Source organism: Paenibacillus thiaminolyticus (genome assembly GCF_007066085.1).
Taxonomy (GTDB): Bacteria; Bacillota; Bacilli; order Paenibacillales; family Paenibacillaceae; genus Paenibacillus_B; species Paenibacillus_B thiaminolyticus.
In genome coordinates, this window is record NZ_CP041405.1 from 4,273,358 (window position 1) to 4,331,028 (window position 57,671).

Sequence of the window (57,671 nt, forward strand, 5' to 3'; positions counted from 1 at the left end):
GCATTCATGCAGCGCAGGTAATAAGCGCCTCGCGGCACATTACGGTCACGATACAGGAAGGCGGTTACAAAGGAGTTGCTCATGACGTGCTGCATAGATATGGTATAATGTGGATTCGCAGACATGGATCCATATGGCGGCTCTTGCAGAAGGCGAGCGCTGAGATGAGTGGCTCTACCGAGTTACATTGGAGGAAAAAAAGTGAAGAAGACGATGATATGGAATCGGCTTCAAGGAGATGGAATGGAGACGGCGCGGCTCGAAGTGGACGAGAACGGAATGATCCTTGCTTACGAGGATCAATGGGCAAGCCTGTAACCAACCTGGATCAAGCAGGGTATTTTTATCTTGACCCTATGTATCCTTTTGAATTAACATAGAAAATATAAAGGGGAGTAGCTGTTCAATAAAGTCGTCACTACGAGGATAACACCTCCGGCTTTGTTGGCAACGATGATTGCTGGCGAGACCTTTACCATGACGGTAAAGGTCTTTATTTATGGCCTTTACCGTGATCGGTAGAGGCTATTTTTGTTTTTAAGGGGTGTTGCCCGGGCTAGTTCATAATTGTTAGCGATTGAAGACAGGATATATATGACATTCGAGATAGGAGAGGGTACGATGGATTTCTTCACAGCAGACTTCTGGTCTGCGCTTCTGGCGATCGTCATTATCGATCTGGTGCTGGCGGGTGACAATGCGATTGTCATTGGGCTGTCGGCAAGGAATTTGCCGAAGGATCAGCAGAAAAAGGTTATTTTTTGGGGGACGTTCGGAGCGATTGCCATTCGTTCGCTGCTTACGCTTGCCGTAGTATGGTTGTTGAAAATTCCGGGTTTGCTGCTGCTCGGCGGGGCGATGCTCATCTGGATAGCGTATAAGCTGCTCGTTGAGGAGAAGAAGCATGATGTGGCTTCGGCAGCCAGCATATGGGCGGCCGTTAAGACGATCATTGTCGCAGACACCGTCATGGGTCTCGATAATGTGCTCGCCGTAGCCGGCGCGGCTCATGGCGATTTCATTCTTGTCGTGATGGGACTGCTGATTAGCGTGCCGATTGTCGTGTGGGGGAGCACGTTGATTTTGAAATGGGTGGAGCGATTCCCCATTATTATCTATATTGGATCCGGGGTGCTTGCTTGGACGGCGGCTAAAATGATCACCGATGAGCCGTTAGTGAAGGGCTTTTTCACGGGAAATCCGGTGCTGAAGTGGGGACTCGTCATTGCCATCATTGCCGGCGTGCTAGTCATGGGCAGAATGAAGAAGCAGAAGCAAGTGAATCCAGCCGCTTAATAATAACAAGGCCGCTTCCTTCACCCAGGTATGCCAGAATAGAGAGAATCAGTACATTTCTTAGCGGAGCACCTCAGGGTGCTTTTTTATTATACGCAGTCCTCTCTGCCTAGGTGAACATTGCTCATTGATGTACTATAATAGATATGAAAATAATGGAACCTGATTTCACTGAATGGAACAAACTGAAGAGTTGATTGAAGTGACTTTAATTTGCCGAGGGAGAGTGAATGGAATGGACGGTAAAGAGCGATTTTCAAGCCGAGTTGGCGCCTATGTGAAATATCGGCCCAGTTATCCGGCGGAAGCGATTTCGTATTTATATGATACGGTTGGTTTCCGTCCGGAAGACGAGATTGCCGATATTGGGGCGGGAACGGGGATCTTTTCGAAGCTGCTGCTCGCACGCGGGAGCCGTGTCATTGCCGTTGAGCCGAACCAAGCGATGCGGGAAGCGGCCGTAGAAGAGCTTGGCCATCATGCTCATTATCGCGCGGTATCCGGCGCTGCGGAAGCGACGGGGCTGCCAGATAGCTCCGTCAATCATATCGTCTGTGCGCAATCGTTCCATTGGTTCGATCGCGGCGCCGCGCGGCTGGAATTTCGCCGCATCTTGAAGCCGGGCGGCAAGGCTGTGCTGATCTGGAACTCGCGCTTGCTGGAGGGGACCCCGTTTCTGGAGGAATACGAGCAGTTGCTGCTTGCGTATGGTACGGACTATGAGAAGGTAAGGCATAAAAATATTTACGAGGAAGCCCTTGCCGCCTTCTTCCAGCCTGGGGAAATCCGGGCGGCCCGCTTCTCGATACGGCAGCTGCTCAATCTAGAAGAGCTGGGCGGACGGCTGCAGTCCTCTTCCTATGCGCCACAGGCAGGCCAGCCGAATTATGTACCGATGATGGCTGAATTGGAAAATATATTTGAGCGGAACCAACAGAACGGGGTCGTGTCCTTTGATTACGAGACCGAAGTATTTTGGGGAGAAGTGTAAGGCAAAGTGCAGGCATAAGAGCAAGCCGCATCGCATATCTTTTGCTAATGACAGAGAGGGGAAAGCCCCTCTCTTTTTTACGGCCTGGTTCATGCTGTATATTGACACATCCGAAAGATGTGATAAAATCAGTATCACTTATAAATCACATTGATTTGCTTGGTTTAAGTCTGGGAGGAGGCGTCATTGGACTGATGTTGATTACGGGGTTGCTATGCGGGGCGCTGCTTGGGTTCGTCATGCAGCGTGGACGATTTTGTCTGACCGGCGGTTTCCGGGATATGTACCTGACGAAGGACAACCGGATGTTCTACGCGCTGCTCATTGCCATCACGGTGCAGAGCATTGGGGTATTTGCGCTTATTCAACTGGGCTTGGTCGAGTTTTCAGCCGGTTCGTTCCATTGGCTGGCGACGGTGGTCGGCTCGTTTTTGTTCGGCATCGGGATTATATTGGCCGGGGGCTGTGCCACCGGGACGTGGTATCGGGCCGGAGAGGGCCTGATAGGAAGCTGGATCGCCCTGTTCGGGTATATGGCGATGAGTGCCATTATGAAGTCGGGCGCGCTGCTGCCTATCAACGATAGCCTCAAAGCATACAATGCGCCGACGAACTCCATTCCGGACACATTGGGTCTGTCGGTGTGGCCTTTCATCCTCATCCTGGCGCTGCTTACGCTATGGCTGGTCATCAGACAGCTGCGCAAGCCTGCCGCGGCCATTCCGTCCCTGCCAGCGAAGCGTACAGGGCTTAACCATATGTTGTTCGAGAAGCGATGGCATCCCTTCGTTACGGCGGTGCTCGTCGGCCTGATTGCGATTCTGGCCTGGCCGCTTAGCGAAGCGACGGGAAGAATGTCCGGGCTCGGCATTACGACGCCATCTGCGAACGTGCTCCAGTACTTGGTGACGGGAGACAGCGAGAAATATGTGAACTGGGGCGTATTCCTGGTGCTTGGCATATTGGCAGGCTCCTTCCTCGCCGCGAAGGGGAGCCGCGAATTCCGCTTCCGGGCGCCTGACGCCAAGACGGCGTTATCCAGCTTCGGCGGCGGCCTGCTGATGGGGTTCGGAGCAAGCTGGGCCGGAGGATGCTCGATCGGCAACGGTCTGGTCATGACCGCCATGATGACTTGGCAAGGCTGGATTTCGCTTCTCTTTATCCTATTAGGAACGTGGACCGGATCTTACTTCGTCTATGTTCGCCCGCGTGCGAAGGCACGCAAAAATCAAGCTGTATCTTATCAGACAACAACGGCGTAAGCCGATAGCGCAAGGAGGAATAATGATATGGGAAAAAAACTGTCTGTACTTGGCATGGTATGCCCGTTTCCTTTGATTGAGGCCAAAGAAGCGATCGAGACGATAGACAGCGGCGATGAGCTGGTTATCGAATTCGATTGTACCCAGGCAACTGAGAGCATTCCGCGCTGGGCTTCCGAGGCGGGCCACCGCGTCACCCAGTTCGAGCAAATCGATGATGCATCTTGGACGATTACCGTACAGAAGAAATAAAGTGCATATCATTTTGATGAAGGAAATGCTCCAGCGGCATTTCCTTTTTTGTCGCGTTCCGGGCGGCGGCATGGCTTCTAGGACGATGGGCAAAATGAAAGAAGTCGAGCGCAGCGTACGCAGAGAGTGCACATGAAGTGCAACATGTTCTCCGAAAAATCTATGTCGATTATCATTTGTCCATATTATACTTATGTTAGAAAAGTTGAAGGAGATGAACATACGATGTCAGCTATACGTATCGGTATTGTAGGTTACGGCAACCTTGGAAGAGGAGTCGAGAAGTCGATTCAGCAGAATCCGGACATGGAGCTTGTCGCTGTGTTTACCCGCAGAGATCCGGGCTCGGTGCAAGCGAGCGTTCCGGTTGTATCGTTGCAAGAAGTGGAATCCTATACAGATAAAGTCGATGTCATGATTTTGTGCGGCGGCTCGGCTACGGATCTGCCGGAGCAGGGTCCTGAATTGGCACGCCTGTTCCATACAGTGGACAGCTTCGACACGCATGCTCGCATTCCGGAGTACTTCGAAGCGGTTAATGGTGTGGCACAAGCGTCGGGACATGTGTCCGTCATATCCACGGGATGGGATCCGGGCTTGTTCTCCCTGAACCGCCTGCTGTTCGAAGCGGCCCTGCCGCAAGGCGCGGAATATACCTTCTGGGGACGCGGCGTCAGCCAAGGCCACTCGGATGCGATTCGCCGCGTGGAAGGCGTCAAAAACGGCGTGCAGTACACCATTCCTTCCGAGGAAGCGGTAGCTGCTGTCCGCAGCGGGGAACAGCCGCAGCTATCGACTCGCGATAAGCATCTGCGTGAGTGCTTCATCGTGGCTGAGGAGGGTGCGGACAAGGCCCGCATCGAAGCGGAAATCAAAAACATGCCGAACTACTTCTCTGACTATGAAACGATTGTGAACTTCATCAGTGAAGAGGAATTGAAGGCCAATCACTCGGCAATGCCTCACGGCGGCTATGTGCTGCGCAGCGGCGTGACCGGCGAAGGCACGACGCAAGTGATGGAATTCAGCTTGAAGCTGGGCAGCAATCCGGAGTTCACGGCGAGTGTGCTCGTCGCCTACGCACGGGCGGCACACAAGCTGGCGGTACGCGGAGAAGCCGGCGCACGCACCGTATTCGACATTCCATTCGGCCTCCTGTCGCCGAAATCGCCTGAACAGCTCCGCAAGGAAATGCTGTAAGATCGACCGACATTTTCGATAGACATCAACGCAAGCCCTCGCTGGCTTGCGTTTTTTGTCGTATTCCCATGATGTCCCCTTTCAAGCCCTTATGTTCAATATCCCATCGGTTCAGGGCGTTAGTCCGCCTCATGTCCCTTACTCCTCTATGCTATGGAAGTAAGACGCTCTGCTCCATATCCCCTTGTACCTTGTGCAATTGATGAACCGCCTTGCTGCATATCGCCGTGATCCCTTGTGCAGCTGTTGCAGGCCGTTGCAGTCCGCTTCGGGCCCTGCTGGAGGCCAATGCGGGCCCTGCAGAGGCCGCTTCGGGCTGCTTCGGCTCGTCTTCTCTGAGCGGATGGGATAACGGCCAAAAGGAGCTGGATACCTTATTGAACGGGGCGCGGAAAAGGACTCTGCTTGCCTTACGGAGCGGGATAACAGGAGCTTACCTGACAGAATGGGATAGCGATAAAAGAGGCTAGTCTGCCTGACAGATGGGAGTAGCGATAAAAGAGGCTTGTCTGCCTGACAGAATGGGATAGCGTTCATAAGGCGGCAAAAAGAAAGACGCCCTTCTCCTGCCAGAAAAAAATAGCGGAAAAAGGCGCCTCGCACGATGCCGATTACTGATCCCAATGCTTCTTCAGAAAGTTGTCACGGCCGGATTGGGCCCGGTCAGCCGCGTAATGCTCAGGCTCTTTGCGGTAATAGTCCTGATGGAAGTCCTCAGCCGGATAGAACGAGCCGGCATCGAGAATGGGCGTGACGATAGGCCGGTCGAACCGCCCGCTCGCCGCCAGCTCCGCGCGGGAAGCTTCAGCCAGACGGCGCTGCTCTTCGTTATGAACGAAGATGGCGGTCGTATAGGATTCGCCGCGGTCCTGGAACTGTCCGCCCTCATCGGTCGGGTCGATCTGCGCCCAATACAGCTCGAGCAATTGGCTGTACGGGATAATAGCCGGATCGAATGTGATCTGGACGGCCTCGAGATGTCCGGTCGTCTGGGACTTGACCTGCTCGTAGGTCGGATGCGGAACATGGCCGCCGGTATAGCCGGACAGGACGGCATGCACGCCATCCCATTGATCGAAGGGCTTCACCATGCACCAGAAGCAGCCGCCGGCGAAGGTGGCCAACTGGGTCCCGTCCTGCCGCGGCGTATCGTGTTGGGAAGCAGAGGCATCTGCAGCGTATGTTGACATGTCGTTTCCCCTTTTTTACAGAATGGTAGATGGTTGAGATGAGCGCTTGACGGCGCAAGCGCCGCCCCCATCCCGCGTCTTCTGTTCACAGTGTAACCTGAAGCGGACCGGCTGCCAAGAGGGGACGAGGGAGCGGCAGACTCTCCGTCAATACTCCAGATGCTCCTTGTCGTCGATCCGCTTGCGGAATACATAATAGCTCCAGATCTGATACCCCAATACGAATGGAAGAATCGTCAGGGAGACATAGGTCATCACTTTCAGCGAATAGGCGCCGGAAGCTGCATTGAATATCGTCAGATGAAAATCGGGGCTGATCGAGCTGACCATCACCCGCGGGAACAAGCCAATGAACACGCTGGTCATGGACAAAATGATGACCGCCCCCGTCATGACGAACGCCCAGCCGTCCCGCTGCCGCTTGATGAACCGGCCTGCCATGACGAGCGCCGCCCCGGCCAGAAGCGGCAGGGCGATCCATTGAGGTCCATGCACGGTATAAATGTCGGTGCTGAAGCAGGTCATGACGGCGAACAAGAGCAAGAAGGCCGCGATGGCAGGCCCCAGGTCGCGCGCCGTCTTCCGGGCCCGGTCCCGCAGCTCGCCGGTAGTCCGCAGCGTAATGAAGACGAGGCCGTGCAGAATGCACAGCAGGACGGTGGCCGCCCCGCCGGTGAGCGCATAGCCGTTCAGCAGGTCGAAGAAGCTGCCAAGCATTTCCTTGCCGCTGTCGATCGGAACGCCGCGAATCAGGTTGGCGAATACGACGCCGAGTAAGAAGGGCGGGAGCAGGCTGCCGATGAAAATCGCGGCGTCCCATGCTTTTTTCCATGCGCCATGGTCCATCTTGCCCCGGAATTCAAAGGCGACGCCGCGGGCGATCAGTGCGAGCAGCAGCACGACGAACGGGATGTAGAAGCCGCTGAATAACGTGGCGTACCATTCCGGGAAAGCGGCGAACATGGCGCCTCCGGCCGTAATCAGCCATACTTCATTCGCATCCCAGTACGGGCCGATCGTGTTGATAAGGATGCGGCGCTCCTGGTCAGTCCGGCCGAGGAACCGGGCCGTGATGCCGACGCCGAAGTCGAAGCCTTCCAGGAAGAAAAAACCGACAAACAGCACGGCCACGAGAATAAACCAAAATTCATTTAGCGATAGCATGTGCATCCTCCTTGCCGAACGGATCGTAGGTGCGGGACAGTTCGTCCGGCTTCTGATCCCCGTCCTTGCGAATAACCTTCACGAACAGACACGCGTCGATAATTGCCAGAACCGCATACATGGTGGTAAAGGCAATCAGCGAAAAGAGAAGCTCGCCCGCGGTCACGGTAGGCGAGATCGCGTCTTCGGTGCGCATGACGCCGAAGACGACCCACGGCTGGCGTCCCATCTCCGCCATGAGCCATCCGGTTGAATTGGCCAGGAATGGGAAGGCGATCGCGCCGACCATCAGCTTCAAGAACCAGGGCCGCTGCTCCAGCTTACGTCTACGGGCCAGCACCCAGCCGTAGATGGCGATCAGACACATCAAGCCGCCGGCGAAGACCATCGTGCGGAAGCTCCAGAAGGTCATTTTGACCGAAGGAATGTAATTCCCGGGCCCGTATTTTTCCTCGTATTGCGCTTGGATCTGGTTCATCCCTTCCACGCTGCCGCTCAGCTTGTTGTGCGCTAGAATGCTCAGCATGTAAGGGACTTGCAGTCTGAATGATGTTGCTTGCTCCTCCGTATCGATGCGGGCGAACAGCGTGAACGGCGCCGGATCCTCGCTGGTGTCCCATAAGGCTTCGGCGGCGGCCATCTTCATCGGCTGCGACTTGATTAGATGCTGGGCTTGCTCATGGCCGATGAAGGCAACGATCAGGGCGGAGATCAGGGCCACCGTAATCGAGACGCGGAACGATAGCCGGAACATCTCGGGATTGTGCCGCTTCAGCAGCTTCCATGCGCTGACGCCAGCCATGAAGAACGCGCCGGTAGCGAGGGCGGCGAATAACGTATGCGGAAATTGCAGCCATAGCTGCGGATTGCGGATGATCGCCCAGAAATCGCTCATCTCCGCTCTTCCGTTCTGGAATACGTAACCGACCGGGGCGTGCATGAAGGAGTTGGCCGTCAATATCCAGAAGGCCGACAGCATCGTGCCGATCGAGACGAGCCAGATGCATGCCAGATGGACGCGCTTCGACAAGCGATCCCAGCCGAACACCCATAAGCCGATGAACGTAGACTCCATAAAAAAGGCGAGCAAGCCCTCGATCGCCAGCGAAGGGCCGAACACGTCGCCGACGAAGCGGGAATAATTCGACCAGTTCATCCCGAACTGGAACTCTTGCAAGATGCCGGTGACGACACCGACCGCAAAATTGATAAGAAATAATTTGCTCCAAAACTGGGCGGATCGCTTATAAATGTCCTTGCCTGTCCTGACGTAGAACGTCTCCAATACGGCGATTAAGAATGCCAGGCCAATCGTCATCGGGACGAAAATGTAGTGGAATAGCGTCGTCGATGCAAATTGGATCCGTGCGAGAATGACCTGATCCATAACGGCCTCCTTTAGCTGAATATGTTCTGGTTGATAGATGGCCTGCGAGCGCCTGCGTTTTGTGAATGAGTTCACGTAAAAGACGGCACTCGTTGCGCTGCCTGTACGCGGCGTAGCGCGCGTTCAGGAAACGGTGCCTATCATTTGCGGCGCGTGGCCTGGACGTTAGCTGTACGACCACACCGAAGGCAGGCGCCAGCCAGCGATTGCTTATGCCTGATCATAGTCCAGACGGTGCCGTGTGTCGCCATCCACTTTTACAGAGCGGAGTCATCCATGTTCAACACACTGCCACATAGTTGACAACGTTTCGATGAAATCGGCCTGCACCGGAGAAATAGACAAGATGCTATACTTATGATGTGTGATAAAAATCACATACAAAGCACAACAAGAGGTGGATCGCGATGTGGCAACCGGATCGTTCCAGCAAGCAGCCTTTATATCAGCAGATTGCCGCATATATAGAACGTAGAATAAGTTATGGGGAATTCCCGCCGGGAAGCCTGCTCCCCTCGGAGCGTAAGTTCGCCGGGCAAATCAGCGTCAACCGGAGCACTGTCGTGCAAGCCTACGAGGAATTGCGCGCTTCCGGCATGATCGAAAGCATGGTCGGGAGCGGAACGCGGGTAAGCAAATCGCGATGGGGCGCCGCAACGAAGCATATGCCGGATTGGCTTCAATATGTGGATGACGGCGCAGCCATGCAGCCGCCCGAATCTTGCTTGCGGCTAATCCGTCAAGCGCTGGATTCGGGACGTCCGCCCATCGACTTCGCCAGCGGCGAGCTGTCCCCGGATTTATCGCCCAATGAGGCCATCCGGCTGCTGCTGAGCGAGCATGCCCTGCATGAAGATCTGGGCTATGACCATCCGCAAGGCTATGTGCCGCTGCGGCAGGCGCTGTCCTCGTATTTGAAGCAGTACCGCGGCATTCGGGCCACGGAATCCTCGATCCTGGTCACTTCGGGATCGCATCAGTCGCTCTACTTGATTACGAAGCGTCTGTTAAGCCCGGGCGATGCCGTGGCCATCGAAGACCCGTCTTATTACTATTCGCTCCCGATGTTCCATACGGCAGGCCTGCGATTGTTCCGCCTGCCCGTTGATGAGAAGGGCGTCTGTCCCGAAGGGATCCTGTCGCTGCACCGGGAGCATCAGATACGGATGATATTTGTGAACCCGAATTTTCATAATCCAACCGGCCGCGTACTTGATCCGGCGCGCCGGGAACGGCTGCTCGAGATTTGCGGGCATCTGGGGATACCCATCGTCGAGGACGATCCGTTCAGCTTGACCTCGTTCACGGGCAACCCGCCGCCTTCACTCAAAGCAAACGATGCCGGCAGCACCGTGCTGTATATCGGAACGCTCTCCAAAATCGTCGCTTCGGGCTTGCGCATCGGCTGGATGGCCGCTCCCCAATCCGTGGTGAGCCGGCTGACGGACGAGAAGCAGCAGATGGACTTCGGCCTGAGCGTGCTGCCGCAGCGCATTGCGGCGGAATTGCTGGCCTCGCCCCATTTTGAAGGGCATTTGCTTCGGCTGCGGCAGGAGCTGGCTCATAAGCGGAATCTGCTGCTTGACGCCCTGCAGCACGAGCTGCCCGGCGTGATGTCCTACACGCTGCCGCAAGGCGGCCTGCACCTGTGGTGCAAGATGAGACGGCCCGTCGACGATGAGAGACTGCTGGAGGAGAGCATACGGCGGGGAGTCGTCTTCGTTCCGGGGAGCGTGTACGGATCGGAGCCGGGGTATGTCCGGTTCACGTTCGCGCGTCCGCAGCCCGGCGAGATCGGCCGCGGCATAGCGTTATTCGCGGAAGCGCTCCGGGCCGCAGGAGGATAAATGAGATAAGCTTATGATTTCATGCGAGAATCAACAAAAAGAGCGTGCTCGTCCGGCCGGGCCGGGAGCACGCTCTTCTATATTGTCGACCAAACGCTAGGAGCGTTCGACAATTGTGTTATAGGTGGTGCGGTCAGTATGCTTCACGAGCTGGACAAGCAGTTCCTTCGCCGCATCGATATCGTCGGTGTGAACGATCGAAGCCGGCGTATGGATATAGCGTCCGCACACGCCGATGACGGTCGCCGGCACGCCTTTGCCGCTCAGGTGAACCTGTCCGGCATCGGTGCCGCCCGGAGACACGAAATACTGGTACGGAATGCGGTGAGTATCCGCGATATCCTGTACGAATTCAAGCAGGCCGCGATGCGTAATCATCGTCGGGTCATAGATGCGGAGCAGCGCGCCCTTGCCAAGCTGCCCGAAGGAGTTCGGGTCGCCGGTCATATCGTTGGCGGCGCTGCAGTCGAGCGCATAGAAAATATCCGGCTGAATGAGATTCGCCGCGGTGCGCGCGCCGCGAAGGCCAACCTCTTCCTGCACGGTCGCTCCACAATACAGCACGTTCGGCAGGGCGAATTGCTCGCGGTGCAGCTCCTTCATCAGCTCGATCGCCAGCCCGACCCCGTAGCGGTTATCCCACGCCTTGGCCATAATTTTCTTCGGATTGAGCAGCGGCGTGAACGGACAGACCGGCACGATCTGGAGTCCCGGACGGATGCCCGCCTTCTCGGCTTCCTCGCGGCTGTCTGCGCCCACGTCGATATACATATGCTTCACGTCGACCGGCTTGTTGGCCGTCGCTTCATCCAACAGATGCTTCGGAATCGATCCGACGACGCCAGGGATTGGCCCGTTCGGCGTAATGACCTCCACTTGCTGGGCGAGCACGACTTGTCCCCACCATCCGCCGAGCGGCTGGAACTTGATCATGCCGTTCGCCGTAATCTGGGTCGTAATGAAGCCAACCTCATCCAGGTGGCCGGCCACCATGACGCGCGGACCTTGCTCGTCCCCGCGCATGACCCCGAAGACGCTGCCGAGGGCATCGTGTACAAATTCATCCGTATATTTGGACAATTCTTGCTTCACCAGGGCGCGAAGCTCCCGTTCAAAGCCGGGGGCAGACGGGAATTCGGTCAAGGTACGGAATAAGTCTAATGTTTCTTGCTGCATGATTACGAGCTCCTTCCTTCCAGGTCTGACTAGCAGCCTGCATCGATTTCGGTGGATTCTGCCTATTCCTCAGTATGGACGGGTTGGCGTTCCGTTGCAACCTCGATCTTCAAAAAAAGCCGCCTCCCGCATCGGAACGGAAGGCAGCTGCCTTATAGGGCAAGCGCACTCAGGGAGATGACGTCCCAACGTGCAGAGGCGTTTGCTTGATTGAAGTCGTGAACGGGCCCGCCCGAAGCGATGCCGGGTGCAGCTGCGGCCGGGTAAGCCGCTATTAGGCTTGCTTCGATGCGATGAAGGCGTCGATTCGCGCCATCACGTCTTGGCGAAGCGCCGCCAGGCGCTGCTCGGCATCGGCAGCCGACGTGCCCTGCACCGCGAAGTACATCTTAATCTTCGGCTCCGTCCCGGAAGGACGCAGGCAGAACCAGCTGCCGTCCTCCAGATGGAACTTGAGCACGTTCTCCTGCGGCAGGCCATACAGGCCTTCGGCATAGTCTTCCGCGCGGGCCACGGCGGTTCCGCCCGCAGAGGATGGCGCCGCTGCCCGCCATTCGTCCATGATGCCGCCGATAATGGCCACGCCCTCGACTCCCTTGAGCGTGCGCGTCTCCAGCGCCTCCAAATAGTAGCCGTGCTGCTCGTACAGGCCTTGCAGCACTTCGTACAAGGTCTTGCCCTGCGCCTTATAGTAGGCGCCAGCCTCGCAGATCAGCATTGCGGCGATGACGGCGTCTTTGTCGCGCGCGTAATTGCCTGCGAGATAGCCGTAGCTCTCTTCATACCCGAACAGGAAGGTATGCGCCCCGGTCCGGTCGAATTCGGTCATTTTCTCACCGATATATTTGAATCCGGTCAGCGTATTGAAGACCGTCATGCCGTATGATTCGGCAATGGCTGCCCCCAGCTCGCTCGTCACGATCGTCTTGATGACTGCTCCGTTGGCCGGCAGGGCGCCTTGCGCCTTCATGGCGTCCAGCAAATAGTGGACCATCAGCGCGCCGGACTGGTTGCCGGTCAGGACGACGTACTCCCCCTGCGCGTTCTTCACGACCGCACCCATTCGATCCGCATCCGGGTCCGTTCCCATAATGATATCCGCATCCCATTCCTGCGCCTGCGCGATCGCGATCGAGAAAGCGTCGCGTTCCTCCGGGTTCGGCGACTTGACCGTGGAGAAATTCGGATCCGGCAGCTCCTGCTCCGGGACGACGCGCACTTGCTGGAAGCCGAGGCGATCCAGCACGGCGCGCACGGGCTTGTTGCCCGTTCCGTGCAGCGGGGTGTACAGCACGCGGAATTGATCGCTCGTCTGGCGAATCGTCTCCGGATTCCGGCTGACGGCGGTGACGGCCGATATGTAGGCATCGTCCATAGCCGAGTCGAGCCAGACGATCAGCCCTGCCGCTTCCGCTTCCGCCCGATCCGCCTTGCGGATGCCGGCGAAGCTGTGAATGCCGCGAATCTCGGTGATGACGCGGCCTGCCGTATCTTTCGTAATTTGTCCGCCGTCGCTGCCATAGACTTTGTAGCCGTTGTATTCCGGCGGGTTATGGCTGGCGGTAATGACGATGCCGGCACTCGCTTGCAGATGGCGCACGGCGAAGGAGAGCTCCGGCGTCGGACGCAGCTCCGGGAAGATGTAGGCCTTGATCCCGTTGCCGGCGAGGACGAGGGCGGCTTCGAGCGCGAACTCCGGGGAGAAATGGCGGGAATCATACGCGATTGCCACCGACGGAGAAGGGGAAGCACCCTTCAAATATTGGGCCAGCCCCTGAGTCGCTTTGCCGACCGTATATACGTTCATCCGGTTGCTGCCGGCGCCGATCACGCCGCGCAGACCCCCGGTTCCGAATTCCAGTTCTTTGTAGAAGCGATCGGTAATTTCCTGTTCATTGCCCGCAAGTCCGGCGAGCTCCTCCTTCGTCGCCGCATCGATCGACGCGTCGTTCAGCCAAGCTTCATACCGCTCTTGGGCCATCGTGTTCATAGTCATTGCGTTCATATCCTCCTTCAATACCCTATATTTGTTGAAGACAATGATTATCGAGATAAGGATGTATCTGGTTGATGCGGCAGCCGCACGGCGGTGAAGATACCGGCATGCATCAATCTGGGATGCCGCATTGATCTATTGTACTGGATTCAACCGCGTTCTGCATGTGAAAAAAAAGGGGACAACCCAAAAAGCCGGCCCGGCGCACAGGCAAGCCGCTGCGGAGCGCATCCGGTTCAAATCCCTGCAAGTAAAGCAGCCCCCGGATCGGTCCGAGGGCTAATGATTCGTATTCACTTGGGCGATATGCCGGCCCAGCTTCTTCAACAGCGAGGTCAACTGCTCCTGCTCCTCCGCAGGGAGCACCTCCATGAGCTGGTGCAGCGCCTGAGCGTGCTTGGGGAAAATATCCTGCATCAAGGAGGCTCCCTGCTCCGTCAGCTCGGCATAAATGACGCGTCGATCCTGCGCGCACGGGCACCGCTTCAAATAGCCCTTCTTCTCCAGCTTATCGACCACATAGGTCATCGTGCCGCTGGCGAGCAGCACTCTGCCTCCAATCTGCTGAATCGGGGTAGGCCCTTTATGATGAAGGAGCTCCAGAACCGCAAATTCGGAAGGGTTCAGTTGATACCGCTTCATGTCCTGCTGCGCGAAATCCATCAGCGACTTCGACGCCCGCGACAGGACGACGAATAATTTCAAGGACCGATCGACACTCGCCGCTTCGCTTCCTCCGAGACTATCCTTTTCGCTCATTTCGAATCGCTCCTTTCCTCCAACATGAACGTCATTCTTCCCTATAGTAACAGATTCACATCGATAACGATAATGTCCGTTAATATCTTGAAATCGAGATGAATATATCACGCCGAACCACGCATGTCAACGCATAAAACGGCCAAGCCCTCCACAATCTAACGGGTAAGGAAAGATTGTCCGGTTAGGGGGAACCGCCTTGGAACAGCTGACAGGACGCGCCAAGAAGGTCCAATGGTCCGATGAAGGCACGGAAAATATTCAAATATTGAAGCAACTGTTCGAACGTTGTTCGGACGTCGTCTTTTCACCAATCGCGTTCCAGAACGGGGAGGAAGCCACGCTCGTGTACATCGACGGGCTGATCGACGATAAGAGCCTCGATGAGCATGTCGTCCAGCCGCTCGTCACCAGATACCGGGAGCCAGAAGGACGGCCTCGGCCTCCCCGGGCGAGCGACGTTATCGATACCCTCTTCACCTCGAAGGCGGAAGTCATCGAATCGATGGATGAAGCGCTGGAGCTGCTGCTGAACGCCTATACGCTGCTTATTACGCATCACACCTCGTTCGTCATCGCGATCGAGGCGATGCAGTGGGACAAGCGGGAGATTCAGGAGCCGGAAGCGGAAGCGGTCGTGCGGGGGCCGCGCGAAGGATTCGTGGAAAATATGCAGACGAACACGTCGCTGCTTCGCCTTCGCATCCGTACGCCGAGCCTGAAGATGGAGACCCTGAAGAAGGGGCAGATGACGAAGACCGCGATCACGTTCGCCTATATCGAGGGCGTCACGAACGAGCCGCTGATCGAAGAGGTGAGGCGGCGCTTGGACAGCATCTCCCTCAACAGTGTGCTCGACAGCGGCTATGTCGAGCAGAGCATTGAAGACAATCCGTACTCTCCGTTCCCGCAGGCGGTCACCACCGAGCGGCCGGATGTAGCCGCCTCGCATCTGCTGGAGGGCCGGGTCGTGATCCTGGTTCAAGGCTCCCCGGTCGTGCTCATCGTGCCGGCCTTGTTCGACTCCTTCGTGCAATCGGCCGAGGACTTCTACGAACGGGCCATATTCGGGACAGCACTCCGCCTATTGCGTTATGTCTCCTTGTTCGTCGCTTTGCTCGGACCGTCCTTGTACGTATCCATTATTACCTTTCACCAGGAGATGATTCCGACCAATCTGCTGCTGACGATGGCCAAGGCCCGTGCGCATGTGCCTTTTCCCGCCTTGTTCGAGGCGCTGTTAATGGAAGTCATGTTCGAGGCGCTGCGCGAAGCCGGAGCGCGCCTGCCGAAGCAGATTGGTTCGGCGGTCAGCATTGTCGGCGCGCTTGTCATCGGACAAGCGGCAATCTCGGCGGGTCTCGTGTCGGCGCCGATGGTCATGGTGGTGGCCATTACGGGCATCGCTTCCTTCCTCGTTCCGCATTATACGATGGGTATCGCCATTCGCCTGCTCCGCTTCCCGATCATGCTGCTGTCGGGCTTCCTTGGCCTGCTCGGCCTCATGATGGGCGTCATTCTGCTGATGACGCATTTATTGACGCTCAAGTCGTTCGGGACGCCTTACTTGACGGGATTCTCCCCGATCCGCTTGCGGCAGCTGAAGGACACCTTGCTGCGGCTTCCGGTATGGGTGGAGGATCTGCCAATGGAACGCGCCGCGTCCAGACAGCAGCCGAACCGCAGGGAAGAAGGCGATCCGCACCCTTGAATCGAGATTCTCATGAGCTGCAGAAAGGAGGCATGTCATGCCGAAGAAGATGCCTAACCTTCCGCGAGCCGTCCGCCATGTCTTCCTTGGCGCGATGGTCGGCTTGATGGGAGCGCTGCTCGCCGGCTGCTGGGATCGGACCGAGATTGAAGATTTGACGATCATTTTATCAGCGGCCTTCGACAAGACCGAGCAGGGCGGTGTTCAAGTTAGCCTGGAAGTTTTTGTACCCAAGAGCGGCGGAGAGGTTCAAGAATCTTCCGGTACCGCCGGCGAGAAGGGAGGGGATACGACGCACTTCTCCGCGAGCGGAGCGACCATCGGCGAGGCGCTGTACAATCTTCAGAACAACGTCCCCCGCTATATTTTCTGGGGGCATGCGGAGATTTATTTCATCAGTCAGGATTTGGCCAGAGAAGGGCTGCTTGAGCATATCGACTTCCTGCTCCGCTTCCAATCGCCGCGGCTGCATGCCTTCGTCTTCCTGACGGAAGGGAAGGCGAGCAATTATTTGCGGTTCAAGACGATGCTTCATGAGAACGTAGCCGCGATGTTCAAGGATTTGGCCCGATCGCGGACCGCGCTGGGCGTCTCGATGCTGGAGGCGGCGCAGCGGCTGTACGGAGAATCCAAGGCGACCTACGCGCCGCTTGTGGCCTGGACGGACAATCAACTGGGCGGCGAAGTTCCTTCTGTCGTAGGTATGGGAATTATTTCCAAGGATCGTTATGTCGGCAGACTGTCCGAGAAAGAGACCGAGGGCCTACTGTGGCTTCGGGGAGAAAATAAGCGCCTCTACGTCTCTTATTGCGATGCGCCCAAAGAATGCTTGTCTCTCCGGGTAAGGCGCAATCTGGTAGATACGACGCCGCACTGGGACGGGAAGAAGCTAACGATGCGGATTCGCATTCGCGCGAACGCGGACGTCGTTCAGAACAATTCTCACTTCGACATTACGGACATGCTGCAGAATGAGAAGGCGGAAAAAGAGCTGGAGAAGCAGGTTATCAAGACGGTCCAGCATTCTGTTCGCACGACGCAGGAGAAGTGGCACACCGATATATTTGATTTTGCCGAGAAGGTCCACCGCAAATATCCGAAGGAATGGAATGCCTTCATGCAAAAGGAGTGGCGCCGCATTTACAGCGAGATGGTGCTGGACACGAGTGTATCGGTGAATATTGCCCGCTCGGGCAGCGCGACGAGCCCAATGAAGAAAAAGGTGGGGGAAGACTGAATGGGAATGATGTTTTTTTCAGGAATCAGCCTGATCATTTTGTTGATGATGGCGTTCGAATGGCTGCGGCGCAAGCACACCGGCAAGCGGGAGCAGAAGGCTTTCTTGGTCTTGACCGCGTTCGCATGGGGATGCGGGCTTACGATTTCCTTCGTTTCCAAGCAGAATCTGCCGCGGCGGATTACCGACTGGATCTATTTGCCAATGTTGTTATGGATGAAGGGGGAAGGATGAGGGGATGGAACGGGGACGGATTACATGGCCGCAATTAAGCATGCTGTTGTATTTGATGGTCGGGGCGACTTCGGTGCTGGCACTGCCTACCATCTCCGCGCAGTTCGCGAAGCACGATATGTGGCTCTCTCCGATCGTCGGCTCGGTGACGGGGTTCTTCACCTTGGCCGTCGTGCTGAAGCTGCATTCGTATTATCCGGAACTGACGCTAGTCCAGCAAGCCGAGCTTCTGCTCGGGCGGTGGCTTGGCGGAGCGGCCAACGTCGTCGTCCTGCTTTTCATCTGGCACGGCACCGGCCTGATTACGCGCGAATATGGGGAATTCATCGTTGGTTCTGTCTTGATCCGCACTCCCCAGCCGGTCGTTGTCTTCTGCTTCATCTTTATTTGCGCGGTGGCGATTCGGGGCGGCATCGAGGTCATCGGCCGGTTCTCCATGTTGATCGCGCCTGTGTTCCTCGGATTTATCGTCGTCATCCCTCTCATGCTGATTCCTAACCTGGATGTGATGCAGACGTTCCCCGTGCTGGAGCATGGGTGGGGGCCGGTCTGGAAAGGCTCGATCCTGCCGCTGACCTGGTTCATGGAGTTCGCGCTGGCCGGTCTGATCCTTCCCTTCGTCAAGGGAAGCCGGAGCAAGTGGAAATGGGGCATGTCGGCCGTGGCGCTCATGCTGTTCACGATGGTCGTCACGAATTTGACCTGTCTCTGGTTTTTCGGGACGCTGAGCTCCATGTTCACCTTCCCTATCTTTGCGGCTTCCCGTTATATCAGCTTGGGCGATTTTTTCGAGCATATGGAAGCCATCATTATGGTGCTGTGGGTGCTGAGCGGCTTCGTGCAGGTCATTACGTGGTACTATATCCTGGTCATCGGCACCGCGCAATGGCTTAAGCTGGAAGACTACCGTCCGATTGTGTTCCCGATCGGCCTGCTCATGGTCATCATGACCTTTTGGATTACCGATAATATCCAGGACATGATCGACTTGTTCATGACGACCGAGCCCCTCTTCTCAGCCATGGTGCAGGTTGTCTATCCTGTGCTGCTGCTCGGTCTGGCCTGGTTGAGGCAGAAGGGGAAGTCCAAGGACAAGGGGCGGAGCGGCGGGAACGGGCCAGAGACGAAGCACGGGGCCGCGGCGGCAGGGGCCAAAGGCCGGTGAAGCTTCTTTGCTTGTGAGCCCGCAGCCAATGTGAGTCAGGCGGGCGAATCCGCGCCCTCCCTAGCCAGTGTCCGGCGCAGAGCCGGAATCCTAAGGAGGGGCTGCCGGCCGAATCGTTCCCGTGCAGTGCCCGGATAAGCCAACAAGACCCTGAATTCTCTGCCCGATGGGGCAGATTCAGGGTCTTGTTCTATTTGTTACGCTCCGCCATGCTGCTTGCGGTACAGGTTGGGCGAGACGCCCTCCATCTTTTTGAACACTTTGCTGAAATATTTCTCGTCCTGATAGCCGACCATCTCGCCGACCTGAGCGATGCGGAGATGGGGATTCAGCAGCAGCCGCTTCGCCTTCTCGATGCGGATGCCTGTCCAGTAGTCGGACAGATTAATGCCGAATTGCTGTTTGAACTTGCGGGAAATGTATTCGCGGCTGACATAGAACCGCTGGGCCATATCCTGCAGCGACAGCTCCTCGTTATAATGCTGCTCCACATAGCGGGCGATATCGAAAATAATGTGCTGCTCCCGGCCCTGCTGGGCGGACAGGGCATCGGACAGGCGCTGCAGCGCCTCCAGCCAGTGCCGCTCCCATTCTTCCCAGGTCAGGCTGTCCCGATCCGACAGCTGACGGAGCGGATCCTCCGCCTCCAGTTCCCCGAGCAGGCCGGAGGCCGCCGCGCTGTCCGGGGCGGCTTCCTGCACGAGGCGGGTGCGAAGCGCCTCCCATTCCTTCAGGCACTGCCCCCGCATCGCCGGCGTCAGCACGCCGCGGCTGCGCAGCGGCTCGCTCCAGCGCCGGACGGCGGCCGCGAGCTGATCGGCCTGGCCGCTATGCGCCGCCAAGGCCCAATCGTCCGCCGCGGCGGTCAAGCGGACGGGCGCAGCCGGGGCTTCCCCCGGCTCCGTTCCGCCCCGGAACGGATGCACCTCGATGCCGGCCTCCATCAGATTGCGCCGCGCCAGGGCTTCCTTGGCCTGCGCGTAGGCCGCGTTCAGGCCGGCGGGGAAGGGCTGGCTGCCGCTTGTCCCGAAGTGCAGCTTCCGCTGCACCGTCTGCGCCAAGCCGGCATTGATGCCCTGGAGCACACCCTCCAGCTCGGCGGCGTCTTCCCATAGGACGATCGCCAACTCGCTTCCGGTGCTCCAGTAGCGGAACGCCGCGCCCCGCATGCGCCCGGGCGGGTTCAAAAAATCAGCGGCGATGTTGACCAGCGTGTAGAACAGCAGCTGGACATCATCACCGAATTTGCCGCGGAATTCGCGGCTTCCCGCAGGCACGCAGGCGATCGCGAGCCGAATGCGGGAGATGCCGGCCGGGAGGCCGAATTCCGATGCCAGCCGGCGGACGTTGGCTTCATACACCGCCGGATCGTCGAGCAGGCTCGACCAGAGCTTCTCCGAGACGAGCGGCTTGTACTCGTTCACCTGCATGCGCTGCATATGGCTCGCCTGCCGCTCTGCCTCCTCATGCCGCCACGCCTCCACGGCCTTGGCAACCGCTTCATTGATTGCCTCCGGATCGATCGGCTTCAGGATATAGTCGATGCCGCCATGCTTCAACGTATGGCGCACGAGCGTGAAGTCGTCGTGGCCGCTGATGGCAATGACCTTGCAGGCGGGCGCATGGCGGGTGATCCATTCCATCACCCCGGTTCCGTCGAGCCGGGGCATCATCATGTCCGTCATGACAATCTGGGGCTTGCAGGCGGCCAGCAGCTCGATTGCCTGCTGGCCGTCCTGCGCTTCGTGGATCGCCGTGATCCCGTGATCCTCCCAGTTCACCAGCAGCCGGATTGCCTCGCGGACATGCTTCTCATCGTCAATGATTAACGCTTCCATTCGAGTCTAGCTCCCCCTTGATGAGTATCGTGATGCGGGTGCCATGCGGATCGACGGCCCCAATCCGCAGCTTCGCCTGCCCGTTGCTGAACAACTGGAGCCGCGTCAGCACATTGACGAGCCCGATGCCCGACGAGGTCTCGTCGGCTGCGGCGCCGCGCCACAGATCGTGGCTCGTGCGGATGCCGAGCCGCTCCGGATGAACCTCCTCCAGCCGTTCATTCAGCTCGATGCGCCGCTGCAGCGGCATGCCGCGGCCGTTGTCCTCGACGGTAATCTCGATCATTCCCGTCTCTTCGCCATCGGCCGGCCGATTGATAATCCGGCTGGCAATCCGCAGCCAGCCGCCGGAGCGTTCCTGCTCCAGCCCGTGCTTGAAATAATTCTCGATCAGCGGCTGGAGCGTCATCTTCGGCACGGACAGATCCAGCGTGGCCGGATCGAGGTCGAAGCGCGCGTCGAAGGCGTTCTCGAACCGCTGCGCCTGCAGCTGCAGGTAGGCCTTGGCATGGTCGATCTCCTCCCGCAGCGTCACCGTGCTCTCGTCCGTATACATGCTGTAGCGCATCATGCGGGCGAGCGCCGTGACGAGCTTATAAATCTGAGGCGCCTTGTGCTGCAGCGCCAGCGTGCCGATCGATTGCAGCGCATTGTTCATGAAATGCGGATTGATCTGGGCTTGCAGGGCTTTCAACTGATTCGTCTTGTTCGCGATCTCCAGCTGATACTCGCGCACGATGAGATTGTTGAGCCTGTCCATCATATTGCGGAAACGCTTGGACACGACGCCGATCTCGTCATTGCCGGCAGGCTGGATGTCGACGTTCAGATTGCCGGTCTGCACCTGGCTAATATAGCGGACCAGTTGGCGGATTGGCCGGGTAATCCGGAACGATACGATAATTGTCGCGATAATGATGACGACGAGCGAGAGCGCGATCAGCAGCATGTTGACCACGGCGGCCCGGTTCGCTTCCTCCAGCAGCACATGCTTGGGAATGATTTTGATAAGCGTCATATTGACCAGCGGCGTCTCGACCCGCTCATGAACGAGGAGGGAGCCGTTCGCTTCGATGCTGCCGCTTGGCGACGCCAGGAACGGGGCAAGATCGTGTCCAGTCTCCTGGAACGGGCGCCCGATCGCCTCTCGATCCCCCGAGTAGAAAATGACGCCCTCGTCATCGACCAGATAGAACTGCTCCTTGTCCCGGACATAGAGCTGATCTGCAATCCGAGACAGCGCTTCCAATTTGACGTCAATGGACAGATAGCCCAGCCGCTCGCTGGATGGCATGCGGTAGATGGGACGGTGGAGCGTGAATACTTGAATGCTCGGGAAATAATAAGGCGACGCGTTGAAGCCGTACATTCCGCTCAGATGGGTCGGCTGCATGCTGATGCCATCCTGCGCATAGCGCCGGACGTTCTCGTCGAGCGCAACGTCATGCATGCGCCGCGGCAGGCTTTGGATGACGAGCGTAGCCCGCTGCTGCTTGCTCCGGTATAAATAAACCTGCCAGATGTCGCCCATCGCGGCGGCGATATTTTGCAAGGAGACATAGGTATTCGCTTCTGCGGTGTAATCGTCATAGCCCAATTCGAGCTGCCGGAAAAATTCATGATCCGTATAGACCGCTAATGAGGTCCGGTTCAAATTGTCCAGCAGGTTGCCGAGATTGGTCTTCCCTTGGAACATAAGCTGACGGTTCTCTTCGATGGCCCGCCGCTTCAATGAGTCGGTCGTATAGCTGTAAGACACGACCATTGTCGCGACCGTCGGCACGATCGTCGCAATCAGCATGAAGAGAATAAGCTTGGTGCGGATGCTGTTCCAACGCATAGATGTTCAACTCCTCCGGTCACAGTGTACCCGTTCCGCAGGGAGCGGTCAATATATTGCACCTTTTCGTTCATCAGCAGCGGTGGCAACCGCTTACATCGGGCGTCATACTAGAGGTATTCCTGAACACGAATGAAATTCATAACATGAAAAGGGGAGAGGCGAATGTCGCGCAAAACATGGTCTCAAGTCGGACAACAGCTTTTTTTCATCGGCCCGGCGGCATTCTTTTTTACGATTATCGTTGTCTTTCCGTTCCTGCTCGGCATGTACTATTCTTTCACCGATTGGAATGGAGTGTCGGGGTCGGTAACCTGGGTAGGACTCGATAATTTCAGACAAATCTTCGCGAATGGCTCGGATTTCTTCCCGGCCTTCTGGTTCACGCTGCGGTTCACGGTGGCAGGCATCGTATTGACGAACCTGATTGGCTTCCTGTTCGCTTACGTGCTGACGAAGCCGCTCAAGTTGCGCAATGCGCTGCGCACCGTCTTCTTCATGCCGAACGTCATCGGCGGCCTGCTGCTTGGCTTCATTTGGCAGTTCATCTTCGTCAAGGGCTTCGCCGCAATCGGCGAGCTGACGGGCATCGGCTTCTTCAATCTGCCGTGGCTCGGCGACGAGACGACGGCGTTCTGGGGCATTATTATCGTCTTCGTCTGGCAGACGGCCGGTTACTTGATGGTTATCTATATCGCGGCGATGACGAACATTCCGAAGGATGTGCTCGAAGCGGCCGAGATTGACGGCGCTTCCCGCGGGCAGGTGCTGCGCCACGTCATCGTGCCGCTCGTCATGCCGGCGGTGACGGTCTGCTTGTTCCTGGCCATTTCCTGGTCGTTCAAAATGTTCGACCTGAACCTGTCGCTCACGAAGGGCGGCCCGTTTAAATCGACGGAATCGGTTGCGCTGAACATTTATTTGGAGGCGTTCCAAAATAACCGCTACGGTCTCGGTACGGCCAAAGCGCTCTTGTTCTTCGTTATCGTCGCCGTCATTACCCTGATTCAGGTGAAAATCACCAAGAGCAAGGAGGTGGAGAGCTGATGGAATCCGCGCGCAAATACGGCGGCCGTCTGCTCCTGACCGAAGGACTGATGGTGCTGGCCGGACTCGTCTTTCTCGTTCCGTTCTATTTTTTGCTTGTCAATTCCGTCAAATCGTTCGGCGATCTGTTGAGCAATGCCGCAAGCTGGCCTGTCTCCTTCGAATGGGAGAACTATCGCAAGGCGTGGGAGATGACGCAATTCCCGCAGGCGTTCAGCAATTCGCTGCTTGTGACAGTCGCCGGCATTCTGCTTATCGGTCTTTTCAGCGCCATGGCCGCTTACCGGATGGTGCGGCATAATTCCCGGTTCAACCGGTTCCTGTTCATGGTGTTCGTCGCGGCGATGGTCATTCCGTTCCAATCCATCATGATCCCGCTCGTCAAGGTGACGGGAACCTTGCATCTCATGGACAGCATCTGGGGATTGCTCATCTGTTATCTCGGCTTCGGGGCGCCGCTCTCGATCTTCCTGTTCCACGGCTTCGTCAAGTCGGTACCGGCAGAAATTGAAGAGGCGGCGGTCGTCGATGGCTGTTCCCCGTATGCGGTCTTCTGGCGGATCGTGCTGCCGCTGCTGAAGCCGATGTTCGTGACGGTGGCGATTTTGAACAGCTTGTGGATCTGGAACGACTACCTGCTTCCGTCCCTTATGCTGCAGAGCGCGGAGCTGCGCACCATTCCGCTGGCGACCTATGCGTTCTTCGGGCAATATACGAAGCAGTGGGATTTGGCGCTGCCGGCGCTCGTGCTGGGCATCACGCCGATCGTCGTCTTCTTCCTGGCGATGCAGCGCTATATTATCGAAGGGATTACGGCCGGATCGGTTAAAGGGTAAACGGTATGCCTCAATTGGTACGTCATTACCCATCGGCCGCAGGCTGGAAGCATCCCTGATCTTCGATGGTCAATGAATTGCACCTGTTCGGTCAATTCTCTCGGTGTAACCGCTTGCATGATAGGCCTTATACTGAAGAGGAAGCAAGCGGCTGTCACTGCCGCAGACGGCGGATCGTCGGCCTTCATAGCCCTTCATAATACAGTTAAACTGCACAACGATTAAGTTACAAACGATTAAGTTACAAACGATTAAGTTACAAACGATTAAGTTACAAACCATTAAGTTACGCAACCATTAAGTTACACAACAGTTAAGCTACACAACAGCATCAAAATCAGGTATACACATAAGGGGAGGTCTAGCAAATGAGACGAATGGCACAATGGTCGTTGGTCATGATTCTGGCGGTATCGGTAATGCTCGCGGGCTGCGGAGCGAAGGACGCGGGCGGAGATGCGTCCTCTTCAACCGGGACGGATGCCAAGCAGGACGTGAAGACGGTGAAGATTTTCCAATTCAAGGTTGAAATCGCGGAGGCGCTGAACCGGCTGAAGGGGGAATTCGAGAAGGAGCACCCGAACATCAAGCTTGATATTCAGACAGTTGGCGGCGGAGCGGATTATGGCGCTGCGCTCAAGGCCAAATTCGCAGGCAATGATGCGCCCGACATCTTCAATAACGGCGGCTTCCAGGAGCTGACGACCTGGTTCGAGCATCTGGAGGATCTGTCGGATCAGCCGTGGGTGAAGGACGTGCTCCCGCTGGCGAAGGAACCGATGACACAGGACGGCAAGCTGTACGGCATGCCGATGAACCTGGAGGGGTACGGCTTCATCTACAATAAGGATCTGTTCGCCAAGGCGGGAATTACCGAAGTGCCGAAGACGCTGGCTGAGTTGGAGGATGCCGCGAAGAAGCTGCAGGCAGCCGGGATTACGCCATTTGCCAACGGCTATCAGGAATGGTGGATTCTCGGAATTCATAACTTGAACGTCGCTTTCGCGCAGCAGCCGGATACGAATGCCTTTATTCAGGGGCTGAGCGACGGCAGCGCGAAGTTCAAGGGCAATCCGGAGTTCGAGAACTGGGTGAACCTGCTTGACCTGACGGTGAAGTACGGCAACAAAAACCCGCTGACGACCGACTATAACACGCAGGTGACGCTGTTCGCCAAGGGCGAAGCCGCCATGATGCAGCAGGGCAACTGGACCCAGGTTCAGATCGACGGCATCGACCCGAACTTGAATCTCGGCGTGCTTCCGATGCCGATTGACAATGATGCGGCGAAGAATGACAAGCTGCTCGTCGGCGTACCGAACAACTGGGTCGTCAACAAGAACTCCAAGGTGAAGGAAGAAGCGAAGACGTTCCTGAACTGGATGGTTACCTCCGATATCGGCAAGGAGTATATTGCCAAGGAGTTCAAGTTCATTCCGGCTATGTCGACGATCGACGCGACGGCGGATGATCTGGGCGACATCGCGGCCGATGTAATGCAGTATAGCCAGGACAATCGCGTCCTGAGCTGGAACTGGTTCAAATACCCGGATGGCGCCACGCAGGAATTCGGGAACTCGATTCAGGCCTATATCGCGGGCAAAGCCGACAAGGATAAAATGTTCGATGAATTCCAAAAGGCCTGGGACAATCTGAAAAAGTAAGCCTGAACTGCGAACCGGATATAATGCATCAGGGGCTGTTCCCGCTATGGGAGCGGCCCCTTAACTGTGCTTCCCCATTCTTGTCATGGTAACTCCATAGAAAAGTAATCGATATTATAGAAGACTTTCGAAGTTCGATACTATACTTTGGTTGTAGCTGTAAAGAAAGGAGGAGAGGTTTTATGAACAAAAGATTAATTGTGTTTGTTGTCGTGTTACTGTTTTTTTCTTTTTTTATCGTAATGTACAATAGTAGTTCAAAAACCATACAAGAAGCACTAAGCACATCACATCCGGAGCGGATCGATATTATCCATGAAGAAAACACGAAGCATGGTATTATCGTCTTTTACCATCAACTGAGTAACAATGATTTTTCAGTGGCTGTTGTAAAAAAAAGATTCGGTAACTATAAAGTGATTTATAGTGGTGCACAAGGAGATATTAATTCATCGCTAGATCGGTTTGGTTTTACGTATATGTATTTTCCGGGTATAGGAAAAACATCCTCCCCTATGTATTTTGGCATGATTAGAAATCCAGAGATAACTCAAATTAAAATTATTGAAAAGGAACGGAATAGGGAAGCGCAAGCTAAAATTATTGAGGGGACAGATGCCAGAGTTTGGTTAATGGATATGGAGGGATTTGAGGGAACCGAATTCCAAATCATAGCGCTCACTAAGGATAACAAGGAAATTTCTAAAAGTGATGACACTATATCTGCGCAAGTATCTGATGCCGATTATAAACCTACAAAAAGTAAGGAATTAAAAGGTAAATAGGGTTAAACTGGATAGTGAGAAAGTCTCATAGTAAACCCTTCTAGGCCATTCCAAGGGCAGATGCCAGTTTACAAATGATGCTTATCCTCATGCTGTGAATCTCATGTTGTGAATCTCATGGTGAGCATCCTCGCTGAGCATCCTCATGCCGTGCATCCTCATGCCGCGCACCCTCACCTCATGCCGTGCATCCTTAGAAAATTACTGCAAAAGCGCCGTATTGTCTCGCTAAAATTTCTTATTCCCACCAAATTCCTGCGACAGCGCAGCAATTCCCCTACTAATTTCTAATTTGAGCCGATATCGTTCCAAATTGATGTAAATTTGCGGGACTCGAATTGTCGCAAGCCGGCTTTGGGGGAAAGCCTGCGTTTACAGGCCGTTGAAAATCCCCATGGACTTTTTAACGGCCTGATTTTACGGGATCCAAGAGTCCGCGTCGGATCCTGGGGGCATCATCGCCTTCAGGAAGCATCATTGCCTCCTGGGGTTTGAACGTGTGGAGGGAATTGCTGCTATTTTACAGGAATTTTGGCTCAATGAGTCCACATCCCGAGGAATTGCTGCAAATCTACAGCATTTTAGGCCCTTTTGCTTCAAGCCGAAGCGAAACGGGTGAAATTCCTGCAGTTTTGCAGGATTCCCTTTCTGGGAAAGTCGTCCATATCGAATTGCTGTATTTGCGCAGGATTTCGCTTGCCTAATAAGCGTAGAAATCGTGCAGTTTTGCAGATTTCGCTTACCGATTAGGCGTGTCTGGAGAAATCGTGGAGTTTTGCGGATTTCGCCTACCGGATAGACGTGCCTAGGGTAATGGTGCAGTTTTCAGGCCGTTGGAAAACCCCTGTTTTTTACGTGGAGATTGTCCATTCTCCTACTCAAAACTTGGCACCCATAGCGTTTTAAATCGATTTTTTTCTACTAAGAGACGAGATCCGCCACATAAAAAATGAAGGGCCACAAAATCCCTTGCACTTTCTCAACAGCCTGGTTTATGCAGCACTTTGGGAAGCTGCTGCCAATAACGGCTAGTAAAGTACGTTTGCATCGCCCCAGGCACCCCAGGACACGGCCCAAAAGGAACCTGGCGGAACAGGCGGAATGAGGAACCGCATCACTTGCTGCGTTGGGAGCCGAATTTTGACGCGGAATGCGCTCTCGATCAAGGATGGGGCTTCGACTACGAGGGCGACGAGAGGACGGGGATACCCATATCCGCCGGCTCCGCGAGAAGATCGGGGAGCGCTTGATCAAGACGCTCGCGGACCGGGATGCCTTGTATGGGGAAGACGCCGTTAAGTCCCGATCGGCCCCCATTTATGATGGCGGGAGGCGATCCCGTTCGGTATGGTTCCCGTTGCTGCCAAGGGGAAATTTTCCGTAACGGGAGATTTCTGGACCGGAAGATTCCAGTAACGCCAGACCAGGCTCCGGCAAAAAACAATTGACGTTCGCTCTCCCTATTCTTATAATACCCATTAACCATGTTGGAATTATAAGTTATCAGGAGGGCGGATCATGAACGAACAATCTTGGATTATATTGCGGGACTGGAATGTCTATGCAAGCTGGGGCGTTGCCCTGCTGCTCGTCATTCTGCTGTGGTGGCTGGCGAAGAAGAAGGTCGGCTTCGGCTTGCGCGTGCTGCTGGCGATGGCGCTCGGGCTGACGTTGGGGGCGCTGTTCGGTCCGGCGGCTGCGGACGTCAGCATTCTGGGCTCGCTGTATGTCAGCCTTATCAAAATGGTGGTCATGCCGCTCGTCTTCGCCGCCATCATTACAAGCATTACTTCCGTTAAAGATCCGGCCGTCTTGAAAAAGCTCGGGACGAAGACCATTGCGCTCTTCCTGATTACGACCGCGATCGCGGCGGTTATCGGCCTGGGGACGGCGCTGGTCATCGATCCCGGTTCCGGCATCGCCCAGAACGGCGATGCGGCCCAAGATTTCCAGGCGCGCGAGATTCCGAGCTTCCGGCAGGTGATACTTGACCTCGTTCCGTCGAACCCGATTAACGAGATGGCTCAAGGCAAGGTAGTGCCGGTCATCATCTTCGCCGCGTTCATCGCCGTCGCCATCATATTCGAAGGGACGCGGAACCCGGAGCGGGTCCAGCCGGTTCGTTCATTCTTCCAATCGTTCTCTCATATTATGTTCCGCGTCACCAAATTCGTTATCCGGCTGACGCCTTACGGAGTGCTTGGGCTCATGACATCGATGTCCGCGAAATACGGACTGTCCACCTTGAAGGAATTGGGCTGGTTCATTATTGCTGTCTATGCGGCGTGCCTTATCCATATGATTATTACGTTCGGATCGCTTGTCGCATTCGGCGCCCGCGTCAATCCGATCCGGTTCTTCAAGAAGGCGTACCCGACGATGGCGGTCGCCTTCACGACGCGCAGCAGCTACGCTACGCTGCCTGTTAACCTGGAGGTGATTACGAAGCGGATGAAGGTCTCGGACCGGATAGCCAGCTTCGTGGCGCCGCTCGGGGCGACAATTAACATGAACGGCTGCGGCGGCATCTACCCGGCTGTCGTCGCCGTGTTCATCGCCCGGGTCTACGGCATTGATCTGAACATCGCCGATTATCTCCTTATCATCGGCGCCGCAACATTGGCTTCCGTCGGCGTGGCCGGCGTGCCGGGTCCGGCCTCGATCTCGACGACGGTCGTGCTGGTGCAGGCCGGTCTGCCGCTCGAGGGCTTCGCGCTTGTGCTCGGCGTGGATGCGATCGTCGATATGGCCCGCACCACGGTGAACGCGACCGGAACGACCGTCGCCTCCCTGCTTGTCGCCAGCAGCGAGGGCGAATTCGACCGCGAGGCGTTCCATCACCAGCCGGACGGGGAGATTGACTTCAACACGGAATCGGCGCCAAGCGAAGGGACCGTATCCGTGTAACCTCGAATTGGAGAAGACAACAATGACGGTGCTTTTACCGTATGAGGTAGGAGCGAATTGCGGGCCATCAAGCCCCCGACGAAGAACCCGCCAAGCCGGTTAGGCTTGGCGGGTTCTTATGCTGAATCAGGAGGCCGGGGCATCGGTGGAGCGATAGGAGAGCGGGTGCGATTTGTGAGCCTCCTCATGCTTCGCATTCGGGCCGGGCCCGTTGACCGGAAGGAGGCGCTGTTGCTCTCCGTCTTGCTTCAACTGCTGACCTTGCTCGCGCTCCTGAACCGGTTCCTGTTGTTGTTCTACTTGTTGCTCTGATGGCGGTTTCTCTTGTTGTACTTGTATTTCTACTTGTACTGGTTTTTCTTTCAGCTCTAGGACGGCTATCTTTTCCCGAGGCTGATCATGAATTTGGACAATCTTGTGCATCGCCTTCTCTTTTCGCTGCCGGGCCAAATACATTGCATAGGCGATCGGATACGTCAAGGCATTCCGGTACGCTTCCGTATCGCCGATTTTGCGGAACAGATCCCGGCTCGGCTTCGGATTGACCTCCAGCAACCATATTTTGCCTGCCTTATCTACGGCCAGGTCGATCCCGAGTTCGAACAAGGAGCCGATCTTATCCTCGATCACCTCGGTCAGGCGCTGTGCCACACAGCGGCATTCCTCTTCAATGGCTTTCGCCTGCTCTAGCCCGAAGTGCTTCTCCATGAACGGAAGGAACGGCAGCGCTGCACTGCCCCGTTGACCCGCCAGATTGGAATTCGGGCTGCGCGGCGTGCCGACGCGGATAGCCATACCTGTCGTTACCCATTTGCCCTCTCCGTTTTTTTGATGAAGGACGCGGGCATCGGCGGTTCTTTCGGGCAGCAGCTCTGTATCAATGCCCTGCTGAAGGACGAATGAGCCGTTGCGAATGCGCTGCGATCGGGTCCAATGCGCGAGCCAGCGAACGACCTCGCCCTGATGGCGGAGCCGGACATTGCGAAGCCCGAAGCTTCGTTTCCGTCCCCATACTTCATACCTGCCTTGCTTCGCCTGGATGCGGACGACGCCCATCCCGCCGGTTCCATTGCTTGGCTTCGCATAGATAAGCGGATAGGTGGCCAGCATGCTTCTCAGATTCCGTTCGGAATAAAGCATTGTCTTCGGAAGCCAGCGAGCGGTTCTTTCATCGGCGGAGAACATTTCCAACGCTTTGGACTTGAGCACGAATTTATCGTTGGCATAGGGGAAAAGCGAACGGTTCCGCATGATGCGGAAGGCGGCGTTCCAATTGCTGCGTCTCCGATCGATGACGATGTCGGGCCAAGGCTCTATTGCGGCGGTCCAGCCTGAACGGGTGAACTTGAACCCGCGAATCTGCCTGTGGCGCAGGCGGATGTCTGATTCATTGAATACGTACACATTAGCCCCCAGCTTCCTGCCGATCTCCACCCATTGGCGGAACACGAAGGATTCCGTGAACCAGGTGCCCTTGCGGTATGTGAAAATTCCAATTACCGGATGTCTCTGCTTCATCTGATATCACCTCCTTGGCCGAGAAAGTGGCGGCCGAGATTGTGACTGCGGTTCAATGCGGCAATGCTGATTACGTTGCAGGTACAGCCCATGGGCGGGCTGTCCAAGTTGATTGCACGGCGGATCCCTCCGTATGCGATCGTACTACAGCATATCGCCGGAGCCGGAGAAGTGTGACTGTCATTTCAGGGAATACGGTAAATCTCTTACTATTCGAAATCGCTGATAGAATGCGATATAATAGACTCTCAATCTAGCAGCAAGCTGCGAGTCAAGATTGAGAGAGGGGATACTCGAATGAACCAGAACCGTATGGCAGTCCGGTGTCTAATCGCAGCATTGGGTGTAGCCCTCTTGCTTAGCGGTTGCCAGACATCGAGCAGCAATCAGGCGGGAACGCCGCAATCGGGCCAGACCGAGGTTGATCCGGCTCTGACGCCATCTCCCGATCCTGATAATTCAGCGGATCCCGGAAGCGATACGGGCAATGAAGGGGCCGTCGACACCATTGCGCAGATGAAGTCGGAATTCGCCTTGGCGAACACGGTACAGGAAGAGGACGGACGAGCAATCGTAACGAATGAAGAATCGACGATGGTTGTCGTCAATAAGCAGCGATATTTGCCGGATGGATATGAGCCTCCGGATTTGGTAGAGCCTAATGTCAAGTTCTCATTCGATGAGCCGCATGAGAAGCGTCATATGCGCAAGGAAGCGGCCGAAGCGCTGGAAGCGCTGTTCGCTGGAGCGGAGCAGGATGGCATCACGCTGAACGCCGTCTCGGGCTATCGTTCGTACCAGCGTCAGCAGTCTCTATTCAATCATTATGTCGAGACGCAAGGGAAAGAGTACGCTTCCCGCGTCAGTGCCGTTCCGGGAACGAGCGAGCACCAGACCGGGTTGGCGATTGACGTCTCCAGCCCAAGCGTAGGCAATGTGTTGGAAGAGGTATTCGGCGATTCGGAAGAAGGAAAATGGCTTGCGGAGCACGCTCATGAATATGGCTTCATCATCCGCTATCCGCAGGATGGCGAATCGATTACCGGGTATGTATACGAGCCATGGCATATCCGCTATGTCGGGAAGGAAGCAGCCAACGCGATATATAGCGAAGGAACGACACTGGAGCAATTTTTGCAATAGCATTTATTCTTATACGAAAATACGAAAATGAAAGCCGGAGATAGGGGACCTGTCTTCGGCTTGTTTTGTGCCTTGGGCGGTTGAAGATCGAACTCCGAACTCACGGGCACGGTCCGTCCGTTGGCTGTTGTCTGCTGCTCCGCTCGCACGGCAGCGGCTGGCGGAGAAGGAGAGCCGGGAGGAGCGAAGAAAACGGGTGTAAAGTTTCTGTATATGAGCGAATGGGATAATGGACAAAAGGAAGCGAATATGACGCTAAGGGAAGGTGAGCAAGAGGATGTATGAGCAATCGGGCGAGGGAAAAGAGAGGGCACACGCCACGCTAAGGCCACGCAAAGAACCGGAGGAAGCTCCCCTTCCCCCGGTTCTCTATGCGTACGGATTACTCTTTGGCGTACGGCTGCTCGTCGCGGCGCTCGTCCGCCAGCGATTCGATGCTGTGGCGTCGTCGTTCATTCTTCGCCTTCAGCTGCGCTTGCTCGCCTTCGCTTATTTCATCTTCATGCGCCGACAAATACTGCTCGCTCTCCCGCAGATTTTCTACGGTATTGTCGATTGCATTCTGAATATGCGCGGCATTGTCCGCGCGGTTATCCGGCTTTGGCATATGCAAGGCCTCCTTTGCCTTCCCGAGTATGGTGGACGCGGCGCGACAAGACAGACGGCCCTGAAGGTCCGCCTGAGCATGTCCGCATTCATGGCGTCATTTGATAAGGTGCATCAGCCGCCCGCTTTTTATGCTGGATGGCTGCTGCACCTAAGAGGATCACCATGCTGCCCAGGCTTCCGGAGTCCGCTGCGGGAGAATGGGAACGCGAGCCTCGCACACACTATGGCGCTGAGGTGATGTCGCGCAGAGACAGGCCGTTCTCGATTCCTTTGAGCCAGTCCTCATGATTGTAAGACAGTATCTCCTTGCGCAAGTCAAGCATTTTCCGATCCAGCTCATCCACGGCTCTGGCTGCTTCCGTCAATTCCTTAATGACATGAGAAGGCACCTGCTGCTCGAATTTATAATAAATGATGTGCTCCAGGCTCGCCCAGAAATCCATGGCCAGCGTCCGCAGTTGTATCTCCACATATATCCAGCGCGTATCCTCGAACAGGACAAGCGGCACCTGGAGAATAATATGAAGGCTCTGATAGCCGTTCGCCTTCGGATTGGCGATATAGTCCTTAATTTCCATAATCCGAATGTCGTCGCGGGTCTTCAAATGATCGAGAATCAGGTAGATATCTTTGACGAACGCGCATACGATCCGCATTCCAGCGACGTCATAGATTTTGTTCACAATCGAATCGAGGGTGAGCGGAAGGCCCTTGCGCTGCAGTTTATTGAAAATGCTGCTTGGTTCCTTGAGACGTGTCTTAATATGCTCGATTGGCTCATAGCCGTTGCGAAGCTTCCACTCCGCCTGGATGACCTTGATCTTGGTCTCCAGCTCTTCCAGAGCCAATTGATACAATGTCGGCAGTTGCTTCACTTCTTCGTACTGCTTCATAATGATATCGGTCTGTGCCATACGAATCTCCTCGTGTAATTGCGTAATATGCAAGAGACATCGGCAAATGGATTACCGGATATGCCCGTATGCTACTTCTATTGTAACGGATTGGGGGGCAGAATATCAAAGCACGCCCAGCTGGCAATCCATACCCAGCCGTTCCGGAATGGAGCCGCGGGCGCCGCATGCTTGGCCCAAAAAGGCATCTCCTTTCCCATAGAAATCGCGGGTTCCTTCGTAGTATAATAAAGCACCCCCGATACATCATGGGCGAACATGAGCGGGCTTGCGGGCGCTCGGAATTGTGAAGCAGTTGTTGTACATGTTCCGTAAAAGTTGCGCATACGTTGAACAAGAGGCTTGGTTCTGGAACCGGCTCTGCACGACAACGGAAGGCATGCCCGCCCGGCAGAACGGAGGGAGCAGTACCCCGATTGTGTGAAGGGTCTGTTTCGATCCGCGCCGTCCTGTGTATAGGGTTAAGGGGCCATGTTCAACAGCGGGCATGGAAAGGGAGGGATTACTTATGAATCGAATATTGCAAAAGTTAAAAGCAGGCGCCAACAAAGCATCGGAGAAGGCGCAAAATGTCATTGAAATCAATCGTCTGCAATCACAGATTGCGGCCCGGCGCAAAGAGATCGAGCAGAATGTGTATCTCATCGGCGAACGGGTATATGATGCCTATAAAAAGAAGGATTTAACGCAAGCGGAAGATGAGATTATGGCGCTTGGAGACACGAATCTGCTGCTGGAAGAAGAGATCAAGCAGCTGGAGTGGAAGGTGAGCGAGCTGCGCCATGAGAAGCGATGCGAGTGCGGAGAAGTGGCGCCGATAACTTCGAAATACTGCGCTGCCTGCGGCCGGAAGCTGCCGGAGGCTCCGGAGGAGCTGTTCGAGCTGGACGAGGAATGGGGCGAGGAGGAAGAGGAGACGAGAGTCTATGCGCATCGTCCGTCCTCTGACTCCGAATCGGCCCCCGCCGCGGAAGACGACGTCCGGTGGCAGCCGCTGCAGCCGGAGGAAGATGAGGAGTGCGAGGAGGATGTTCGCTACACGTACCATCCGGACCGGCTCTCGTCTCCCCCGACAAGGCAGAAGGAGGAATTCTCCATCCCTCCTCTGGAGTCCAGCCGGTCCGGACGGGAGATGAATATTACCGTCGGCGGCAGGCCCGTTACCAGGAGGCCGAAGGAGCCTTCCGTTCGCCGCTGCCCGAACTGCAACTCCGCCGCAGAGCCGGAGGCGAAGTGGTGCGAGCGCTGCGGCACGCCTTTTATATAAACGGAAGCGAGTCGGGGGACGACTTGAAGAGAACCTGAGGGTTCTCTTTTTTATGTACGCTGTCGACAAATAGCGACGGTATTCGATGAAAAAAACTCCGGTTTGAGTTACAATGACAACAGGGAACGCCAGGTGAACAGCCTTGGTATCTGACACATGTATTCGTAGAGTGGGAGGCTGGCCTGATGGAAGGACTCGTATCGCATTTACGAGCGCTCGGGTTCACGGAAATGGAAGCTAAGATTGTTGTAAGTTTGTCTGAGCAGGGCGCAATGACCGGATATGAAATCGCAAAAAAACTGGGGGTATCGCGATCCAACGTCTATGCCGCGCTGCAGCGCCTCGTCGATCAGGGTGTCATCCTTCACCGCAAAGGCGATCCATCGCATTATGCGGCGCTTCCGGCAGAGGAGCTGACGAAGCTGCTGGCGACCCGTCTGGAGACATCGCTGCGCTATGTGCAGCAGCATATGCCTGCGGCGGAAGCGGATGGAAGCTCCTTCTACAGCGTCGAAGGGGAGCGGGCCGTAGCGGATACGATCAAGCGCACGCTGCATGAGGCGGAGCGGGAGATTATCGTCGATGTATGGCCTGATGAAGCGGCCGTACTGCGGGAGGAGCTGCTGCTGGCGGAAGCGCGGGGAGTGAAGGTGCTGTGGTCGATCGCCGGGCATGAAGGCCGGACGACCGAACGGATTTGGCCGATGTCGGGGGCGGCGGAGAGCGAGCCGCGGCATTTCGCCTTTGTCGTCGACCGCCGGGAGACGCTGATTGGCGCGCGGGGCAGCGGCCATGCGACCAAAGCGTTATTGACGGAGCATCCAGCCGTGACGCGCCTTGTCCTGAGCCATTTTTTGCAAGAGGCGGTGCTGTACGAGTTGGAGCGGGAGATGGATCGTGATGGCCAACGGCGCTTCGGCGAGCGTATTGAGGAGATTATGGCCAAATATTTTGACTAATTTTCGAACTTTGTGAAAAATGAAACAATTTCCTGCAACGCGAATCAATTCATTGCGTATTGATCAATATAGTGAGAAATGTGATGCGTCGTTCTGCCAGGCCAAGCTATCAAGGGAGCTTGATGCGCGGTGCATCGGGCGTGGCGCGAAGGGCAGTCTACCATCGGATGGAACCAAGCCGGGCGACAGCATAGAGGAGGAAGTCAGATGGAATGCATTGTTCATTTTGATGCCGTACACCGCGGAGAAGGAGAGATTGCGAAGCTGCGCGGGCTGGTCATGACGGAGGAAGGGAAGAAGCCGACGACGCCGGAACTGGAAGAGATGTTCCGGATGATGGGATATAACGTGCATTGCACGGATGAACACAGTTTGATTTTCGAGCCGGATACGAACGATGGCGATATTGAAGAGCTTCGCGTCAAGAAGCTGGATATCGGGGAGGAGTCCTACACCCCGGACATGCAGCTGCGCGCCATCGCCGAACAATTGATGAACAAGCCGAACCGGCCGATGTAACGAACCGGAGCGCGGAGCGGACTTGTCTGGCAATGCGCACGAAAGGCCTTCTTCTCTGCATGCGGATCACCGCATGTCAGGGAAGAAGGCCTTGCTTCATGCTGGCCTGCTAGGCTCGTGCGCCGGACTCGTCCAGCATGGATGTGCAATGAGCGCATCGTACGGCCTCTTTCGGGATCTCCGAGAGGCAGTATGGGCATTCCTTCGTTGTCGGTTCCGCTGGCGCCTCCTCTGCTTTGTTCCGGCGGTGCAGCATATTCGTACCCTTCACGATGAGGAATACGCAGAGGGCCACAATCAGGAAATCGATGACAACATTGATGAATTGTCCGTAGGCAATGACGGCAACTCCGGCTTCTTGCGCTTGGGCAAGCGACATGGAAGAGACGGGTTGTCCGTTCACGACCAGATCCGGATCGAGCGGAATGAACAGATCCTTGAAGTTCACGCCGCCCAGCAGCTTCCCGATCGGCGGCATGACGAGATCGTTGACAACAGAGGTGACGATTTTGTTGAAGGCGCCTCCGATGATCACCCCGACGGCGAGATCGATGACGTTGCCTCGAACGGCGAATTGCTTGAACTCTTCAAAAAAAGAGCTTACTTTTGATTTGGCCATCCGATATCATTCTCCTTTCACGATAGTAACTGGCTGTCCGGATGATGCCATAATTCCGGCATCATGACAGCGGGCATAGCGTGCCGGTCAGCGTGAGCGCGCCGGAATCATCATCTGCAGCTTGCCTTGAGCGGCAGCGGCGTGCAGCGGGGTAGCCGAGACGCACTCACCGTCTCCGTATGTCCAGCGGCGGACCTCGGAGTGGATGCCTATCTGCCGGCCGCGCAACATAGTAACATACGGAAGCGTCCGATGGCGGCCCGAATATACGGTCGGGAAGAGCCGCAGCAGCGCCCAGCGGCTGCAGCCGTGCACGACGCACACGTCCAGTACTCCGTCCCCGGCTTCCGCATCCGGGCAGATCGGGATACCGCCTCCGTAATAGGGGACGTTCGTAATAGCAGCCAGCCAGACGCCCTTGAAGGAGCGGGCATCGCCGTCCACGACAATGTCCGCGTCTGCAGGCTGGAAGCGGAATAAGGTGTGCAGCAAGCCGTAGAGATACGCGAGCGAGCCGATGCCAAGACGGTTGAACCACCTTTTGAAGCGGCTCGCATTCACGTATTGCGCCACATCCGCATCGAATCCGGTCGCGAGCGCGGTCAGCGTCCATTGGCCGTTCGCATAAATCAGATCGACGATCGACCGCTGTCCATGGAGAATCGTAAGCAGCGCCTCCAGCGGATCCATCGGGAGGGAGAAGCCGCGCGCCGTATCATTGCCCGAACCCGCGGGGATAATGCCCAGGGTTGCTTCCGTTCCGACTAGCAGCGGCAGCAGGCGATGAATCGTGCCGTCTCCTCCGATCACGACGATGAGAGCGCCGGGATTGCGCTCCATATAGTGCCGGACCGCCTCCTCCGCTTCTTCCGCCGTCCGTGTAATACTGGAGTCGTAAGGAATGTCGAATCGCCGCAGACAGTCCTCTACGCTGCGCCAGATCCCTATTCCTCTTCCGTTCCCCGCATTGCGGTTCACCACACACAGCATCATGCTCTCTCCTATGTCGTATCGAGTCCAACGCGATTGATGGACTAGGGTCATCTATGATTCTATTATCATAGCAAAACAGCGGTGGTTTGCGTGAACTTTTTGCAAGGAAGATCCCGGCAATGGGCAGGAAAAATAAGGGATTCGTCGAATGGATCGAATGGGCCATCGTAATCGAATGGACCGTGATCGCCAATAAGGAGTCCAGGGAGGCTGCTGCCGCATGTCCATGTTCAATCGTTTCTTGGCAAGCGCGATGTACGGAGGAAGCCAGATTGATACCTTGCTGGAGCGGGGGCGTTATGCGCCGGGCGAGCAGATGCGCGGCATCGTGAAGCTTCGCGGCGGCCCCTTGTCCCGAAGAATTGAAGGGATTCAGTTGCTTTTGCAGACCGATTATGCGGAGCCGTACCTTCCGGACGGCATGTCGAGGATCTGTACGTTGATGCGTTATCCCGTGTGTTCCTATGTGAGCGTGGAGCCGATGGAGGCGAGGGAGCTTCCTTTTTGTGTCCAGCTTCCGGCCCATTTGCCCTTGACTATCGGAGATACGTCCGTCTGGCTGCAGACGGCGATGGAGACCGAAGAGGCGAGGGAGCCTTCGGATGAGGATCGGATTGAAGTGATTCCGAGCGTGGAGCAGAGTATCGTCATCGATGCGGTGAACCGGTTGGGCTTCCGTCTGCGAAGCGTTCATTCTGTTCCTTGGAATGGAAGCGGTTTCTCTTCATTCGTGCAGCCTTTTGAATTCTTCGCCGCCTCTTCCTTCCAAGAATTGATCTCGGTTCTGCGGCTTGTCTTTCGGCGAGGGGCGGAGGGGATGGAGCTGTTCGTCTATACGGAGCCGGCATGGGAAGAAATGAGGGAGAATCCGCTGGCCGCTCCCCTCGAAGCCGACCATAGAATCAAGCATTACAAGTTGTCGGATATGGAGTGGCGGCTGCTTGGAGCGGAGGAGCTGGCGGAGGAACTGGCCGAATGGATTCGAATACAATACGGGTATGTAACCTGAACAGAAGACGAGGGGCCCGCAGGCCCCCTTATCGTCAATCTTATTTATCGCCCCGATCGGTATGCTTGCGCGGATGCGTCTGCTTCGGCGGTTCTTCTTCCGCTTTAGGCACGAGCCGGGGATCGGTCCGGCCTTCATGGTGATTGTCGAACATGAACTCCTTCAGCTCCCACTCGGATGCGCCCAATTGCGGATCCGAGGGGAAGTGCTGGCCGCGGTGAAGCACTTCTTCCCGTCCCCATTCATTCGCATATATGCCGTCCACCTCGACCCTGTCGCGGGACATGGGATTCATCTTATATTGATTATGCTCCTGTTCTTTTGTCATCGGTGCGCAGCTCCTTTTTTTCAGCATCCGTCTGCCGCGAGGGCGGTGCCGTCGCGCAGGCTCTCTATTATAGATGCCCCCGGTCAAGGAATTGTATCCGGGCCCGGCACGGTTGCCTGGCGGGTTCGTCTTGTCCGTTACCTTTCTGCAAACCATCGTGACGGGAACAACAAATAAATAATCGAAATCGCGGTGAACAGGCCCGCGCTGATCCAGATGACTGTGCCGGCGGACGACACGTTCGCGATGACACCTCCGATAACGGGACCGAGCAGCACGCCGATCCCTTCCACGGTGGAGAGCAGGCTCCAGCCCAGACCTTTATGCCCCGGCGGGACATATAGCGCCAGCAGCGCGTTCCAGGCCGGCAGCACCGCGGAATAGGATATTCCGAGCAGTACGGCCAGTCCGTAAGCGAAGATAACCGATGGATAAAGAGACAGTGAGGCAAGCGCCAGGCCGAAGATGCCGAAGCCGATAATCAGGAACGGCTTGCGGCCGACGCGGTCCGACCATTTGCCCATCGGGACAAGTCCGAGCACGGTGAAGCCGCCGCCAAGCACGAGCAGGACCGAATACTGCTGGCTCGAGAAGGAGAGCGCCTCCGCGGCGAAGGTCGGCAGAATCGGGACGAGCATGCTCGCGCCCAGCGTCTGCAGGATCATGCCCGGGAGAAGCGGCTTCATCGCCTTCACCTTCACGAGCAGAGCGTCCCACTGCTGCCGGAACGGAACGGGAGCCGCATCGGCCAACTGCTGCCTGCCGCCCCCGACGAAGAAGCTGAGCACCCAGGCGATACCCGATAAGGCGAACAGAAGCAGATAGGCGGTCTGCGGATGCTTGTCCACGATCAGATTGAGCACGACCGGGCCCGCCCCCATCCCGACAAGCCAGATCATATAGAGAAAGCCCATTTGCGCGGCCCGGTTCTCTTCCTTCACCTTGGTGAGGCACACGATCCATACCGGGGAGATGCCGACGCCATACAGGGCGGCCGCTGCGATGAATAGCCAGTCGCTTGAACCGTAATAGAACAGGCCGATGCCCGCGAAGGATATCAACAATCCAGCATTGATAATGAGCCTGGGGGAGAAGCGGTCAAGCAAATATCCAATCCCCATTTTCAGAATCGTATCTGTTAAATAGTGAGCCGTAATGGCGGTTCCGATAATGGCCAGGCTAATATGCAATGTATTTTTCCCGTAGATCGGAATAAATGAAATCAGGGCCGCCCCCCGAACGAATTCCACAAAGAACAAAATAATAGCCAGCAATGCGATATCTCTGCCTAATCCAAGTCCGCGTAATCCCTTCAAACACGTAACGCCCCTTTCCTAATTATCCCATTATAGCGTGTTCGCCAACTGCTTGCCAGCGGCGGCAAAGGACGAACCGAAGGCATGCTACAGAGCTTGTCCCTGGCGGAACCGGAAGTCATTTCAAGAGCGAAGCCGCGGTTCATGTCCAAGGTGCCCGATTCATTGCTTGGTGAACAATAGCGGTGTGTTTTTGCTGCGCTGTCGAATATGTTATAATAGAGAAACGGTTGCGAAGTTCCAGAAAGAGAAGCGAAACGTCCAGGCTGTACTCCATTGCGGAGCATGTTCTACAACGCTTTTGGGAGGGAATTTTCATGGCAACGAAAGGTCACAACGAAGTGAAAGAAAGTTTGTTGGAGATGACTCGCATTTTCCGTCCAAAGAATCCGCGGAAGTTTGTGAGGGAGTATATCCGGAAGTATCGGATTATGGGAGGCTATGAAGACGAACTGACTCATCTTGTAGAGCTTGAGCTTGGCAAGATCGACACCAGCGTGTCGTAATTCACGCAGTCATGGCAGAGAGCAGGCGGATGGATGTACACCGGCCGCGTGCAGGACGTGCAGCAATCAGGATCAAAACATCATTTCTTAAATATAATGAAGCGCTCCGAACAGGTCGGAGCGCTTTTTTTGCGTCCTGCGGCGAGGCGCGGGCCTTACCGCATATAGCGGCGCAGATCTTCCCGGATGATGTCCTGCACCGATTCCAGCGACTCCCCCGGGTACGCTCGCAACGCGTGAATCGAGACGGAATTGAACAATTCCTTATTGGCGCTCGTGTATACTTTGGCGAGACTCGGGTCATGGCGCCGAATTGCCGTGTCCACCGTATGCAGGAATTCACCGGACAGATCGTCCATCCGCTCCAGCGTGCGCATCGGGCTGTGCTTGGTCGCAATTCGAGGAACCTTGCGCTTCATCTCGTCATCAAGAACGCCGCTGGTTTCGATTCGTCCAATGCCGTATTGCTCCCTGGTGCCCTTTCCGCCTCGCCCGTTCACCCCGTTAGCTGTCCCGTCGAGAGTCAAAGACACGTAGGCGGTGTCGTTCCATCTCAGAACATAGCCGACCGCGATTCCGTCAATATTGCTGACGAGCGCGCTCAGCGGGCGATCCACATACAATGTATTGGGACGATGCAATTCCGGGCGGTCGAACCGTTTCCGCTCCAGACTGTTGCCTTTGGCGGTGTAATCGGGTGTGGCGATATCGGAATCGGTTGGGGTTGAGGGCCTTTTTTCCAGAGGCTGCACCGTCTTCCGGTTCGCGTAATTGGCGGTTGTATTGCCGTCATAGGATCTCGTTTTCTCGGAGCGGTAGCCAATACAGCCAGTCAAGCCGATGGCAATGCTTAGCGCACAGACGGTATAAGTGACAATTGAGTGAACATTGCGCTTGGGGGTGTGACCATTTTTTGACGACATAAGCATCCCTCCTTCAAGATTTACTTTATTTTTCTGAAAAACGAGTATAAGTATGCAGGAAGCATCGCCGTCAATGTTTGAGAATCGAAAATTTGACAACATCTTCTTGATTTCGACACATTTCGATAGAGGTAAAATGATTTTGTAAGCGTTTGCATTTGTTGATATAACGGGCCAAAATGACTTTCTGAACACTTTGTGAACTCCCTCCGAAACATTGACAAATAAAATATTGGTAATTATATTTAGGTAAGTGATTGTATTAATTGACAGGATTACGACATCCGTGCTTAAAGCCGGTGACTCCTTGGGGACCGGTTGGATAGCCATGGGCATGCGTAAGCGTATGCACATGCCGCTACCTACACGGTCGAAGCCTTTCTTCCGTAGCGATTACAGCGTGCCGAGAGGACAGGAATCCCGCGCGTGGAGCAGAATGTATACGTTCGCATGAATGTATGCTGATGCATTCGGACAGAAGGGCAAGTGAAGGGGCATGAGATGCGGTAATCAGCGAAAACGTACAAAGTGGGGTTGATCAATGATGAAACGGTGGCATGCAGTGAAGCGACTCCTTCCTCTGTTAGCCGGGCTCGTCTTGCTGCTCAGTGCTTGTGGACGCGCGGATTTGTCCGCTCTCAATCCGCAGGGTCCGATAGCAGAGGGTCAGTTCGGTCTGATGAAGATTGCGATTTCGATTATGACGCTCGTAGTCGTTGCCGTATTCGCGCTTTCCATTTATGCCGTCATCCGCTTCCGCAGACGGCCGGGTGACCAATCGATTCCGAAGCAAGTAGAAGGCAATCACAAGATGGAAGTTATTTGGACGGTTATTCCGATTCTCCTCTTGATTATTCTGGCAGTGCCGACCGTGAAGTATGTGTTTGCCTTCGCTGAAGATTACAGCAAGGATCCGGACGCGATCAAGGTGAAGGTAACTGCGCACCAGTTCTGGTGGGAGTTCGAATATCCTGAACTGGGCGTACATACAGCACAGGATATGATCATTCCGGCCGGGAAAAACGTGGCGGTCGAATTGCGGACGGTTGACGTTCTTCACTCGTTCTGGGTACCTGCTCTGGCAGGGAAGATGGACACCAACCCGTCGGGCAACGTGAACAAGATGTACTTCAGCGCGAACCAGGTTGGGGTATACCGGGGCAAATGCGCCGAGTTGTGCGGACAGTCCCACGCCTTGATGGAGTTCAAAGTCAAATCGGTAAGCGAGGAGACATTTAACGCTTGGGTTAATGAGATGAAGGCAGAGCCGAAGCCGTTCGAAGGCGATGCGCAAGTCGCCGAGAGCTTCAAGCAGAACTGCCTGACCTGCCACGCGATCGATAATGCGCCTTCCCTCGGCCCGAACTTGAAGGGAACGGGAAGCCGCGAAGCTGTCGCCGGCATCATGCTCAACCGGGATACGATTGACGAACCGATTGAACAGCAAGTGGTGGAAGATCATTTGCGCCAGTGGATTCTGAATCCGCAGAAGGTGAAGCCAGGGAATACGATGCCTAAATTCGAGGGCGTATTGTCAGAGCAAGAGCTTGACGGCATTGTGAAATATCTGGCGGAATACAAACTTGATTCTCTGAAAGAAATCAATAAGCAATAGAAAAGCATCTTCTAGGGGAGGTAACGACCTTGGCTCACACGGTGAAGCGTCATCGCGGCTTAATGGATTGGCTGACGACGGTCGACCATAAGAAGATAGGTATTCTTTACCTTATTGCCGGAGGGATATTCTTCGGTATCGGCGGTATTGAGGCCATCTTAATACGTATACAATTGATCAAACCGAATTTCGAGTTCGTGGATGCGCAGTTATTCAACGAATTGATTACGATGCATGGGACGACCATGATCTTCCTGGGCGCCATGCCACTGATATTCGCCCTCATGAATGCGATAGTACCGCTGCAGATCGGGGCGCGGGACGTTGCGTTTCCGTTCCTGAATGCGCTCGGCTTCTGGACATTCTTCTTCGGTGGGTTGCTTCTCAACCTGAGCTGGCTGTTGGGCGGAGTGCCTGACGCAGGCTGGACCTCCTATGTTCCATTGTCCAGCACGGAGTACAGCCAGCATCACGGAGTTGACTTCTATGTTCTCGGTCTGCAGATTTCCGGTCTTGGCACGCTGATCGGCGGGATCAACTTCCTGGCTACGATCATCAACATGCGCGCGCCGGGTATGTCGTTCATGCGGATGCCGATGTTTACCTGGACGGCGTTCATTACGTCCGCGCTCATTTTGTTCGCTTTCCCTGCCGTTACGGTAGGTCTCGTATTGCTCATGTTCGACCGTCTCTTCGGAGGGAACTTTTTCTATACTCCGAATGGAGGTAACGTCATTCTATGGCAGCATATTTTCTGGTTGTTCGGTCACCCTGAAGTATATATTCTGATTCTTCCTGCGTTCGGTATTATCTCGGATGTCGTCAGCACATTCTCGCGCAAGCGTCTGTTCGGGTACAGTTCCATGGTGTTCGCCACCGTGCTTATCGGGTTCCTGGGCTTCATGGTCTGGGCGCACCACATGTTCACGGTTGGCCTTGGGCCGGTTGCCAACGCGCTCTTCTCGATAGCGACGATGCTGATTGCCGTTCCGACGGGGATCAAAATATTTAACTGGGTATTTACGTTATGGGGCGGTTCGATCAAGTTCACTACTGCCAATCTGTTTGCAGTGGGCTTCATCCCTACGTTCGTTATGGGGGGGGTCACCGGGGTCATGCTGGCCGCGGCGCCGGCAGACTTCCAGTTCCACGACACCTATTTCGTCGTAGCTCACTTCCACTATACGATTGTAGGCGGGCTTATCCTTGGTCTGTTCGCAGGCTTCCATTACTGGTGGCCGAAGATGTTCGGCCGGATGCTGAACGAGACAATAGGCAAGGCCACGTTCTGGATGTTCTGGATTGGCTTCCAGCTGACGTTCTTCATCCAGCACTTCCTAGGCTTGATAGGGATGCAGCGCCGCGTCTTTACGTATTTGCCGAACCAAGGCTTCGATACGATGAACCTCGTCAGTACCATCGGGGCACTGATGATGGGGGTTGGGGTATTGCTCTTCCTGGCCAATGTTATTATCTCGCACCGCCAGAAGCAGGTTGTCGGCAACGATCCTTGGGAAGATGGACGCACACTGGAGTGGACGATTCCATCTCCGCCGCCGGAATACAACTTCAAGCAGACGCCGCTTGTCCGCGGCTATGATGCTTGGTGGAAAGAAAAGATGGAAGGCCGTACGGAGATGACGCCGGCCGAGCCGGTTGGAGCGATCCATATGCCTTCACCTTCCATCTTGCCGTTCATGATGTCCGTAGGGCTGTTCATTGCCGGCTTTGGTTTCATGTTCGCCAAGGACGATTTCAAAAATGGGGCGTTGAATTTCCTGTTCAACAACCATCTCATTGCGATTCTTGGATTGGTGATTACTTTCGCCTGTATGGTCGTTCGTTCCCTCAAGGACGATCACGGCTATCATATTGAACCGGAAGAGATGGAGCAGAAGGGGGTAAAAGCATGAGCGCACCTGCACACCAGGCTGACGGCCACTGGCCTCACGAACCGGAAAAAGCGACGTTAGACGGCCGCAATAAAGTGATTGGCTTCTGGCTTTTCCTTGGCGGCGAAGCGGTGTTGTTCGGCACGTTGTTCGCGACGTTCCTTGCGCTCCGCGATCAGATAGGCGATGGACCGGCTGCGAGCGAGCTGTTCCAGCTTCCGATGATTGCGACCACGACGGCTATCCTGCTGGTGAGTTCCTTGACGAGCGTATTCGCGGTTCAAGCTATGCATCGCAAGGACATCAAGTCTCTGATTACGTGGTTGATTGTTACCGTCGGCCTTGGCTTCTGCTTCCTCGGATTGGAGATTTACGAGTTCGTCGAGTACGTCCATGAAGGCCATACGTTCACGACAAGCGCCTTCAGTACATCGTTCTATACGCTGGTCGGCTTCCACGGCGCGCACGTTGCCTTCGGCGTCGTCTGGATCTCCATCCTAATCGGCCAGCTCTTCAAGAAAGGACTGAACCTGGTTACAGCGCCTAAAGTCTATGTGTCCGCGATGTACTGGCATTTCATCGACGTCGTATGGGTATTCATCTTTACGGTTGTCTACTTGATGGGAAAGGTGGGATAAGCGATGGCAGCTCAAAATGTGGCATCCAACTCGTCAAATCGCCGTCATAAGCATGAAGGAAAGCAAAAGCATATCATTGCTTTTATCTTCTCCATCGTACTGTCGCTTATCGCCTTTGTAATGGTAGCTTCCGCCGGTATCGTGAACAAAACCTTCACCTATATTCTGCTTCTTGTTATGGCTGTTCTGCAGGTCATCATTCAAATGGCCTACTGGATGCATATGAAGGACAAAGGCCATATGCTGCCCATTGTCTTTATGATAGGTGGAGCTTTCGTCGCATTCCTGGCAATTATTATGGCCGTATATTGGGTCTGGTGGTAAGCCGAATCGGATATTTAGAAAGAGGGGACGTACAGGCGTCGCCTCTTTTTCCGTAATAGAGCAAAATGTGGCGAAATGATGGCATCCGCAAGAGAAGGAGATGAACGAGATTGTTGGAATTAACGAAATATTTTAGCCCGTATGATGTATGGAGTCCGTTGTTTCTTGTCTCTTCGGTGCTTATTATCATTCTCTATCTGGGAATTACGGGCCCGTATAGACGAGTGTTCGCCCAGGTTGATCCCGTGCCTATACCCAAGAAGCTCATGTTCATTAACGGCGTACTGCTGTTATATTTGGCCCAAGGAGGCCCGCTTAACATCATGAGCCATATGATGCTGACGTTCCATATGCTGATGATGGCCATAACGTACATTATTGTGCCGCCGTTGATTTTATTAGGCGTCCCGGCCTGGCTGTGGAAGTATTTGCTTGATCGCAAGCCCTTGCGGTGGTTGAAAGGATTCATGCATCCGATTCTTATGGCCGTCCTGTTCAATGCGTTATTCTCGTTCTACCATGTGCCGGCAATACATGATTACGTGATGACGCATTACGCGGTTCATGTCGTCTATTATATTGTTCTGTTCATCGCGTCCATGATCATGTGGTGGCCAATTGTCGTGCCGGTCCCGGAGTGGGTTATTCTGAGCGACGTCAAGAAAATGGGCTATATTTTCTTGAACGGCATGCTGATTACGCCAGCGTGCGCGCTTATTATTTTTGCGAGCGAGCCATTGTATGCGACTTATGTGGACAAGGAAACGTGGATCCAAGCGATGGGTTACTGCCTTACCGGCGATCCGAGCAAGCTGCTGGCCGCTTTTGACGGCCCTGAATTTTTCAACTGGTTCTCGCCGGAGGAGGATCAGCAGCTCGGAGGCGTCATTATGAAGCTGGTGCAAGAGATTATGTTCGGCTGCATTCTGTATTATGTCTTCATTCATTGGTACCGTAGAGAAAGCAAAGAGGATGACGATATTGTGGACACTCTTCCGGATGGGCAGCTCCATTCATAGAATTGGTTTATAATAATAGGAAAGTCTGAATTGAGGTAGAGGAGGCATACCATTCGTGGATTTGTATAATCTTATGCCTGCGGTAAGCACGACATTTATCGTCATTAGTGCGATTCTGGTCGCGATCGGCTGGGCGCTTATTATCAAGGGCAAGCGCGAGGCGCACAAGAAGACGATGATCGCGGCAGCCGTAGCCGCCCTTCTGTTCTTTATCATCTACGTGTCACGAACTATATTTGTAGGCAACACATCCTGGGGCGGCCCTGAAGGATTAAAGACGATCTATCTCATTTTCCTGCTGTTCCATATTGTGCTCGCTACCGTGGCGGCCGTATTCGGCATAACGACATTAGTCAGCGGATTCCGGTCCAAATTCAAGCTGCACCGCAAAATCGGGAAAATCACCTCGATCATCTGGTTCATTACAGCCATCACCGGCGTTACCGTATATACGCTTCTTTATATACTGTACCCAGGTGGCCACACGAAGCCGGTCATCGATGCGATCTTTGGCTAGGTACGCGATCAAGCCCTTATGCTTGCTTCCGTTGAGGGGAGCACGGCATAAGGGTATTTTCTCCTGTCAAGCATTCCGCGCGAACGAAGATTCCTCGCCCGGGATGCTTTTTTTATAGGTGTCAACCCGAAGCCGCATATCATCGGAATCGTGCCTTGACAATAAAATGGCGAAGTGATTATACTGTGTATAAGGATATAAACAGTAAGCACAGTGCTGCAAGGAGGCAGCAGCTTCAAGATACAAGACACGAGGTTGTTCACATGTTATGGATGGATACGAGAAGCGAGGGGATATCGGTGAATAAGCAGTTGAAGGATGCGTGGATGCTGGTCAAGACAGACCTGCTTCGCTTTAAATGGGGAGCGCTGTTCACCTTGCTGTTCAGTGGTTATATGGGGGCTATCTCGACGCTGATGCTGAACGGCTTGTTGAAATCGGATCAGGAGGGCGATACTTTAGTTCTCCGGGCGGTTTTTGATTTTGTCTACCTCCTCACCTTGCCGAATTTGGGCTTCTTTCTCTCTCGGCGGAACACGCGCTATTTGCAGGAGGATTCTTATACGAAATGGATGAGGAAGCTGCGCATTCTGCCGATTGATGTGGGTACGATCGCCTTATCACGCTATATGATGCTGGCGGTTGCCTTCGTTCTGAATATGACAGTGTTCTTCACCTTCCAGCTGATGCTCAGCGACAGTCTGCAATCGGCCTTCTCGCCGCTGTCGCTCGTCGCCTATGTGCTCGTTCTGACCGCGTACTCCTTCGTGGTTCAGACGGTTTACATCCAGTTTGAACTGGGCAAGCATGCCGGGGGCTACCTGCGACTCGTCTTTCTTGTCATGTTCATCATACTGGCCCTCTCTGTTATCGTGGCCTTGTCCGGGGGAAGCATGATGATGGCCGTTATCTATATCGCCAAGTATTATCCGTGGGTAAGCGGCTTGATCGCCGCAGGCGTCATTGTCCAGGCGTTGGTTATCGGCATGGCAATCACCCGGAACACGATTCGCAATCGGGAACTCGATTAGACGGGCAAGCTCTGTAATGCAACGATACCACTATGAAGAGTCAGGGGGTGGGCAGGCGGTGTTCATACCGATCAACATTGATGAGAACAGCTCGGAACCGTTATATGCGCAGATTACGAATCAACTGCGCGCGTTGATTTTGAGCGGTTATCTGGATGAAGGGATGCTGCTGCCGTCGATTCGTGAATTTGCCCACCAATTGCGGTGCAGCGTCATTACGGTCCGAAGAGTGTATCAGGATCTGGAGGCGGAAGGGCTGCTGCGGACGAGGCAGGGAACGGGGACGTTCGTTGCTCCGGTCGGGGCCGGCGAGCGGGAGCGCTACCGCAAGCAAGCCGTGGAAGACGCGCTCTTGGAAGCAATCGAGGCCGCTATTCGGGTGGAGATGTCCGTGGCAGAGCTAACGCACATACTAGAGGACCTGATCCGGCAGAAGCAGATGAAGTAATCCGGAATAAGGAGAGAATGCGATGAATACCGAGCCGGTCATAGTATTGAAGGACGTGGTGAAGCGCAGGGAACGGCTGCAAATTGGACCGTTGAACATACAGATTCCCTTGGGCTGCGTCACCGCAATTGTGGGAACGAACGGGGCCGGGAAGTCGACGCTGATGGGCATGTTCATGGGCTTCATTAAGCCGGACAGCGGCACCGTTGCGCTCTTCCAGGAGGTCAATCAACCGGAGCCGGACACGTCTGTCAAGGCCCGCATCGGTTATGTGGCGGAGAGCCCCAATTCGGAGGAGGATGATCTCACCGCGGAAGCGGCGGCATCCTTCAACGCCTACTGGTATGAGCGTTGGGATTGGAAGTTGTACCATCATCTGATGGCCCGGTACGATATCCCCCCGAAGACGAAGCTCAAGAAGCTGTCCAAAGGGATGCGCCGCAAGCTCGATCTCATCCTGGCCATCTGCCCGCAGCCGGATCTCCTGCTGCTGGATGAGCCGTCTTCCGGCTTCGATCCGATTTCATGGCGGATGATGATCGAAGATTTGAATTCGTATTTGGCAGAAGGGCAGCGTTCCGTTGTCATTGCGACGCATATTATCGAGGAAGTGAAGCGGCTGGCCGATTATATTCTGTTCCTGCACAAGGGTCAGGTGCTGCTCGTGATCGAGAAGGATGCTCTGTTCGATGCCTGGAAGGAATTCTGGGTAGAAGGGGAGGCCGGGGATTATGCCGGCGTTCCGGGCGTGGTCAAGGTGATTCAGGAGCGGAACGGGGTGCGGCTGATTGCCAGTCAGGCGGATCAGGCCGATGCATTCCTAGAGGAGAATGGGGTTATTCCGCGGCAGACGGCCGGCATCGAGCTGGATGATATTCTGGCGTATTTAATCGAGTTGAATTAGGAGGTTCGAAGCGAATGAAGCCATTGGAGTTGAAGCAAGTCGTGAAGCAGTATGGGGACAAGACGGCCGTCAACGGTTTGAGTCTGGACGTCGAAGAGGGGGAAATTTACGGTCTGCTCGGGGCGAACGGCGCGGGGAAGACGACGACGATGCGCATGGTGCTCGGTCTTATTTACCCGGATGGAGGAGAGATCCGTTATAACGGCAAGCCGTTCCATACCGAGCTGCAGCGCACGCTGGGGTACTTGCCGGAAGAGCGGGGCATGTATCCGAAGATTCGGGTAAGCGATCAGGTGACCTACTTGGCGCAATTGCGCGGAATGCCGCGCAAGGAAGCGGACCGGAATCTCAAATATTGGCTGGAACGCTTCAATGTGCCGGAGAACTACAACAAGAAGATTGAGGAACTGTCCAAAGGGAATCAGCAAAAGATCGGGTTCATCGCCGCCATCGTGCATAAGCCGAAGCTGCTCATTCTGGATGAGGCCTTCAGCGGACTTGACCCGGTCAATGTCGAACTGCTGAAGGAGACCGTCAAGGAGCTTCGCGACCAAGGCACGAGTATCCTGTTTTCGACCCACCGGATGGAGCATGTCGAGGAGCTGTGCCGCAATGTGACGATTTTACAGAAAGGCAATGCAGTCGTCCAAGGCTCGCTGCGGGAGTTGAAGTCCCGTTACCCGCGGGAACAAGTGCTGCTTCGTACGGCTGGGGAAGTGGAAGGGCTCGGTTCGATTCCGGGAGTAGCCGACGTGAACCGGACGGAGGAAGGTTACCGGATTCGGATCAGCGACGAGGCTGCGGCGCAGGGGATTTTGCAGAAAGCGCTCGCCCAAGGTCCAATTCAGCATTTCGAAGTGAAGGAGCCGACCTTGAACGAAATCTTCATCAAGGCGGTAGGAGGTGATTCGAATGAATAATGTATGGACGGTTATCGGATTTACGCTGCGAACCAAGTTAATGACCAAATCGTTTCTCATCTCGACCCTCGTTCTGGCTCTGCTGATTAGCGTGGGCGCCAATGTTCCGTACTTTATCTCATTATTTTCGAAAAACGAGCCCGCGACAATCGGTGTCGTCTCCGGACCGCATCCGGACATTGCGAAGTCGCTGATGGACCATTATGCCAAGCAGGAGAAGGCAGACTTTCGCTTCGTGCCGTATACGGATGCGACGGAGGAGCAATTGAAGAAGGATGTGCAGGCCGGGAAGATCGAAGGGTATATTATGTTCGAGGACAAGGCGAAGGGGGAATTTCCGCTCGTCGTCTATTCCGGGAAAGACGGACTTGGCATGGAGAAGGAATCAAAGCTGACGGGCACGCTCACGCTGATTAAGACAGAGTGGCTGGTCAAGGATTCGCTGACTCCGGAGCAGATCGCCCAATTGAACCAGCCGGTTCAAGTCGAGAACAAGACGATCCTGAAGGATGGAGCCAATGCCGGCGAAGAGGAGAACCCTGCGAAGAAGGGGGTATCGATCGTGGTCGTCACCGTGCTCATCATTTTGTTCTTCATGACGAATACAATGACGGGGAATATGATCGCGTCCGAGGTTACGCAGGAGAAGAGCTCGCGCATTATGGAGATTCTCATTACGAGCGTATCTCCGCTCGCCCAGATGTTCGGGAAGATTATCGGGATGTTCATCCTCGGATTGATGCAGGTTGTGCTCTTCTTCCTCGTCATGATCGGGAATCTGATGCTGCCGCATAACAATGCGCCGCTGAAGGCCATTAACTTCGATATGTCGATGATCGATTGGAATGTCGTAGGCGGCGGTTTGCTGCTCTACGTATTGGGCTATTTCCTGTACGCGACCTTGTTCGCGGCGGTTGGCTCGATCGTTAGCCGGACAGAAGATCTTGGCCAAGCGATTATGCCGATTACGATGCTGACGTTGGCGGCGTTCTATATTGCCATCTTCAGCGTCTCGACGCCGAATTCGCTGCTGGTGAAGATTTCTTCCTTTATTCCGTTCTTTACTCCGACCTCGATGCTGCTGCGCCTTGGCGCAGGCGAGGTAGCCTGGTGGGAGTTCGGGACATCGATCGTTATCCTGCTCGTCTCGGTCTTCGTGTTCGGCTGGCTGGCGGCGAAGATCTACCGCACCGGCGTCCTGATGTACGGCAAGCGCCCGTCGTGGAAAGAGATCCGTAAGGCGATGAAGGCGTACAAGATCTAAGCTCTGTGGGTAACGGTAATAGTCGAGACAGATTTGGTGGATAACTGAGAGGGTATAGGTTTGAGACAAGTTTTAAACCAGTAGAAGCAAAATTTCCTTGTTTCTACTGGTTTTTTCTTTGCCAATTCCGTGTTGAGCGTGGGATGGGAGCCAAAAATGTTCATATTAGCAACAACAAGGTACCAAGAATAATCAAGATGAAACCTGCAAAAGCCTTCATAGACAATTTTTCTTTCAAAACAATATAAGCAAAGATGATCGTCACGATGATACTCAATTTGTCAATGGGCACGACAATACTTGCCTGTCCTTCTTGCAATGCCTTGAAATAAAACAGCCAGGACATTCCGGTGGCCAAACCTGACAATGTAATGAAAATCCAGCTTTTTTTATCGATTTCTTTGATGCCATTCTGTTTTTTGGTGGCAAATACAATCAACCAAGCCATGATCAGCACGACAATCGTTCGTATGGCGGTGCCTAAATTGGAATCAACATCCTCGATCCCGACTTTCCCTAATATAGCGGTGATTGCTGCGAAAAAAGCAGATAGTCCAGCGTACCAAATCCATTTCCTGCTCCTGTCGGCGGATTGCTCAACGTCTTGTTTTTGTATCATCATATACGTTCCAATACCGATCGTCGCCATACTGATCATTTTTAATATCGTGACCGGCTCGCCCAGCATGATGATCGCGAAGAGCATCGTAATAACCGTGCTTGATTTATCAATTGGAACGACAACATTAACATTTCCTAATTGAAGCGCTCTGAAGTAGAAAATCCAAGAAGCGCCAGTCGTCATCCCTGATAAAATAAGATAGACAAGGGAATTCAAGCTGATGTCGTAAAGAGTATGGTGAATGTTTCCCGCAAATACAATGATCCAGGCAAAAATGACAACAATCCCGGTCCTGAGGGCGGTAGCCAGGTTGGAATCAGTATTTTGAATTCCGATTTTAGCAAGAATAGAAGTAATACCGGCAAACAGCGCCGCACCAAAAGCATAGATGACCCACATTTATAAATCCTCCAAATAATATATCTATACAAGTCTCTCATTCAGCACCAGAATGCCGGGCTCCACACCTGGTTCAGCCTTAAATCTCGGCTGGCAGCGGTGAAGTTGGATAAGAGTATATTGATTCTTTCTATAATTGATAATGATTATCATTATAATTGAAGTACAGGGAGTTGGGAAGAGGATGTTGGGATTATGGCAAGCTTACTTATGAGCTTACAGACTCCATTCGCCAATACTCATCCAGAACCGTTAAGTTATAGGCTGCCGTAAGCTTGGGAATGGCACTTGGCTAACTCTTCGGAGTCAAACGTATCCCCTTTGCGCAGCTTCCATGTTTTCTTTCCGGGAGACCGTCAAGTCAAACTTGTATGATAAGTCCTGCCTTGTGAATCTGCAGCAGTTGTGCGAGACTGAAGTCTGCACCAAGGACACGAACGAGCCTCATGCAGAGGCGCAGTATGTGGGGGGGAGAGAAGGATGGATTTTATTTTTAATGTGTTGGAAAACGTGAAAGAGGCCAATGTGCTGCTGCAATCGGCAGCTGTGTTTGTCGTCTCGATGATTCCTTTTCTGGAAGGATATGTAGCTGCGCCAATCGGCGTTATGCTTGGGATTTCGCCAATTCCGGTCATAGCTGCAGCGCTGATCGGGAACTGGTTGTCCATCATGCTCATTATTGTTCTGCATGGCAAATGGAGTAGCGGCAGGCAGGGAATGAGAAGCGGAAAGCGAATGGAGCGTGCCCGGAAGATATTCGGAAAATATGGCGTTCCGGGCGTGGCGTTGATCGGTCCGCTAGTATTTGGCCATCATATTGGCGCGTTCATTTCGCTGGTCTCGGGGGCGCCCAAGGGCTATGTGACCTTGTGGCAGACTATAGCCGTTGCCGTATAGACGGTCGGCGCGGGCGCATTGGCTATGCTGGGCATCGATATCGTCAGTCAACCAAGATAGCTGGCGAGATGGCGCATGGGCCGCAGGCTTTTTTTATTTTGTAAAATGAGAAACAGGTTATTGCCAAATGGATGAACAAAGGTTACAGTAATAAAGCAAGTCGTTCATGTTATGATTGAACCTATCGTTTTTCGTAGGAGGGGAGAGGAAATAGCAGCATTGTACATAAGATAAGGGGTATTATGATGAAATTTTGTAAAGACACTCGTATCATTTGATTGCCGAAATGGGATTGAAGACAACGGGAGGGTTGCTGGAATGAAGAAATTGAAAGCGTTAACATGTTTTCTTGCCGTCATGCTGCTGAGCAGCACATTCTCCATGGCGGCCTCGGCGGAGGCGCAAGGGGCGAAGCTGAAGCTGCGGCTAATGGAGACGACCGACATTCATACACATATTGTCAATCATGATTACTACCAGGATACGGAGACCGACGAATTCGGCCTGGCGAAGACGGCATCGCTCATTATGAAGGCGCGTCAAGAGGTGACGAACAGCATGCTGTTCGACAACGGCGACCTGATTCAGGGCAATCCGCTGGGGGATTATGCCGCCCAAATCAAGCCGCTTCAGGACGGCCAGGTCCATCCGGTATTCAAAGCGATGAATCTGCTTGAGTACGATGCGGCCGGAATCGGGAATCATGAGTTCAACTATGGTCTGGAGTTCCTCGATCGCAGCTTGAAAGGGTCCGCGTTCCCATACGTGAATGCCAACGTCTATTTCGATGATGGAGACAACAACCCGGATAACGATAAAAACTATTTCAAGCCGTACGAAATTTTGACGAGAACGTTCAAGGATGATGCCGGCCAAGACGCTACGCTGAAAATCGGGGTCATCGGGTTTGTGCCGCCGAAGGTCATGGAGTGGGACAAAGCGAACCTGGAAGGCAAGGTTGTCGTCAAGGACATTATCGAGACTGCGGAGAAATTCGTGCCGAAGATGAAGCAGGAAGGCGCCGATCTCATCGTCGCGATTCCTCACTCCGGCTTCGACAGCAGTCCGCGGAAGGGCAATGATGATAACACGGTCTACTATTTGACCCAGGTCACAGGAATCGACGCAGTTATGTTCGGGCATGACCACAATGTCTTCCCGAGTTCGGACTTCGAGAACATCGAAGGAGTCGATGTGAAGAAAGGAACCATACATGGGACCCCTGCGGTCATGCCGGGATTCTGGGGTGATCATCTTGGCATCATCGATCTGACCTTGGAGAAGTCCGGGGGGAAATGGACGGTCGTCGACAGCCAGTCCGAAGCCCGTCCGATCTACGATAAGGAGAATAAGAAATCGCTTGTCGATGCTGATCAGCGCATTGTGGATGCCGTAAAGGCGGATCACGAAGGCACGATCGAATATGTGCGCCAGCCGATTGGGGAGACGACGGCGCCGATCAACAGCTTCTTCTCCGTCGTGCGCGACGATCCGTCCGTTCAGATCGTCTCTAACGCCCAGAAATGGTATACGGAAAAATATATTCAAGGCACTTCCTATGACGGAATTCCAGTTCTGTCGGCGGCAGCTCCGTTCAAGGCAGGCGGCCGCTGGGGCCCGAGCTATTTCACCGATATTCCGGCAGGCACGCTGGCCGTGAAGAGCGCGGCTGATCTGTATGTGTATCCGAATACGGTGAACGTCGTGCTGCTCAATGGCGATGAAGTCAGAGAATGGCTGGAGCATGCGGCGGGGCAATTCAACCAGATTGTGCCGGGCAAGTCAGGAGAGCAGCCGCTCATCAATGAAGAATTCCCTACCTACCTGTTCGACGTCATCGACGGCGTTACGTATCAGATCGATGTGACGCAGCCGGCCCGCTACAATCGTCAAGGACAACTGGCGGCTCCGGATTCGCACCGGATCGTCAATCTGGAATATAACGGGAAGCCGGTGACGAAGGAGCAGAAGTTCCTGATTGCCACGAACAATTACCGTGCGAGCGGCGGAGGCAACTTCCCGAACCTGGATGGGTCCAATATCGTAATCTCTTCGCCGGATGAGACACGGCAAGTCTTGATCGATTACATCGCGCAGAACGAAAAAATCAATCCGACCGCAGATAATAATTGGTCCTTCGTACCGATTCAAGGGGAGGCCAATGTCACGTTCCGCACGTCTCCGAAGGCTCAAGAGGCAGCGGCTCAAGCTGGAGGCATGCACTTCATCGAACTGGAGAGCGACGGCTTCGCCAAGTTCGCGCTGGATATGTCGGCGGGCGAGGAGCAGCAGGCCGCGCCGGAGAAGCCATCCGCTTCGGACGTCCTTGTTCCGGTACGGGCGAAGGCGGAAGAGCAAGGCATCGACATCGTCTATAACAACAAGACGAAGACGGTCACCTTGACCAAAGGCGATGCAAACGTAATCTATATCTTGAATGCGCTCGAGATTCAGGTGAATGGACAGAAGCAGCCGGTTCAATCGAAGCTGACGGACAATCGGCTGTGGCTGCCGGAGTCGATCCTGCAATCATTGGGCGCGACCGCTCCGGCGGCCAGCTAAGGCGCGCACCGGAAGCAGAACAGACCCTGTCTACATCCGACAGGGTCTTGCTATCTCCGGAAGCTTATTTTGGGTTGACATATTTATATGCTCCACTGTGGTGAATTTCTGCACTGACCTTGATCGAGGCGATGGACTCGGGGGTAAGGCGAATATCTTTTCCGTTGCCGAGCGCTTTCCACAGCGTCAGCTTTTTGCGGTATACCTCGTTT

At 54.8% G+C, this 57,671-nt stretch carries 53 protein-coding genes (1 of these 53 cut by a window edge); 35 read left to right on the top strand and 18 right to left on the bottom strand.

All coding sequences use genetic code 11. The features are described from left to right. Window positions 1-201 precede the first annotated feature (201 nt). From FLT43_RS30555 to FLT43_RS19115, 6 genes are all read left to right on the top strand, one after another. Window positions 202-318 carry a putative glycolipid-binding domain-containing protein gene (locus FLT43_RS30555; RefSeq protein ID WP_147834002.1) on the top strand — a complete coding sequence of 39 codons (117 nt, stop codon included), beginning with the start codon at window positions 202-204 and terminating at the stop codon, window positions 316-318. Between the two features lie 303 nt (window positions 319-621). Then, complete coding sequence (locus FLT43_RS19095; RefSeq protein ID WP_087444082.1) at window positions 622-1,296, top strand: TerC family protein; 675 nt, start codon at window positions 622-624, stop codon at window positions 1,294-1,296. 235 nt (window positions 1,297-1,531) lie between these two features. Further along, window positions 1,532-2,287, top strand: a complete 756-nt coding sequence (locus FLT43_RS19100) for a class I SAM-dependent methyltransferase (RefSeq protein WP_087444081.1) — start codon at window positions 1,532-1,534, stop codon at window positions 2,285-2,287. A 194-nt stretch (window positions 2,288-2,481) separates the two neighbouring features. Then, a complete protein-coding gene (locus FLT43_RS19105; protein ID WP_087444080.1) occupies window positions 2,482-3,549 on the top strand; it encodes a YeeE/YedE family protein in 1,068 nt (355 codons plus the stop codon). A 27-nt stretch (window positions 3,550-3,576) separates the two neighbouring features. After that, a complete protein-coding gene (locus FLT43_RS19110) occupies window positions 3,577-3,801 on the top strand; it encodes a sulfurtransferase TusA family protein (RefSeq protein ID WP_087444079.1) in 225 nt (74 codons plus the stop codon). Between the two features lie 225 nt (window positions 3,802-4,026). Further along, entirely contained in the window at window positions 4,027-5,001 is a 975-nt protein-coding gene (locus FLT43_RS19115; RefSeq protein WP_087444078.1) for a diaminopimelate dehydrogenase, read from the top strand. Between the two features lie 611 nt (window positions 5,002-5,612). Here the strand turns inward: FLT43_RS19115 and msrA are convergent. From msrA to FLT43_RS19130, 3 genes are all read right to left on the bottom strand, one after another. Next, the gene (msrA, locus tag FLT43_RS19120; RefSeq protein ID WP_174818218.1) at window positions 5,613-6,191 is read right to left on the bottom strand and encodes a peptide-methionine (S)-S-oxide reductase MsrA; all 579 of its coding nucleotides are present in this window, start codon (window positions 6,189-6,191) and stop codon (window positions 5,613-5,615) included. Window positions 6,192-6,338: 147 nt separating this feature from the next. After that, on the bottom strand, window positions 6,339-7,355 hold the full coding sequence (gene cydB / locus FLT43_RS19125; protein ID WP_087444191.1) for a cytochrome d ubiquinol oxidase subunit II: 1,017 nt from the start codon (window positions 7,353-7,355) through the stop codon (window positions 6,339-6,341). After that, on the bottom strand, window positions 7,339-8,742 hold the full coding sequence (locus tag FLT43_RS19130; protein ID WP_087444076.1) for a cytochrome ubiquinol oxidase subunit I: 1,404 nt from the start codon (window positions 8,740-8,742) through the stop codon (window positions 7,339-7,341). Before FLT43_RS19130 ends, cydB begins: the two co-directional genes overlap by 17 nt. 407 nt (window positions 8,743-9,149) lie before the next feature. Between FLT43_RS19130 and pdxR the strand changes: the two genes are divergently transcribed. Then, window positions 9,150-10,589, top strand: a complete 1,440-nt coding sequence (pdxR, locus tag FLT43_RS19135; RefSeq protein ID WP_087444075.1) for a MocR-like pyridoxine biosynthesis transcription factor PdxR — start codon at window positions 9,150-9,152, stop codon at window positions 10,587-10,589. Between the two features lie 96 nt (window positions 10,590-10,685). Here pdxR and FLT43_RS19140 read toward each other — a convergent pair whose 3' ends face one another. From FLT43_RS19140 to FLT43_RS19150, 3 genes are all read right to left on the bottom strand, one after another. After that, entirely contained in the window at window positions 10,686-11,765 is a 1,080-nt protein-coding gene (locus tag FLT43_RS19140; protein ID WP_087444074.1) for a M42 family metallopeptidase, read from the bottom strand. A 274-nt stretch (window positions 11,766-12,039) separates the two neighbouring features. Continuing rightward, a complete protein-coding gene (locus tag FLT43_RS19145; protein WP_087444073.1) occupies window positions 12,040-13,761 on the bottom strand; it encodes a phospho-sugar mutase in 1,722 nt (573 codons plus the stop codon). A 279-nt stretch (window positions 13,762-14,040) separates the two neighbouring features. Then, complete coding sequence (locus tag FLT43_RS19150; protein WP_087444072.1) at window positions 14,041-14,520, bottom strand: MarR family winged helix-turn-helix transcriptional regulator; 480 nt, start codon at window positions 14,518-14,520, stop codon at window positions 14,041-14,043. A gap of 199 nt (window positions 14,521-14,719) precedes the next feature. Here FLT43_RS19150 and FLT43_RS19155 point away from each other — a divergent pair, with 199 nt between their 5' ends. From FLT43_RS19155 to FLT43_RS19170, 4 genes are read left to right on the top strand one after another with little or no spacing between them, the layout of a single operon-like run. Further along, complete coding sequence (locus tag FLT43_RS19155; protein ID WP_087444071.1) at window positions 14,720-16,231, top strand: spore germination protein; 1,512 nt, start codon at window positions 14,720-14,722, stop codon at window positions 16,229-16,231. A gap of 37 nt (window positions 16,232-16,268) precedes the next feature. Then, window positions 16,269-17,468 (top strand): Ger(x)C family spore germination protein, encoded by a 1,200-nt coding sequence (locus FLT43_RS19160; protein ID WP_087444070.1) that lies wholly within the window; start codon window positions 16,269-16,271, stop codon window positions 17,466-17,468. Further along, window positions 17,469-17,702 carry a hypothetical protein gene (locus tag FLT43_RS19165; RefSeq protein WP_087444069.1) on the top strand — a complete coding sequence of 78 codons (234 nt, stop codon included), beginning with the start codon at window positions 17,469-17,471 and terminating at the stop codon, window positions 17,700-17,702. Window positions 17,703-17,706: 4 nt separating this feature from the next. Next, window positions 17,707-18,867: a GerAB/ArcD/ProY family transporter gene (locus FLT43_RS19170; RefSeq protein ID WP_087444068.1), complete on the top strand. Its 1,161-nt coding sequence runs from the start codon at window positions 17,707-17,709 to the stop codon at window positions 18,865-18,867. A gap of 197 nt (window positions 18,868-19,064) precedes the next feature. Here the strand turns inward: FLT43_RS19170 and FLT43_RS19175 are convergent, their stop codons facing one another. Together FLT43_RS19175 and FLT43_RS19180 are read right to left on the bottom strand one after the other, a co-directional pair. After that, on the bottom strand, window positions 19,065-20,705 hold the full coding sequence (locus FLT43_RS19175; RefSeq protein WP_087444190.1) for a response regulator: 1,641 nt from the start codon (window positions 20,703-20,705) through the stop codon (window positions 19,065-19,067). After that, entirely contained in the window at window positions 20,686-22,545 is a 1,860-nt protein-coding gene (locus FLT43_RS19180; RefSeq protein WP_087444067.1) for a sensor histidine kinase, read from the bottom strand. Before FLT43_RS19180 ends, FLT43_RS19175 begins: the two co-directional genes overlap by 20 nt. 165 nt (window positions 22,546-22,710) lie before the next feature. On the opposite strand from FLT43_RS19180, the gene FLT43_RS19185 reads away from it, so the two are divergent. From FLT43_RS19185 to FLT43_RS19205, 5 genes are all read left to right on the top strand, one after another. Then, window positions 22,711-23,592 (top strand): carbohydrate ABC transporter permease, encoded by an 882-nt coding sequence (locus FLT43_RS19185; protein ID WP_087444066.1) that lies wholly within the window; start codon window positions 22,711-22,713, stop codon window positions 23,590-23,592. Then, window positions 23,592-24,428 (top strand): carbohydrate ABC transporter permease, encoded by an 837-nt coding sequence (locus FLT43_RS19190; RefSeq protein ID WP_087444065.1) that lies wholly within the window; start codon window positions 23,592-23,594, stop codon window positions 24,426-24,428. Before FLT43_RS19185 ends, FLT43_RS19190 begins: the two co-directional genes overlap by 1 nt. A gap of 368 nt (window positions 24,429-24,796) precedes the next feature. Beyond that, entirely contained in the window at window positions 24,797-26,092 is a 1,296-nt protein-coding gene (locus FLT43_RS19195; RefSeq protein WP_087444064.1) for an ABC transporter substrate-binding protein, read from the top strand. A 182-nt stretch (window positions 26,093-26,274) separates the two neighbouring features. Next, entirely contained in the window at window positions 26,275-26,877 is a 603-nt protein-coding gene (locus FLT43_RS19200; protein WP_087444063.1) for a hypothetical protein, read from the top strand. 1,518 nt (window positions 26,878-28,395) lie between these two features. Beyond that, window positions 28,396-29,784 (top strand): dicarboxylate/amino acid:cation symporter, encoded by a 1,389-nt coding sequence (locus FLT43_RS19205; RefSeq protein WP_087444062.1) that lies wholly within the window; start codon window positions 28,396-28,398, stop codon window positions 29,782-29,784. A 126-nt stretch (window positions 29,785-29,910) separates the two neighbouring features. Here the strand turns inward: FLT43_RS19205 and FLT43_RS19210 are convergent, their stop codons facing one another. After that, window positions 29,911-31,302: a YheC/YheD family endospore coat-associated protein gene (locus tag FLT43_RS19210; protein WP_087444061.1), complete on the bottom strand. Its 1,392-nt coding sequence runs from the start codon at window positions 31,300-31,302 to the stop codon at window positions 29,911-29,913. A 297-nt stretch (window positions 31,303-31,599) separates the two neighbouring features. Between FLT43_RS19210 and FLT43_RS19215 the strand changes: the two genes are divergently transcribed. After that, complete coding sequence (locus FLT43_RS19215; RefSeq protein WP_087444060.1) at window positions 31,600-32,445, top strand: M15 family metallopeptidase; 846 nt, start codon at window positions 31,600-31,602, stop codon at window positions 32,443-32,445. Between the two features lie 382 nt (window positions 32,446-32,827). Here FLT43_RS19215 and tlp read toward each other — a convergent pair whose 3' ends face one another. Continuing rightward, window positions 32,828-33,052: a small acid-soluble spore protein Tlp gene (gene tlp, locus FLT43_RS19220; protein WP_087444059.1), complete on the bottom strand. Its 225-nt coding sequence runs from the start codon at window positions 33,050-33,052 to the stop codon at window positions 32,828-32,830. Between the two features lie 223 nt (window positions 33,053-33,275). Further along, the gene (locus FLT43_RS19225) at window positions 33,276-33,968 is read right to left on the bottom strand and encodes a GTP pyrophosphokinase (protein ID WP_087444058.1); all 693 of its coding nucleotides are present in this window, start codon (window positions 33,966-33,968) and stop codon (window positions 33,276-33,278) included. Between the two features lie 508 nt (window positions 33,969-34,476). Here FLT43_RS19225 and FLT43_RS19230 point away from each other — a divergent pair. The 3 genes from FLT43_RS19230 to FLT43_RS19240 all read left to right on the top strand — a co-directional run bounded on the left by FLT43_RS19230 (window position 34,477) and on the right by FLT43_RS19240 (window position 36,713). Continuing rightward, entirely contained in the window at window positions 34,477-35,235 is a 759-nt protein-coding gene (locus tag FLT43_RS19230; protein ID WP_087444057.1) for a zinc ribbon domain-containing protein, read from the top strand. Between the two features lie 185 nt (window positions 35,236-35,420). Further along, window positions 35,421-36,194 (top strand): TrmB family transcriptional regulator, encoded by a 774-nt coding sequence (locus tag FLT43_RS19235; protein ID WP_087444056.1) that lies wholly within the window; start codon window positions 35,421-35,423, stop codon window positions 36,192-36,194. 207 nt (window positions 36,195-36,401) lie between these two features. Next, on the top strand, window positions 36,402-36,713 hold the full coding sequence (locus FLT43_RS19240) for a dipeptidyl aminopeptidase (protein ID WP_087444055.1): 312 nt from the start codon (window positions 36,402-36,404) through the stop codon (window positions 36,711-36,713). A 109-nt stretch (window positions 36,714-36,822) separates the two neighbouring features. Here the strand turns inward: FLT43_RS19240 and mscL are convergent, their stop codons facing one another. Both mscL and FLT43_RS19250 read right to left on the bottom strand, forming a co-directional pair. Further along, window positions 36,823-37,332, bottom strand: coding sequence for a large conductance mechanosensitive channel protein MscL (gene mscL / locus FLT43_RS19245; RefSeq protein ID WP_087444054.1), 510 nt, complete (start codon window positions 37,330-37,332; stop codon window positions 36,823-36,825). 87 nt (window positions 37,333-37,419) lie between these two features. Beyond that, complete coding sequence (locus FLT43_RS19250) at window positions 37,420-38,325, bottom strand: diacylglycerol/lipid kinase family protein (protein WP_244194317.1); 906 nt, start codon at window positions 38,323-38,325, stop codon at window positions 37,420-37,422. Between the two features lie 220 nt (window positions 38,326-38,545). Here FLT43_RS19250 and FLT43_RS19255 point away from each other — a divergent pair, with 220 nt between their 5' ends. After that, a complete protein-coding gene (locus tag FLT43_RS19255) occupies window positions 38,546-39,334 on the top strand; it encodes a sporulation protein (RefSeq protein WP_087444052.1) in 789 nt (262 codons plus the stop codon). Between the two features lie 40 nt (window positions 39,335-39,374). Here FLT43_RS19255 and FLT43_RS19260 read toward each other — a convergent pair whose 3' ends face one another. Then, on the bottom strand, window positions 39,375-39,662 hold the full coding sequence (locus FLT43_RS19260; RefSeq protein WP_087444051.1) for a transposase: 288 nt from the start codon (window positions 39,660-39,662) through the stop codon (window positions 39,375-39,377). 137 nt (window positions 39,663-39,799) lie between these two features. Next, window positions 39,800-40,978: an MFS transporter gene (locus FLT43_RS19265; RefSeq protein ID WP_164776272.1), complete on the bottom strand. Its 1,179-nt coding sequence runs from the start codon at window positions 40,976-40,978 to the stop codon at window positions 39,800-39,802. A gap of 317 nt (window positions 40,979-41,295) precedes the next feature. On the opposite strand from FLT43_RS19265, the gene FLT43_RS19270 reads away from it, so the two are divergent. After that, window positions 41,296-41,484, top strand: coding sequence for a hypothetical protein (locus FLT43_RS19270; protein WP_006284293.1), 189 nt, complete (start codon window positions 41,296-41,298; stop codon window positions 41,482-41,484). A gap of 155 nt (window positions 41,485-41,639) precedes the next feature. Here the strand turns inward: FLT43_RS19270 and FLT43_RS19275 are convergent, their stop codons facing one another. Next, window positions 41,640-42,407, bottom strand: coding sequence for a hypothetical protein (locus tag FLT43_RS19275; RefSeq protein ID WP_087444050.1), 768 nt, complete (start codon window positions 42,405-42,407; stop codon window positions 41,640-41,642). 541 nt (window positions 42,408-42,948) lie between these two features. Here FLT43_RS19275 and coxB point away from each other — a divergent pair. The 11 genes from coxB (at window position 42,949) to FLT43_RS19330 (ending at window position 52,979) form a co-directional block, all read left to right on the top strand. After that, window positions 42,949-44,022, top strand: coding sequence for a cytochrome c oxidase subunit II (gene coxB, locus FLT43_RS19280; protein WP_087444049.1), 1,074 nt, complete (start codon window positions 42,949-42,951; stop codon window positions 44,020-44,022). A gap of 62 nt (window positions 44,023-44,084) precedes the next feature. After that, entirely contained in the window at window positions 44,085-45,935 is a 1,851-nt protein-coding gene (gene ctaD, locus FLT43_RS19285; protein WP_174818152.1) for a cytochrome c oxidase subunit I, read from the top strand. Next, on the top strand, window positions 45,932-46,552 hold the full coding sequence (locus FLT43_RS19290) for a cytochrome (ubi)quinol oxidase subunit III (RefSeq protein ID WP_087444047.1): 621 nt from the start codon (window positions 45,932-45,934) through the stop codon (window positions 46,550-46,552). Before ctaD ends, FLT43_RS19290 begins: the two co-directional genes overlap by 4 nt. Window positions 46,553-46,555: 3 nt before the next feature. Continuing rightward, complete coding sequence (locus FLT43_RS19295; RefSeq protein WP_087444046.1) at window positions 46,556-46,876, top strand: cytochrome C oxidase subunit IV family protein; 321 nt, start codon at window positions 46,556-46,558, stop codon at window positions 46,874-46,876. Window positions 46,877-46,986: 110 nt separating this feature from the next. Next, window positions 46,987-47,895 carry a cytochrome c oxidase assembly factor CtaG gene (gene ctaG, locus FLT43_RS19300; RefSeq protein WP_087444045.1) on the top strand — a complete coding sequence of 303 codons (909 nt, stop codon included), beginning with the start codon at window positions 46,987-46,989 and terminating at the stop codon, window positions 47,893-47,895. Between the two features lie 55 nt (window positions 47,896-47,950). Then, window positions 47,951-48,412, top strand: a complete 462-nt coding sequence (locus FLT43_RS19305; protein ID WP_087444044.1) for a DUF420 domain-containing protein — start codon at window positions 47,951-47,953, stop codon at window positions 48,410-48,412. A gap of 263 nt (window positions 48,413-48,675) precedes the next feature. Continuing rightward, entirely contained in the window at window positions 48,676-49,443 is a 768-nt protein-coding gene (locus tag FLT43_RS19310) for a hypothetical protein (protein ID WP_244194316.1), read from the top strand. Between the two features lie 58 nt (window positions 49,444-49,501). Continuing rightward, on the top strand, window positions 49,502-49,891 hold the full coding sequence (locus tag FLT43_RS19315; protein ID WP_087444043.1) for a GntR family transcriptional regulator: 390 nt from the start codon (window positions 49,502-49,504) through the stop codon (window positions 49,889-49,891). 22 nt (window positions 49,892-49,913) lie between these two features. Continuing rightward, the gene (locus FLT43_RS19320) at window positions 49,914-50,795 is read left to right on the top strand and encodes an ABC transporter ATP-binding protein (protein ID WP_087444042.1); all 882 of its coding nucleotides are present in this window, start codon (window positions 49,914-49,916) and stop codon (window positions 50,793-50,795) included. A 14-nt stretch (window positions 50,796-50,809) separates the two neighbouring features. Beyond that, window positions 50,810-51,715, top strand: coding sequence for an ABC transporter ATP-binding protein (locus FLT43_RS19325; RefSeq protein WP_087444041.1), 906 nt, complete (start codon window positions 50,810-50,812; stop codon window positions 51,713-51,715). Next, window positions 51,708-52,979, top strand: a complete 1,272-nt coding sequence (locus tag FLT43_RS19330; RefSeq protein WP_087444040.1) for an ABC transporter permease — start codon at window positions 51,708-51,710, stop codon at window positions 52,977-52,979. Before FLT43_RS19325 ends, FLT43_RS19330 begins: the two co-directional genes overlap by 8 nt. 160 nt (window positions 52,980-53,139) lie before the next feature. On the opposite strand, the gene FLT43_RS19335 is transcribed toward FLT43_RS19330, so the two are convergent. Continuing rightward, window positions 53,140-54,000, bottom strand: coding sequence for an EamA family transporter (locus FLT43_RS19335; protein WP_087444039.1), 861 nt, complete (start codon window positions 53,998-54,000; stop codon window positions 53,140-53,142). A 480-nt stretch (window positions 54,001-54,480) separates the two neighbouring features. On the opposite strand from FLT43_RS19335, the gene FLT43_RS19345 reads away from it, so the two are divergent. Further along, window positions 54,481-54,897 (top strand): small multi-drug export protein, encoded by a 417-nt coding sequence (locus FLT43_RS19345; protein WP_087444038.1) that lies wholly within the window; start codon window positions 54,481-54,483, stop codon window positions 54,895-54,897. A gap of 318 nt (window positions 54,898-55,215) precedes the next feature. Beyond that, window positions 55,216-57,459, top strand: a complete 2,244-nt coding sequence (locus FLT43_RS19350; protein ID WP_087444037.1) for a bifunctional 2',3'-cyclic-nucleotide 2'-phosphodiesterase/3'-nucleotidase — start codon at window positions 55,216-55,218, stop codon at window positions 57,457-57,459. A gap of 64 nt (window positions 57,460-57,523) precedes the next feature. Here FLT43_RS19350 and FLT43_RS19355 read toward each other — a convergent pair whose 3' ends face one another. After that, window positions 57,524-57,671, bottom strand: the final stretch of a protein-coding gene (locus FLT43_RS19355; RefSeq protein ID WP_087444036.1) for a Ger(x)C family spore germination protein. The gene runs 1,010 nt beyond the window's last position; 148 of the gene's 1,158 nt are visible here — the last part of the coding sequence; the start codon falls outside the window, past its right edge; its stop codon occupies window positions 57,524-57,526.

Excerpts from the sequence above, each read along its gene's own strand:
- FLT43_RS19095 (WP_087444082.1), top strand. The coding sequence starts at position 622 with ATGGATTTCTTCACAGCAGACTTCTGGTCTGCGCTTCTGGCGATCGTC.
- FLT43_RS19100 (WP_087444081.1), top strand. The coding sequence starts at position 1,532 with ATGGACGGTAAAGAGCGATTTTCAAGCCGAGTTGGCGCCTATGTGAAA.
- FLT43_RS19105 (WP_087444080.1), top strand. The coding sequence starts at position 2,482 with ATGTTGATTACGGGGTTGCTATGCGGGGCGCTGCTTGGGTTCGTCATG.
- FLT43_RS19110 (WP_087444079.1), top strand. The coding sequence starts at position 3,577 with ATGGGAAAAAAACTGTCTGTACTTGGCATGGTATGCCCGTTTCCTTTG.
- FLT43_RS19115 (WP_087444078.1), top strand. The coding sequence starts at position 4,027 with ATGTCAGCTATACGTATCGGTATTGTAGGTTACGGCAACCTTGGAAGA.
- msrA (WP_174818218.1), bottom strand. The coding sequence starts at position 6,191 with ATGTCAACATACGCTGCAGATGCCTCTGCTTCCCAACACGATACGCCG.
- cydB (WP_087444191.1), bottom strand. The coding sequence starts at position 7,355 with ATGCTATCGCTAAATGAATTTTGGTTTATTCTCGTGGCCGTGCTGTTT.
- FLT43_RS19130 (WP_087444076.1), bottom strand. The coding sequence starts at position 8,742 with ATGGATCAGGTCATTCTCGCACGGATCCAATTTGCATCGACGACGCTA.
- pdxR (WP_087444075.1), top strand. The coding sequence starts at position 9,150 with ATGTGGCAACCGGATCGTTCCAGCAAGCAGCCTTTATATCAGCAGATT.
- FLT43_RS19140 (WP_087444074.1), bottom strand. The coding sequence starts at position 11,765 with ATGCAGCAAGAAACATTAGACTTATTCCGTACCTTGACCGAATTCCCG.
- FLT43_RS19145 (WP_087444073.1), bottom strand. The coding sequence starts at position 13,761 with ATGACTATGAACACGATGGCCCAAGAGCGGTATGAAGCTTGGCTGAAC.
- FLT43_RS19150 (WP_087444072.1), bottom strand. The coding sequence starts at position 14,520 with ATGAGCGAAAAGGATAGTCTCGGAGGAAGCGAAGCGGCGAGTGTCGAT.
- FLT43_RS19160 (WP_087444070.1), top strand. The coding sequence starts at position 16,269 with ATGCCGAAGAAGATGCCTAACCTTCCGCGAGCCGTCCGCCATGTCTTC.
- FLT43_RS19165 (WP_087444069.1), top strand. The coding sequence starts at position 17,469 with ATGGGAATGATGTTTTTTTCAGGAATCAGCCTGATCATTTTGTTGATG.
- FLT43_RS19170 (WP_087444068.1), top strand. The coding sequence starts at position 17,707 with ATGGAACGGGGACGGATTACATGGCCGCAATTAAGCATGCTGTTGTAT.
- FLT43_RS19175 (WP_087444190.1), bottom strand. The coding sequence starts at position 20,705 with ATGGAAGCGTTAATCATTGACGATGAGAAGCATGTCCGCGAGGCAATC.
- FLT43_RS19180 (WP_087444067.1), bottom strand. The coding sequence starts at position 22,545 with ATGCGTTGGAACAGCATCCGCACCAAGCTTATTCTCTTCATGCTGATT.
- FLT43_RS19185 (WP_087444066.1), top strand. The coding sequence starts at position 22,711 with ATGTCGCGCAAAACATGGTCTCAAGTCGGACAACAGCTTTTTTTCATC.
- FLT43_RS19190 (WP_087444065.1), top strand. The coding sequence starts at position 23,592 with ATGGAATCCGCGCGCAAATACGGCGGCCGTCTGCTCCTGACCGAAGGA.
- FLT43_RS19195 (WP_087444064.1), top strand. The coding sequence starts at position 24,797 with ATGAGACGAATGGCACAATGGTCGTTGGTCATGATTCTGGCGGTATCG.
- FLT43_RS19200 (WP_087444063.1), top strand. The coding sequence starts at position 26,275 with ATGAACAAAAGATTAATTGTGTTTGTTGTCGTGTTACTGTTTTTTTCT.
- FLT43_RS19205 (WP_087444062.1), top strand. The coding sequence starts at position 28,396 with ATGAACGAACAATCTTGGATTATATTGCGGGACTGGAATGTCTATGCA.
- FLT43_RS19210 (WP_087444061.1), bottom strand. The coding sequence starts at position 31,302 with ATGAAGCAGAGACATCCGGTAATTGGAATTTTCACATACCGCAAGGGC.
- FLT43_RS19215 (WP_087444060.1), top strand. The coding sequence starts at position 31,600 with ATGAACCAGAACCGTATGGCAGTCCGGTGTCTAATCGCAGCATTGGGT.
- tlp (WP_087444059.1), bottom strand. The coding sequence starts at position 33,052 with ATGCCAAAGCCGGATAACCGCGCGGACAATGCCGCGCATATTCAGAAT.
- FLT43_RS19225 (WP_087444058.1), bottom strand. The coding sequence starts at position 33,968 with ATGGCACAGACCGATATCATTATGAAGCAGTACGAAGAAGTGAAGCAA.
- FLT43_RS19230 (WP_087444057.1), top strand. The coding sequence starts at position 34,477 with ATGAATCGAATATTGCAAAAGTTAAAAGCAGGCGCCAACAAAGCATCG.
- FLT43_RS19235 (WP_087444056.1), top strand. The coding sequence starts at position 35,421 with ATGGAAGGACTCGTATCGCATTTACGAGCGCTCGGGTTCACGGAAATG.
- FLT43_RS19240 (WP_087444055.1), top strand. The coding sequence starts at position 36,402 with ATGGAATGCATTGTTCATTTTGATGCCGTACACCGCGGAGAAGGAGAG.
- mscL (WP_087444054.1), bottom strand. The coding sequence starts at position 37,332 with ATGGCCAAATCAAAAGTAAGCTCTTTTTTTGAAGAGTTCAAGCAATTC.
- FLT43_RS19250 (WP_244194317.1), bottom strand. The coding sequence starts at position 38,325 with ATGATGCTGTGTGTGGTGAACCGCAATGCGGGGAACGGAAGAGGAATA.
- FLT43_RS19255 (WP_087444052.1), top strand. The coding sequence starts at position 38,546 with ATGTCCATGTTCAATCGTTTCTTGGCAAGCGCGATGTACGGAGGAAGC.
- FLT43_RS19260 (WP_087444051.1), bottom strand. The coding sequence starts at position 39,662 with ATGACAAAAGAACAGGAGCATAATCAATATAAGATGAATCCCATGTCC.
- FLT43_RS19270 (WP_006284293.1), top strand. The coding sequence starts at position 41,296 with ATGGCAACGAAAGGTCACAACGAAGTGAAAGAAAGTTTGTTGGAGATG.
- FLT43_RS19275 (WP_087444050.1), bottom strand. The coding sequence starts at position 42,407 with ATGTCGTCAAAAAATGGTCACACCCCCAAGCGCAATGTTCACTCAATT.
- coxB (WP_087444049.1), top strand. The coding sequence starts at position 42,949 with ATGATGAAACGGTGGCATGCAGTGAAGCGACTCCTTCCTCTGTTAGCC.
- ctaD (WP_174818152.1), top strand. The coding sequence starts at position 44,085 with ATGGATTGGCTGACGACGGTCGACCATAAGAAGATAGGTATTCTTTAC.
- FLT43_RS19290 (WP_087444047.1), top strand. The coding sequence starts at position 45,932 with ATGAGCGCACCTGCACACCAGGCTGACGGCCACTGGCCTCACGAACCG.
- FLT43_RS19295 (WP_087444046.1), top strand. The coding sequence starts at position 46,556 with ATGGCAGCTCAAAATGTGGCATCCAACTCGTCAAATCGCCGTCATAAG.
- FLT43_RS19310 (WP_244194316.1), top strand. The coding sequence starts at position 48,676 with ATGTTATGGATGGATACGAGAAGCGAGGGGATATCGGTGAATAAGCAG.
- FLT43_RS19320 (WP_087444042.1), top strand. The coding sequence starts at position 49,914 with ATGAATACCGAGCCGGTCATAGTATTGAAGGACGTGGTGAAGCGCAGG.
- FLT43_RS19325 (WP_087444041.1), top strand. The coding sequence starts at position 50,810 with ATGAAGCCATTGGAGTTGAAGCAAGTCGTGAAGCAGTATGGGGACAAG.
- FLT43_RS19330 (WP_087444040.1), top strand. The coding sequence starts at position 51,708 with ATGAATAATGTATGGACGGTTATCGGATTTACGCTGCGAACCAAGTTA.
- FLT43_RS19335 (WP_087444039.1), bottom strand. The coding sequence starts at position 54,000 with ATGTGGGTCATCTATGCTTTTGGTGCGGCGCTGTTTGCCGGTATTACT.
- FLT43_RS19345 (WP_087444038.1), top strand. The coding sequence starts at position 54,481 with ATGGATTTTATTTTTAATGTGTTGGAAAACGTGAAAGAGGCCAATGTG.
- FLT43_RS19350 (WP_087444037.1), top strand. The coding sequence starts at position 55,216 with ATGAAGAAATTGAAAGCGTTAACATGTTTTCTTGCCGTCATGCTGCTG.